This window comes from Pseudomonas sp. 13B_3.2_Bac1, from assembly GCF_025466205.1.
GTDB lineage: Bacteria > Pseudomonadota > Gammaproteobacteria > Pseudomonadales > Pseudomonadaceae > Aquipseudomonas > Aquipseudomonas fluorescens_H.
Map to the genome: position 1 here is coordinate 1 of NZ_JANLOG010000077.1, position 57,671 is coordinate 57,671.

Genomic DNA, 57,671 nt, shown 5'->3' on the forward strand with positions numbered 1-57,671 from the left:
AAAGACATGGGGCGGGGCGCCCCCCCCCCCCCCCCCCCCCCCCCCCCCCGCTCCCACAGGGGATACAGCGTCGTGTCAGGCGTAGTAATCGACCGCGCTGGTGCCAATGACGCTGGTGGTTTGCGCAGCGGCTTCCGCCACTGCCGCCGGCGTCAGCTCTTCTTCCGCCGAATCCAGACGTCCGCCAGCGGCGCTGGTGCGGCCACTCTGGCCCTGCTGCGCCTGTTCCTGGCCCTGCTGACCCTGCCAGCCGCGGCTCTGATCGGAGACATTGACGTCGACCTGGCCCATGCCCTGCTGGGTGAACATGTCACGCAGGCGATGCATTTGACCGTCCAGCGCTTCACGCACGCTTGGATGCGCGCTCATGAACGTCACCTGGGTCTGCTGATCGGGAACCATGTTCACCCGGATATCCAGACGCCCCAGTTCCGCCGGCTGCAATTGAATATCCGCCGCCTTCAGATTGGCGCTCGACAGGTACATGACGCGATTGACGATTTCTTCGGTCCAGCCGCTCTGGTGCATGGCGATCGGCTGATTCACCGGTACGGCGTTCGCGGTTTTCGGTGTGGCTGCCTGAGTCAGCGCCGCCAGACGGTTGGCGAAATCATCGACACGGGTATCACTGGTGGCGCTTTTCAGATCTTTCAGGCCATCGTCGATCAAGCCACTGAAGGTTTTCTCCCCATTCTGACTGGTGCTGTCCTTGTCGGCCTGCACGTCGAGCATGCTGGCCATGCCGGCGGCGAAGTTCTGCGCCGAAGTCAATTCACCGTCGGCCTGAGTCTGGGCCGGCGTAGCTTTGGGCTGTGTCTGGCTGGATGCGGAAATGTGCCCGCCCTGCTCCATCGCCATGCGCACCGCCGGCAACGAGTCGAGCGGATCGGCCGCCGGGTCGAAAGCGCTGTCGGTCGACGCAGCAGGGTCTTTGATCACTGCCGGCGCGACGGTTGCGGCCACGACCGGTGTTTCGGCCTTGACCGGCTCCGGTGTTACAGCCACCGGTGCTGGCACCACAGGCGCCGCGACCAGCGGCTGCACGGTTTGCGCCAGCGCCGGATCCAGCGCCGGGTCAACCGGCGTGGTGTCAGCCACCGGAGTCTGCGCGTTGTCTGCGGCAGCATCGGCGGCGGCCTTGTCAGCGGCGGCCTGATCATCGGATGTCGTCGGTGCAGACTTGTCGGCAGGCAAGGCGTTGCCGCTATCGGCAACGGTCTGTTGCGTGGCGGCAGACTTATCCTTGCCGAGATCTTTCCTGTCGCTGTTGTCGGCAACCTTGTCGCGCGCCGGTTTCAACGAACTGTCAGAGCTCGGAAGAGTCTTTTTCGAGCCTTGATCGGCGAACACCTGAGCGAAGCTTGAGGCCTTGTCCCCGGTGTCTGCAGCCATTACCGGCGTTTTCGCGGCGGCGGCTTGCGCCTTGGCCTGAGCGGCAGATTGAAGAAGAACATTGGGGGTCGCAGGCATGACACGGTCTCCGCTGCACTGGGATCGTAGGTACAGTTGACGGGGATTATTGCAAGTGTCGGGCCAGTTTTGTCCGGCACTTGCGAAAAGCGCCGGACGGCGGGATTCAATGGGTCAGGGCGTGCTGGCGTTCGTCTTCGTAGACAGGTCGCACATCGGCGAATTCGCTGCTGATGTCCGCCACCAGATCGACGATTTCAGCCGGGCTTTTGTTTCTGGCGTCCGCCTCGAGTGCCTGACAAAGGGTCGCCAGCCGAACGGCCCCCATGTTGCTGGCGCTGCCCTTGAAACTATGGGCGACCTCGGCCAACACCCTGGCATCGGCGGTCTTCTGCAGTTGATGCAAGCGACTTTCAGAATCGGTCAGGAAGGTATCCAGCAAATCCGGATAGCTGTCTTCCATCACTTCGCGCAACGCATCGAGTACTTCGCGATCCACATGTTGGTCAGTCACTTGTTCACTCCTTGATCAAGAATCGGCGGATTATGCCTTAACCTCCCAGAAAAACTCTACGCAAGCACTGCGACCTTCGTCCGACCATCTGGCGTTATGCCCCAATTGCCGGATCAAACTGACTCCGCGCCCCGACAGACGGACACCGTCCAGCGGCCGCTCCATCACCCGCGCCACGTCAAAACCCTTGCCGCTGTCCTCGACGCGAATGACCAGACAGCCACCGGTACCTTGCGGCCGGACCTGCAGATGCACGCGCACGTAACCGTCCTGCAAGGCTTCGAGTCGCGCATTGCGCTGCTCATAGTAGCGCGCGAATCCTGCGGCATCGCGCTTGAGGCTGGAATCCAGACCCAGCACGCCATGCTCCAGCGCATTGGAGTACAACTCGGCGAGCACGCTGTAGATCGCCCCGCTCTGGGTGCGCAACCCGTGTACTTCCAGCAACAACTGCAGCAGATACGGCAAAGGATTGAAGCGCTTCAGTGTAGCGCCGCGAAACTCGAAGCTCACCGACCAGTCCAGCGGACACGACTGGCCGCTGTCGGAATACACCGGCGCCGGTGGCATGACCTGCGCCGCGTCGAGCAGACTGATCTCGACCATGCTCACGTCGTCACGGGGCTCGCCGCGAAACGCCAGCAACGCCTGCTCGATCTCGACAAACAGGTTGTCCGGCTCACGGTTGACAGCAAACAGCTGCTGCAAACGCTCGACACCGAACAACCGGTCATCGCCGTCAGTGGTGTCGATCACACCGTCCGACAGCAGGAACACCCGATCCCCCACCGCCATGGTTTGCACTTCTGTCCGATCGTCAAACGCTTGCGGGCTGAGCACGCCCAGCGGCAAGTGCCGCGCCGACAGCGGCACCCGCTCGCCGCTGGCAATCCGGTGCAGATAACCGTCGGGCATACCGCCGTTCCACACCTCCACCGTGCGCCGCTGAAAACTCAGGCAGAGCATGGTCGCGCAGCAGAACATGTCCACTGGCAGGATGCGCTTGAGCTTGGCGTTCATCTCGCGCAGGGTTTCGGCCAGGCCGTAGCCCTTGGCGGTCATGCCATAGAACACTTCTGCCAGAGGCATGGCTCCCACCGCCGCCGGCAGACCGTGACCGGTGAAATCACCGAGCAGCACATGCATGTCGCCGGCCGGGGTGTACGCCGCCAGCAGCAGGTCGCCGTTGAACAACGCGTAAGGTGATTGCAGATAGCGGATATTCGGCGCACTCAGGCAGCCCGAGTGGGCCACCTTGTCGAACACCGCTTTGGCCACGCGTTGTTCGTTGAGCAGGTAATCGTGATGTTTGGCGATCAGGTCGCGTTGCTGCAACACGGTGGCCTGCAAGCGGCGCAAGCGATCCATCGCCTTGATTTTGGCGGCGAGGATCACCTGGTTGTAGGGCTTCGCCAGAAAGTCGTCGCCCCCAGCCTCCAGACACCGGGCCAGGGCTTCACTTTCGGTCAGCGAGGTCAGGAAGATGATCGGCACCAGGGTTTCCCCCGCCAGCGCCTTGATCTGCTGCGCCGCTTCGAAGCCGTCCATCACCGGCATCATCGCGTCCATCAGCACCAGATGCGGTTGTTGTCGGCGAAAGACCTCAACCGCTTCAGCGCCATTGGCCGCCGTCAGCACTTCATGCCCCTGACGCCGGACGATGGTCGACAACAGTAACCGGTCAGCGGCGCTGTCTTCGGCGATCAGGATCGTCAGCGGCTCTTGCGCCTGCATGGCCGTCAACTGATGTCGAAGAGTTTGTCGAAATTGGAGATGGCGAGGATCTTGCGCACGTCGGAGTTGCTGTTGATCACGCGCACATCCGAGTCGTCGCCGCCGGCATGATCGCGCAGCAAGAGCAGCATGCCCAGCGCGGAGCTGTCGAGGTAGGTGGCTTCTTTCAGATCAACCACGATGGAGTCGGGTTTTTGGTTAAGCCGCTCATAGGACTCGCGAAACTCCTGATGGCGCCCAAAATCGAACCGCCCCTTGACCGAAATCGTCAGTTTTTGACCATCCGGAGAGACTTCTGTAACGACTGACATTGACTGGCTTCCTTGTCATTGACGAACGTGTACAAGGTTTAGCATCTGGTAGACCCAGGGGCAAGGTGCAACGCAGAACCAAATGTGGGAGCGGGCTCGCTCGCGAATGCAATCGGTCAGTTGACCGAGGTGGTGACTGACACGACGCCTTCGCGAGCAAGCCCGCTCCCACAGGGAGTTTGGGACAACTTAAAAAGGGTTCTGGCGCGGCAAACGCTGCGACAACTCGTCCAGCAGCTTCTGCTCACGCTTGTCTTCGAGGCGTTGCGCCTCTTCGCGATAGCGCTGCACCAGTTTGCGCAGGCCTTCGACCTTGGCAAACGCCTGCTGCCAGGCGTCCCGCGCCTTGATCAGGTTGTTCTGGTGCCAGACCAGGCTCTGGCGCTGCTGGTCGATGGCGGTGTCCAGTTGCGCGAGGAAGCCGTGATAACCCAGCAGCCATTGCCCGGACACCCCGTCGCTGCCGCGCACGATCCACTGTTCCTGATAATCCAGACGAAAGGCGTCGAGGTCGGCGAGTTTGCTTTCAGCCACTTTGACCTGGCCCTGAAAGTAACCCAGGCGCTGCACGGCGGTTTTCTCGGCCTGTTCGGCCATCTCCACCACCGGTGCCAGACGCGCAGCTCGGCTCACGGCCATGGCCGGTTACCCACCCGCCGCGGGCGCGAACAGGGTTTCGAGGTAAGCCTGGCTCTCGCCCATGTTGATCTTGTCGTTGAGCCCCTGACGCTGGTAGCGGGTCAGTTGCGGCTGCAGATTGATCGCCAGATCGGTCTCGCGGTCGCCACCGGCGACGTACGCGCCGACGCTGATCAGGTCGCGGCTCTGCTGATAGCGCGACCACAATTGCTTGAAGTACTGCGCACGCTGCATGTGCTCCGCCGAAACCACGGCCGGCATCACCCGGCTGATCGAGGCTTCGATGTCGATGGCCGGATAGTGCCCTTCCTCGGCCAGACGCCGGGACAACACGATGTGGCCGTCGAGCACGCCCCGCGCCGAGTCGGCAATCGGGTCCTGCTGGTCATCGCCTTCGGACAACACGGTGTAGAACGCGGTGATCGAACCCCCGCCCTTCTCCGCGTTACCGGCGCGCTCCACCAGTTTCGGCAGTTTGGCGAACACCGAGGGCGGATAACCCTTGGTCGCTGGCGGCTCGCCAATGGCCAAAGCGATTTCCCGCTGGGCCTGGGCGAAACGGGTCAACGAATCCATCAGCAACAGGACGTTCTTGCCCTTGTCGCGGAAATACTCGGCGATCCGCGTGCAATACATCGCCGCGCGCAGACGCATCAGCGGCGCATCGTCCGCCGGCGAGGCGACCACCACCGAACGCTTGAGGCCTTCTTCACCGAGAATGTGCTCGATGAATTCTTTAACTTCTCGACCCCGCTCACCGATCAGACCGACGACGATAATGTCGGCCTCGGTGAAGCGGGTCATCATGCCCAGCAGCACCGATTTACCGACACCGGTACCGGCGAACAGACCCAGACGCTGACCACGCCCGACAGTCAGCAAACCGTTGATGCAACGGATGCCGACGTCCAGCGGGACGTGGATCGGATCGCGGTTGAGCGGGTTGATGGTCGGGCCGTCCATCGGCACCCAGTCTTCAGCCTTCATCCCGCCCTTGCCGTCCAGCGCGCGTCCGGCGCCATCGAGTACGCGACCAAGCATGCTCATGCCCATCGGCAGACGACCGGTTTCCGCCAGTGGCACCACACGGGCGCCCGGGGCGATACCGGCGACGCTGCCGACCGGCATCAGAAAGACTTTGTTGCCGGAAAACCCCATGACCTCCGCTTCCACCTGGGACGGGTGATAGCTGTCGTCATTGATCACCAGGCAGCGCGTGCCCATGGCAGCGCGCAGGCCTTCGGCTTCGAGGGTGAGGCCGACCATACGCAACAGGCGGCCTTCGAGAATCGGCGCGCCGGCGATCTCAGTGGCTTCGGCATAAGTGCTGAGGCGCTTGGCGAAACTGGTGCGTTCAAGGCGCATCGGGGGTGTCCGCGAGCGGCTCTTCAGGCGCAGCCGCCGGTTGGTTTTCTTCAGGAATGTCCAGACTCAGATCCGGCGCAGCCGGGTGCAGGGCCTGTTCGTGTAACTGGTCGAACAGTTTGGCCATGACCTGGGTCACGCGGGTCTCGATGCTGGCGTCGATACGGCTGTGCTCGGTTTCAACCCGGCAACCGCCCGGCAGCAGCGAGTCGTCTTCGACGATACGCCAGGATTCCTCATGACGTTCGCGCAAGGCCTTGGCCTGCTCGAAGTCTTGCGGATTGACGTAAAGGCGCACGTTTTCCACGCCCAACGGCAACAGCTTGAGCGCGTCGCGCATGACCTGTTCGATCTGGCTGGAGTCGATGGCCAGCTCGCGCTTGATCACTTGTCTGGTGATGTGTTGGACGAGGTCGACCAGCGACTTTTCGATCTGTGTGTCCTGCTCGGCAATCGGCTCGAACAGGTGGGTCATCAGTTGCTCGAGGCTGGCGAGTTTCGCCGCCAGCGCCACTTCGGCTTCCTGACGCACTTTGAGCGTAGCGCTGTGAAAACCTTCCTTCTCGCCGATGCCAAAGCCCTCGTTGTAAGCCTCCTGACGGATGCTTTCGAGTTCTTCCAGGGTCAGTGGCTGGACTTCTTCCAGCGGCACCTCTTCCATTTCCGGCGGTTCGGGCTCCGGTTCCGGCTCGGGTTCCGGTTTCGGCGGATCGAAGCTGGGCATTTCCCAGGATTCGAAACCACGGACATCCCGGGCACGGATCAGATCCGTCACATCGTCATGCTTGTCCATGGGCTTAGATCATTTCCTCGCCGCCCTTGCCACCGAGCACGATTTCGCCGGCTTCGGCCATACGACGGGCAATGGTGAGGATTTCTTTCTGCGCGGTTTCCACGTCGCTGACGCGCACCGGGCCTTTGGCCTCGAGGTCGTCGCGCAACAGTTCGGCCGCACGTTTGGACATGTTCTTGAAGATCTTCTCTTTGACGCCTTCGTCCGAACCCTTGAGGGCCAGTACCAGCACGTCGGAAGAGACCTCGCGCAACAGCGCCTGAATGCCGCGGTCGTCCACGTCGGCCAGGTTGTTGAACACGAACATGAGGTCTTCGATCTGACCGGACAGGTCCTCGTCGACTTCGCGGATCGAGTCCATGAGCTGGCCTTCGATCGAGCTGTCGAGGAAGTTCATGATGTCCGCCGCACGCTTGATGCCACCCAGGGTGGTGCGCGAGGCATTCGAGTTGCCGGAGAACTGCTTCTCGAGAATCTGGTTCAGCTCTTTCAGCGCCGCCGGTTGCACGGTGTTCAACGACGAGACGCGCAGGATGATGTCCAGACGCACCTTGTGGTCGAAGTTGCCCAATACTTCACCGGCCTGATCCGGGTCGAGGTACGCGACGACGATGGCCTGGATCTGCGGGTGTTCGTAACGGATCACGTCGGCAACGGCGCGCGGCTCCATCCATTTCAGGCTGTCGAGGCCGCTGGTGTTGCCACCGAGCAGGATGCGGTCGATCAGGCCATTGGCCTTGTCTTCGCCCAACGCCTGGGTAAGCATTTTGCGCACGTAGTCGTCGGAGCCGACGCCGAGGCTGGTCTGGTCGCCGACGATGTCGACGAACTCGCTCATGACCTGCTCGACCTGCTCGCGATGGACGTTGCCCATCTGCGCCATGGCCACACCGACACGCTGAACCTCTTTGGGGCCCATGTGGCGCAGCACTTGCGCGGCATCGGTTGAACCCAGGGACAGCAGCAGAATCGCGGCTTTGTCAACCTTGTTCAGTTTGGCGGTTGCGGCTCGGTTATCACTCATCTGCGTTAATCCACTCTTTCACGACCTGAGCCACGCGACCCGGATCCTCGGCCACCAAGCTCTTGATTGCATTCAGTTGTGCGTCGTAACCCTCGCTCGGGCTAGGCAACAGAATGCTCTGCGGACCACCGAGGCTCACGCGGTCGTTGGCCAGGTCGCCGTCCAGGCCGCCCATGCCACCGAGTTCCACGTCGCTGCCCAGACCGGCCAGCTCCTTGCCTTTGCCGCCACCGGTGATGTTGTTCAACACCGGACGCAGCACACCAAACACCAGCACCAGGATGAACAACACACCCAGCACTTGTTTGACGATGTCCCAGAACCATGGCTGGGAGTAGAACGGAATATCGGCAACCACTTCGCCGCGCTCGGCGGAGAACGGCATGTTGATCACGCTGACGCTGTCGCCACGGCTGGCGTCGAAGCCGACCGCGTCCTGCACCAGACGGGTGAAACGCGCCAGTTCATCGGCGCTCCACGGCGCGCGGGTAGTTTCCCCGTTGGCCGGGTTGATCTTGACCTGATCGTCGACCACCACCGACACCGACAGACGGTTCAGGCGACCCTGCTGCTGTTTGGTGTGGCTGATGGAACGGTCGAGTTCGAAGTTCTTGGTGGATTGTTGACGCTTGTCCGCCGGGTACGGCGCGAGCATTGGCTGGCCGGTGGCCGGGTCCATGATCTGCTGACCGTTGGCATCAACCAGTGGCTGACCGGGTTGAATCATGCCGGTAGAGGCTTGCGCGCCACCGGTGGTCTGCGGTGCCGAGGCCGGCGCTGGCGGCTGGTTGCTCAGGGCACCCGGTACACCTTGCGGGCCATTGCTGGCGGTGCGTTGTTCGTTGACCGACTGCTCGCTGCGCAACGCCGGTTGATCCGGGTTGAACTGCTCGGCAGTCGATTCGACGGCGTTGAAATCGATGTCGGCCGAGACTTCAGCCTTGTAGCGGTCGTTGCCCAGCACCGGTTGCAGAATATTGTGCACGCGCTGGGTCAGCATGCTTTCCATGCGGCGGCTGTAATCGAACTGCTTGCCGGCCATGGTCATTTCGGAGTTTTCCGCCTGATCGGAAAGCAGATTGCCCTTCTGATCGACGACGGTGATCTGCGATTTGCTCAGTTCAGGCACGGAGGTCGCCACCAGGTTGATGATCGCCACCACCTGCCCCGGCTCCAGCGAACGTCCGGAGTACAGCTCGACCAGTACCGAAGCGCTTGGCTTGCGCTCATCACGCACGAACACCGAACTCTTCGGAATCGCCAGGTGCACACGGGCGCCCTTGACGTTGTTCAGGCTGGAAATGGTGCGTGCCAGTTCGCCTTCGAGGCCGCGACGGTAACGCGTCGCTTCCATGAACTGGCTGGTGCCCAGACCCTGTTCCTTGTCGAGGATTTCGAAACCGATGTTGCCGTCGCTGGGAGTGACACCAGCGGCCGCGAGTTTCATCCGCGCACGGGACAGGTCGTCCGCCTTGACCAGCAAGGCGCCGGAGTTCGGCTCGACGGTGTAAGGAATGTCGGCGGAGGCCAGGGTGTCCATGACCTGCTTGGCGTCCATGCCGGCAAGGCTGCCGTACAACGGACGGTAATCCGGCTGCTGCGACCACAGCACCACGGCAAAGCCAATCGCCACGCTCGCAGCCAGGCCGACCAACAGGCCCACCTGACGCAGCATGGTCATCTCGGAGAGGTTTTCCAGGAAGGACAGGCCGAACAGCGGCGGTTTGCCGTCTATCGGGGTGGCCTTGGCCGGAACGTTATCGGCGACTGCTTCTGCCATGACTCAATCTCGTCCTTAAACCGGCATCTGCATGATGTCTTGATAAGCCTGAACCAGCTTGTTGCGCACCTGGGTCAGAGCCTGGAACGACACGCTGGCTTTCTGCGAGGCGATCATCACGTCCGTCAGATCGACGCCGCTCTTGCCGATTTCAAATGCGTTGGCCAACTGAGTCGACGCCTGCTGGGTATCGCTGACTTTGTTGATGGCCTGACCGAGCATGTCGGAAAAGCTGCTGCCTGCCAGTTCCGGGACGGCGGCAGTCGATTTTGGCGTGGCCATGGCGTCCATTTTCATGGCCTTCATGTCCATCATCAACCGATTAAATTCAATACCTTGGCTCATGGTCTACTCTCTTGGGCGGCCCGCAATTTTTTGACACTCACTCGGCGGGTACACAGGTATTAGCAACAAGGGTGCCAGCTCGGCGGACTTACTCTATAAAAGCCCATCAAGGCACCGCGTCAGGTCCAGGCACCGCGAAACTACTGTGGGAGCGGGCTTGCTCGCGAAGAGGGAGAGTCAGTCGACATTTTCGCAACTGACCCTGCGCTTTCGCGAGCAAGCCCGCTCCCACAATTGACTTGCGACAATTTTCAGGTGGCGAACAGATAGCCTTCGACGTCCATCCCGGCATCCCGCATCTGCGCCAGTTTGTAGCGCAGGGTACGCGGGCTGATACCGAGCTTTTCCGCGGCTTCCTTGCGCCGGCCACGCTCGGTGCGCAGGGTGTCGATGATCATCTGGAACTCCCGGCGACGCAGGTCATCGCCCAGCGCACCGGCGGATTCGGCTTCGACTTCGATCTCGCGCACCAACGGTTGCACCGGCGCGACGGCCGGTGCCGCGCTGAACGTCACCGCTCCGGTCAGGCAGAAATCCTGCGGCTGGATCAAACCGCCCTGCTGCAGAATCAGCGCCCGTTGAATCGCGTTATCCAGTTCACGCACGTTGCCCGGCCACGGGTAGTGGGTCAGGCAAGCCTGGGCCTCTGGCGAAAGTTTCGCCGCCGCATGCTTCATTTTATTGACGTGTTTGTTCAGCAACCGCTCCGCCAGCGGCAAGATATCGGCAGTGCGCTCGCGAAGTGGACGCCACGCCAGGGGGAAAACCGACAAACGGTAAAAAAGGTCTTCACGGAAACGCCCCGCCGCCACTTCGCCGGCCAGATCACGGTTGGTGGTGGCGACCACGCGAATATCCAGGGTGATCGGTTTGCGCGCACCGACGCGCTCGACTTCGCGCTCCTGCAACACCCGCAGCAACTTGGCTTGCAGGCCCAAGGGCATTTCGGAAATCTCGTCGAGCAGAATGGTGCCGCCATCGGCCTGCTCGAACTTGCCGGCCTGCGCCGCGATGGCGCCAGTGAACGAACCCTTCTCGTGACCGAACAGTGTGGCCTCGAGCATGTTGTCGGGAATCGCCGCGCAGTTGATCGCGATGAACGGTTGGCTGGCGCGATGGGATTGCTGGTGGATGTAGCGCGCCAGCACTTCCTTGCCGGTACCGGACTCGCCGGAGATCAGCACCGTGGAATCACTGCGCGCCACCCGCGCGGCCAATTCGAGCAGCTGCGCACTGGCCGGCTCGACCGCCACCGGACCTTCACCGTCAGCAACGCTGACGCTACCCAAGGCATGTCGCGACACCAGGTCCAGCAGGGCCTTGGGTTCAAATGGCTTGACCAGATAATCCGCCGCGCCCTGACGCATCGCATCCACGGCGCGTTCGACCGCGCCATGCGCAGTCATCAGCAACACCGGCAATTGCGGCTGCCGGGCACGCAACAGTGCAAGCAGTTGATGGCCGTCCATGCCAGGCATGTTGACGTCGCTGACCACCAGACTGAACGCCTCGCGCTCGACCGCCTGCAACGCCTCTTCGGCACTGCCGACCGCCTGGTAGTCGTGACCCGCCAGCAGCAGCGTATCGGCCAGCGCTTCGCGCAACGAGCGGTCATCCTCGACCAGCAAAACCTTGATGCCCATGACGTTTACTCAGCTCCGAGTACAGCGGAAAACAGCGGCAGGATCACCTGCGCGCACGTGCCGCGCCCGACTCGCGAACGCAGCTGCAATTCTCCCTGATGTGCCCGCGCCACAGCCTTGACCACGGTCAGGCCAAGCCCGGTACCGGTCACTTTGGTGGTGAAAAATGGCTCACCGAGACGCTCCAGCACCGCCGGATCAATGCCGCTGCCGCTGTCGCTGACACACAGGCGCAGGCTGTTGTCGCGGCTGTAGCAATGCACTTTCAGACGCACGTTGCCATCGCTGGCCTGAATCGCGTTTTCGATCAAATTGAGAATCGCCCCGACCAGCGTGTCGCGGTTGCACAGCAATTCGCCGGCATGGCTGTCGCACTGCCAGCGAATGGGCAAATCCTGCACATGGGTCAGCGCCGCCGCTTGCAGCGACTGCATCAAGGCATTCGGGGTGATCCGGTCGGTCAGCGGCAGCTCGCCACGGGCGAACACCAGCATGTCGCGCACCTGATGTTCCAGCTCATGCAGGCGCTCTTTGAGGCGGCCAGCGAAACGCTGCTGGGTGGCGACGGGCAATTCCTGCTCAGTCAAATGACTGGCGTAGAGCAACGCGGCGGACAGCGGCGTGCGGATCTGATGAGCCAGCGAGGCGACCATCCGACCCAGCGACGACAGGCGCTCGTGACGCGCCAGTTGATCCTGCAGATGACGGGTTTCTGTCAGGTCGTTGAGCAACACCAACTGCCCCGGCTCGGCATCCAGCGAGCGCGTGGCAATCGACAGGCGCCGCCCGTTTTTCAGAGAGATTTCATGACCGTCGTCTTCACGCGGGGCAAAGCATCGGGCGATGACGTGACGCCACAATTCGCCTTCCAGTGGCAGCCCGAGCAAGTCGATCGCCGCCGGATTGGCTTCGCGAACCATGCCGTGGCCGTCAATCACGATGACGCCACCTGGCAACAGATCGAGGAGGTTTTGCAGACGGTTGGCCAGGCGTTCTTTTTCTGCCAGCTCCTGCATGCGCTGGGCGCTGACCACGGCCAGTTCACCCTTGAGCTCGGTGACCCGGGCTTCAAGCATGCTGTAGGAATCGGTCAACTGGCTGGACATCTGATTGAACAGCGCGAACGCCTGCTCAAGACCCAGGCGGCTCGTCTGCTCTAAGGACGACGGTTGCCCCTCGGCATTGGAGGCAGAAGACATCTGGGCTTGGGGCATTGTGTTCTCTCGCTTGGCTGACCGTCAGTTAAACGGAACGTTGCGAGGGATGTAGCAATACCCGTGCCTAAAAAAAACTGCTTATAAATGAAGGCATTGAAAAACACGCGTCAATCATCCGCCTGTTCGTCACCTTCGCGCCGGCTCATGCCGTACTTGCGCATCTTCTCCACCAGCGTGGTACGACGAATGCGCAGGCGTTCGGCAGCGCGCGCCACGATGCCATTGGCGTCGTCCAGCGCCTGCTGGATCAGGCCCTGCTCCAGACCACCGAGGTAGTCCTTGAGGTCCAGACCTTCCGGCGGCAGCATCGCGTTAGCGGTGAAGTCCGGGGTGTGACCGTTGATGGCCACGCGCTCTTCGAGATCGCTGCGCAGGCTGTCGACCATCTGCTCGTCTTCGTCGTCGACGTAGCGGAATTTCTTCGGCAACTCGACCACGCCGATCACCCCGTACGGATGCATGATCGCCATGCGCTCGACCAGGTTCGCCAGCTCACGGACGTTGCCCGGCCAGCCGTGACGGCACAGCGACATGATCGCTGCCGAGTTGAAACGGATCGAGCCGCGCTTTTCGTGTTCCATGCGCGAGATCAGTTCATTCATCAGCAGCGGAATGTCTTCGACGCGCTCACGCAGGGGCGCCATCTCGATCGGGAACACGTTCAGGCGATAGTAGAGGTCTTCGCGGAAGGTGCCGATCTCGATCATGCTTTCGAGATTCTTGTGGGTCGCGGCAATGATGCGCACGTCGACACTCTGGGTCTTGTTGCTGCCCACGCGCTCGAAGGTGCGCTCCTGCAGGACGCGCAGCAGCTTGACCTGCATCGGCAGCGGCATGTCGCCGATTTCGTCAAGGAACAGCGTACCGCCATTGGCCAGTTCGAAACGCCCGGCACGGCTGGTGATCGCACCGGTGAAGGCGCCCTTCTCGTGGCCGAACAGTTCGCTTTCCAGCAGCTCTGCCGGGATCGCCCCGCAGTTGACTGGCACGAATGGCGCGTCGCGACGCTTGGAGTGGTAATGCAGATTGCGCGCAACCACTTCCTTGCCGGTGCCGGACTCGCCGAGGATCAGCACGCTGGCGTCGGTGTCGGCCACTTGCTGCATCATCTGCCGGACGTGCTGGATCGCCCGGCTGGTGCCGACGAGGCTGCGGAACAGATTGGGTTCGCGATGACGGCCGCGTTCGCGGGCCTGATCGTACATCTCGCGATAGACCTGGGCACGGTGCAGGGAGTCGAGCAATTTGCTGTAGCTGGGCGGCATTTCCAGGGTCGAAAGCACCCGGCGGCGCTGGTCTTCCGGCAGGTCGACGGAAGAATTATCGCCCATCAGCAAAACCGGAAGGAACTCATCCCATGTCGAGAGTGTCTTTAACAAGCCCAAAAGTGCACCCGGAGCATTGACCGTCCCGATCAGTACACAGATGACTTCACGACTTGATGACAAAGAGCCGACGGCCTGCTGCCAGTCATGGCTGCCGCAGGGTAAATTTTCTTCGCCGAGAAAATTTAAAATCACCGCCAGGTCGCGGCGGCGGACGCTATCGTCATCGATCAGCAGAATTTTGGTTTCACGCCACATGCAATAGCAACTTCCCTAGTCAACTCAATGCCCGAAAAATGGGGCAAGCGAGACGCTTGCAGGACACCTTGTGCCTGTAGACGCCTGAAATCTGAAAACAGCCACTAGTTAAGTCAAAAAACCGTGCACAGTCAAATTTATGGCGCACATGTCTGGATTAACTGGAGGTTAATTAACCAAACAGATGGTAAACCTTTGCCGCCTTCTGCGCTTGGGTGATCTGCGACATCTCGTTGGCTATCGCCTGCCGCTCACCCATCGCCGCCTCCAGAAGCTCCTTGTAGACGTGGAGCAGCTCCTCAAGGTTATTGCGCAAGGCCTCCTCATCCAGCGAGGCCTCGGCCATGACGTCTTCCATGCAGGAACGGCAAGCCAGATCCAGCTCGCCAATGGCCTCCCAGTTACGTTCGGCCAGCGCGCTGACCAACGCTTCACGGGTATCTGCGATTCGCTGCAATACAAGACTCATGGTGCTCTCCTTAAAACTGGGGGCCTGGCGGAGCGATGCCGTCCCAGCCTTCCTTTACGGTGCGCAGCAGGCCGGCGACCTCATCAAGAATTCGCGGGTCGCTGTCAATATTGGCCTGCGCCAGCCGCTTCATCATGTAGATGTAGAGCTGATTGAGATCAGCGACCGAATCGGCGCTGTTTTCCAGATCCAGACCCTCGCACAAACCGCCAATGATACCGATGGCCTTGCTGATAGCCGTACCCTTGGCAGGGATGTCTTTGCGCTCGATGGCACCCTTGGCCTGAGCGATGCGCTCCAGACCACCTTCCATCAACATTTGCACCAAGCGGTGCGGGCTCGCTTCGGATGTCTGGGCGTGTGCACCGACTTTTTGATATTGCCGAAGGGCTAACATTGGGTTCATGTTCTACCTCATTGCCACAATGACTCGTATAACCAGTGTATCGCCAACGAATCACAGAACTTTAGATCAAAAGACAAAAACCCGGCGCACGCCGATGAAGCGTAGCCGGGTTTTTGTCGTTCTTACGGGTTACTTCGCGGATTGCTGAGCGTTCAGCGAGCTGAAGAACGACGTGATGTTACTTGCCGTCGCCTTCATTTGCCCGACCAACAGGTCCATGGCGTTGTATTTGGCGGTCAGCGTCGCCGTCAGGCTCGTCACGTGCAAGTCCAACGCTGTCTGCTGCTTTTTCAGATTCGCCGCAGCGTTGGTCAAACTGGTGCTGCGCTGATCGAGCAGCCCGGTACCCGACTTGATGTACGGATCAACCGCACTGCTCATGCGCGCCAACAGACCATTGGTGGCATTGGTGCCGGAGAACATCTGCTGAACCTGACCAGACATGCCCGGAATACTCATACGATCGTTGAACACCTTGGTATCGAGGGTCAACTCACCGGTTTCCTTGTCGGTCAGCACACCCATCTGCGCCAGGACGGCCAACTGTCCGGTACCTGCCGAGCTCTGGGTCAGCTGCGAACGGATATCCGCCATCAGCGAACGCGGCAGCGAGTCACCGGTAAACGCAGCAGAAACAGTCAGGTTGCCATCAGCGTCCGCGGTCGCATTGGACAGGGTATCGATGGTTCGCTTGAGCGTGTTGTAGGAATCCATGAACGTCTGCAGCGACGTCTGGATGCCTGCGGTGTTGGTTGCGACGGTCACGGTTGCGGGCGTCGGAGTCCCACTGGCGTCTTTAGGGCTTACGGCAGCGAGGCTCAACGTCATTCCGCTGATTGCACCTGTTACCGTGTTGCTCTTGCTGGTAACGGTCAGACCGTCGATGGTGAGCGATGCGTCCTGAGCCAAGTCGCCAACGGCGCCCGAGGCACCTGCCGCAGGACTGGTCCCCATTTTCTGAGTACCGTCGATCTCGAGACCCGCGATGCCACTCACCTGCAAGTCCATGCCTGCGCCGGTCTTGCTCGAGTTGATCACCAAACGCGAAGCGCCGCTGGCGTCGGTCACGATGTTGGCGGAGATACCATTGCTCGCCTGCGCGGTGTTGATCGCATCCCGAGTGCTCTGCAAGGTGGCATTGGCCGGAATCGCAACATTGTAATCAATGCCATTCTGACTGATTTTCAGAGTACCACTCGGAATGGCACTGGTGGCGCCGCCAGCAAAAGCAGCACTGGCTACTTTCGAGCCGGTTGCCAGTTTGTTCACGATAACGCTATAGCTGCCAGGTACTGCAGTACTGTCGGACGTTGCACCGAGTACCGTCGGCGTATCCGAAGTCGCGGTATAACCGGCAAACGCAGGACTGGTCGCCTTGCCCAGATCAGTCATCGACTTCTGGAATGCCGCCAGCGCACTTTTCAGCGAGCCGACACCGGAAATCTTCAGCGAGTTGGTTTTTGTCTGAGTATCGATCTGCGTCTGCTTGGCAGACTTGTCGGCGTTGACCAGCGCGGTCACGATCGCGCCGATGTCCAGGCCGGAACCCAGTCCGGAACCCGGTAGAATTGGACTTGCCATGTGCATCTCCCTTCAGATTGTTGCCATTCTTTTGACCGTTAACAGCGTCCTGAGAACGTACAAACATTATTCATGCCAGCTATCAGACTTTGGCGTCGAACAACACGTGACTCGCGTTGGCGAGGCTGTCTGCCAGCTTCAGGGCTTCTGCGGAGGGAATCTGTCGAACGACTTCACCCGTCTCGCTTGCGATCACCTTGACGATGACCTTTCCGGAGTGTTCGTCGATAGAGAACTCCAGATTGCGCTTGATCGACTGTACAAACTTTTCGATCTCCTGCACCGCCAGTTTCAACTTGGCATCATCCGAATCCTGACTCTTTTTATCAGCGACCGGAGCATCCACCTTGGCAACGACTGGCGCCTCTGACGGTTTGTCAGCAACCGGTGCTGCTGGCTTGGGAGCCGGATAAGACACGTTAAGCTTTACGCTCATGTCCATGCTCATCACCCTCTAACGTAAAAAGGCGAGAGAGCGCGACCAGCGCACTCCCCCGCCCGAACTCAATCCGAAATTACTGAAGCAGCTTCAGTACAGCGGATGGCAGTTGGTTGGCTTGAGCCAGAACAGAGGTCGAAGCCTGCTGCAGAGTTTGCTGCTTGGTCAGGTTAGCAGTTTCTGCGGCGAAGTCGGTATCTTGTACACGACCCTGTGCAGCAGTGGTGTTTTCCACGATGTTCTGCAGGTTGGAGATGGTGCTGGTCAGACGGTTTTGCGAAGCACCCAGGCTGGCGCGCTGTGCACCGATGGCAGCGATAGCGGCGTCGATTGCAGTGATCGCGTTGTCGATGTTCTGCGAAGCAGAACCAGCACCAGTACCGGTAGCACCGGTCAGAACTACAGTACCGCTACCTACGGACAGGCTGACGGCGTCGAACTTGGAGCTCAGTACCAGGTCGATGTGGTTAGCCGAACCAGTGTTTGCGCCAACTTGCAGGGTTACAGTACCAGCCGAACCGTCCAGCAGGTTTTTGCCGTTCAGGTTGGTCGAAGCCGAGATACGGGTGATCTCGTCGGACATCTGAGCGAATTCAGCGTTGGTTGCGGTCTGGTCAGCAGTGCCGTTGGTGCCGTTACGTGCTTTAACAGCCAGTTCACGCATACGTTGCAGGATGTCGGTGGTCGCTTGCAGGCCGCCTTCAGCTGCCTGAGCAACGGAGATACCGTCGTTGGCGTTCTGGATAGCCTGGTTGCCACCACGGATTTGCGAAGCCATACGGTTGGAGATCTGCAGGCCAGCGGCGTCGTCTTTAGCGCTGTTGATTTTCAGGCCGGAAGACAGGCGCTGCATCGAAGTCGACAGGGCGTTGGAAGCGTTGTTCAGGTTTTTCTGAACGTTCAGCGACGTGGTGTTGGTGTTTACTGTTAAAGCCATGACGAATTCCTCGTTGGTTGGGTACTGCGGCTTCCGGCCCTGGCAACCGCCTGGTGTGGCCTAGAGAACCTTCGTAATAGTTATCGTCGGGTTGGCAGGTTGCTTGAGGGCTTTTTGAAAAAAATTTGCCATCACCCTGCCACCCCCGAGAAAACAAGGGCTTAGCGCCCTCCCACCTGCGAAAAAATGACGCCATAAAACCGACCCGCGCGTAAAGCCGCGGGCCAGTGCGCTCGGTCAGTGTGCCGATCGTGCTTTTTGCAACAGTTCGATCAACTCATACTCCATCCAGTCCGCCAGCCCCAACCAGTCCTGACGTTCCTGACAAGCGAGCATGTGCGTGAGTACAAAGGACCAGTCCTGCTGAATCGGTGCAGACGCAGCGATCAGCAACTGCTGCGCGCCCTCGAACACATCGACCATATCCAGCGCCGCCTCGACATCACGTCCCAGGCGAAACAGCCCGGCGCACTGACGGCATTCGTCGACGCACTGCTCAAGCGTCGTCATTGCACAAACTCCTGATTGAACTGCGTCCCGGCGATCAATGCGCCCGCCCGACTGCTGTTGAAAAACTGTACCTGCGGATGCGCGGCGATATAACGCTCCAGCACGCAAAGATAGCCGCGAAAATTCAGCTGGGTGCTGACCCGCTGGCCATGGCCGTCCTGCACCCAGTGCCGCGCCTGATCAACACCGGGACCCAGATCGCCATCGTTCCAGCCGGCATGAGTCTTGTTCATCGGGAAGGCGAAGTCGGCGCCAAACAGGGTAATTCGCGATGCACCCATCTTCACCGCCAGGTCCACCGCCGGATGAATCACGCTGCCACCGACATGCAGTTGTCCACGCGGGTATTGCTCACGCAACGCGGCGTACACCGGGCTGGCCGAGTAACCGCCATAGCGCTTGCCCTTCCAGGCGGTCAGCAGCGCAGGATCGCTCATGGGCAGATACACCAGCGGGATGCCAGCGGAATCCTCGAATGGCAAATGCCGGAAGCTGATGCGCTGATCGATGGTGACCACCAGATCCGGGACGATGCCGTGCTCGCGCAGCGGCCGGTAAGCGGTATCGACGCACATCAACAATGGACGTTCGGCCTGCGCGTGCACCGCCGCCAGACGCTGGAAATGCCCTTCCAGGGTCGGCCCGGTGCCGATCACATAGATTTCCCGGCCATTGGCGCTGCCGAACAACTGCGCCACATCGTCATCGCCCAGCAACACCGGCAGGCAGTCCCGCAAACGCTGTTGAATGAACGGCAAGTTTGGATCGAACTCGCGATTGTTGAAGCTCAGGTGCACTTCGCTGACCAGCCGATCGCGGATCTTCGCGTTGAAGTCATCAGCCAGCAGCATCTCCGCCGGCAGGGCGAAAAAAGGTGTGCAGATGTCTGACAGATCACCGGCATAGAACAGCTGCACGCGCGGGTCTTCCAGCCATTGGCGCTGATCTAGCAGTTGCAGCACCAGCGCGAACAGGGCGCCGTTAAGCACATGCACGTACAACCGCTCAAGCCCGGCACGCTCCAGCAACACGACCGGCAAGTCTCCAAGACCGGTGCCGTAAACGTGCAACTGAGGTTTTTCCGGCAGACTGGCCGCCTGAACGCGCGCCTCGTGGATCCGGTCGTGACGACTGGTGAGTTGAATCCCGTTAACGCTCAGTGTCGAACCCAGGCCCTGCACCAGTTCGGCGTCGATGACCGCACTGTCTTCAGCCACCAATCGTGCGAACAGTGCCGGCCAGCGCTGCTGGATAACCTCGGCGTTGGCTTGGAAAAACTCGCTCATGCCGGCTCGCGCTCCCTTCAGGCAAAAAAATAGCGTTCAAGGGTAACCCTGAACGCTATTTTTGTATCCGCCGTTTTTGACCGGACTCAAGGACGATAGATGATCGCCGAGCCCCACGACAGACCCACACCGAAACCACTGATCGCAATGCGCTTCCAGTCGGAATCGAGCACGTGTTTTTCCAGCAGCAGCGGCACGCTCGACGACACGGTGTTACCGGTCTCGACCATGTCTTTGATGAACTTCTCCGGCTCACCTTCAAAACGTCGCGCCACCGCATCGACAATCGCCGCACTGCCCTGGTGAATGCAGAAGGCGTCGATGTCGTCAGCCTTGAGACCGGAGTCGTCGAGCAATTCGTGCAAGTGCGCCGGGACTTTGAGCAGCGCGAAGTTGAACACCTGACGCCCGTTCATGAAGAACACGCCATCGGTGACTTTCAGGTGCGGTGCGCCGGAACCGTCGGTGCCGAACTTGGCCTTGCCCAGCGCCCAGGAAGGGTCTTCGCCCATCCAGGTAGCAGTGGCGGCATCGCCGAAGAGCATGGTGGTGTTGCGGTCTTCCGGGTCGACGATTTTCGAATACGGGTCAGCGGTGATCAGCAGGCCGTTCTTCAGACCGGCGGCTTCCATGAAGCCCTTGATCGCGTAGATGCCGTAGACGTAGCCGGAGCAGCCCAGGGAAATATCGAACGCCGCAACATTGGTCGGCAGACCGAGTTTGTCCTGGACGATGGCAGCGGTGTGCGGCAGGCCTTCTTCGTCACCGTTCTGAGTGACGACGATCAGCGCGTCGATCGATTCACGTTTCAGTTCAGGGTTGCTGGCAAACAGCGCATTGGCCGCTTCCACGCACAGATCGGAGGTTTCCTGTTCAGCGTCTTTGCGCGGCAGGAAGGCCGAACCGATTTTGCCGAGGATGAATTCTTCATCCTTCTCGAATTTTGCACCTTGTGCGTAATTGTCCACGCCGGCTACAGGAACGTAGCTCGCAATGCTTTTTATGCCAATCATTACGGCTTCCCAATAAAAAACAGCCCAAAACCACCGCTCGCAAGGATTCGAGGGGCGCCGACAAACAGAAAACGGCCGCCACAAAGGGCAGCCACGGGGAGCGCAAAGGGCTATCACTGGAACCGATACACGGCCAGGCGCCCATCTCCCCGGTCAATACAATACAGTGAAGATGCGCGTTATGACTCGCAGGTCACGCTATTTTGCCGAATCGGTTGCAGATCGGGTTATTCGACCAACGACCAGTCCAGCGGCGTGCCGCGTTTGATCGCCAGGCGAGCGCAGCGACCGAGGACGGCTTCGGTGTGCTTGGGCGGCAGACCGAGACCAGGGCGAATGGCGCGCAGATTGGCGGCGGTGAAGCGCTCACCGGCGGCCATGTCGACGGTGACGTACAGCGAACGGCGATAAACCAGCGACTTGCGCTCGGCTTCGGTGACGCCGTAATGCACCTGGCCCATGGCCTGCCAGGCGCGTTCGGTTTCGACCACCAGACTGGCCAGCTCCGCAGGTTCCAGCGAGAAACTCGCGTCGACCCCACCTGCCGAACGGTCGAGGGTAAAGTGCTTTTCCACCACCGTCGCCCCGAGCGCCACAGCGGCCACGGACACGCCAACGCCCATGGAGTGATCGGAAAGACCCACCTCGCAACCGAACAGCTCACGCAGGTGCGGAATCGTGCGCAGATTGCTGTTGAGCGGCGTTGCCGGGTAAGTGCTGGTGCATTTGAGCAGTACCAGATCCTTGCACCCGGCCTCGCGGGCGGCACGCACGGTTTCGTCGAGTTCGGCGATGCTGGCCATGCCGGTGGAGATGATCAGCGGTTTGCCGGTCGCCGCCACGCGACGAATCAACGGCAGATCGGTGTTTTCGAAACTGGCGATCTTGTACGCCGGCACGTCGAGGCTTTCGAGAAAGTCCACCGCCGTGTCATCGAACGGCGTCGAGAACGCGAGCATGCCCAGCTCTTTGGCCCGGGCGAAAATCGGTGCGTGCCACTCCCACGGGGTATGGGCCTTCTCGTACAGGTCGTACAGCGAAGTGCCGGCCCACAGGCTGTTCGGATCCTTGATGAAAAACTCGCCCTCGGTCAGATCCAGAGTCATGGTCTGCGCGGTGTACGTCTGCAACTTCAAGGCATGCGCGCCGGCCTTGGCGGCGGCCTCGACGATCTGCAGGGCCACCTCCAGCGACTGGTTATGGTTACCGCTCATCTCGGCAATGATGAACGGCGGCGCATCGGCACCGATCAGACGCTCGCCAATCTTGAAACTACTCATCGCGGTGATCCTTCAAAACCTGGGTGAACGCGCAGGCACTCTGGGTGAATCCGGCGTCACGAAATACATTCAAAGAGGAACGATTGTCCGGCAGCACCTGCGCGGTAATCGCGCTCAACTGCGGCCAGTGCGCGCGAACGAACGCCTCACCTCGCGCCAGCAGCGCCCTGCCCCAGCCCAGACCGAAACGCCCGTCCAGCAGATACAGCGACACTTCGGCCTCAAAGCCGCGCAGGTCATAGCGCAAGACGCCAATCGGCCCGTCATCGGCCTCGGCAATCAACAGCAGACGCTGCGGGTTGCGCAGACTCGCATTGAGCCAGTTCAGGTGCTGCGGCCATTCAATTGCAGCCGTGTCCAGTGACCAGCGCCGCACAGCCTCGGCATTGCGCCCGTCGAACAGCAACTGCGCATCATCGAGGGTCGCCGGGCGCAGCGTGAGCACTGCACCGGCCAGCGCTGCCGCCACCCGCAACGCACCGCGCCCATCGACCAGTTGCCGCGAACGCTCGGCCAGGCTCTGGCGCAGATAGACATTGTCGACGACAAAACCGATGGCGTCGCGCAACTGCTCGACACTCACCTGCTCGCGGGCGCCCATGAACACATGCGCCCCCGCCGCCGCCATCACTTCGCCGTTGGCCTGCTGATTATTCGATACCGCGATGCAGATCGTCGGCAGACCCAGCGCCGCGCGTTCCCAACTGGTGCCGCCGCCAGCGCCGATAAACAGATCGGCTTCGGTCATGCGTTGTTGGAAATCGCTGACGAAACTGTGCAGGCGCCAGTGCGACCGTGTTGCGGCGAGTGCCTGCATTTGTGTCCATGCCGGATTGTCTGCGCCAGCGACGAAATCCACTTCCAGTTCGGTGAAATCCTTCAGGGCCAACATCGCGTGATGGGTCTGCATCGCCGCGTCGAAACCACCGAAATTCACCAGCACACGGCGGGCCTTGGGTTTGATCTCGATGGCCGGGCAGACGAATTCTTCGCGCAGCATGGCGTAGCGCGGGCCGAGCAAGGTGCGACAGCCGGTGGGCAGCAGTGGCGCGTAGTCGGCGCTCAGGCCGGACAGGTTTTGATTGAGCAACAGATCAACGCTGTAATGCCGCGTGGCGAGGTCATCCACTGCAGCAATTCGTGGCGACCACTGACGGGCCGCGGTTTGCCAGTGATGATCGAGGCCGTAGTGGTCGGCGATGATCCAGTCGAATACGGCGTGACCTGCCAGCAAGGCGTCCAGAGCATCGATATCAGCCTGCCACGGCAGCATCGACTCGATGGCCTGCTGCGGATCTTCACCGGGATAGCTGTCGGGCAGCGCGAACGTCTCGAACCCCTCGGCCTGCAGTGCATCCAGTCGATGCCCCGGCAATTGCCGACAGGCAAACGCGACATGACTGCCCTGCCCGCGCAACACCCTGGCGAGGGTCAGGCAGCGGGCAATGTGGCCACTGCCGATGGTCGGCGAAGCGTCGGCGCGGATCAGCACTCTCATTGCAGTTCTCCACCGGCCTTGAGTGCGGCGTAGAGGTATTCGGCGCGCTTCCAGTCTTCCAGCGTGTCGATGTCCTGCACCAGATGCCGCGGCAGAATCACCGGCAGGCTGGCGCTTGAATACAACACCTCGCCGCGCAACCACGCATCGCTACGGCCCCAGTAAAACTGGCCGGCGTCCTGAAAAGCTTCAGGCAGATCCTGCGAGCGAGTATTGCGAAATTCCGGGTACAACGCGGTCAATGCGCCCTGCCCGTCCAGCGTCAGCGCCCGCTGTACGGGGAAACCAAAGCTGCACACGGAGAACGCAAACGACTTCTGCGGATGCTGCTGCAGCAACTCCAACCCCTGACGCAGAAAACGCGCCTGTAACAACGGCGCCGTGGCGTACACGCAGCAGGCGTAATCGAACGCGGGCAGTTGTTGCAAGGCATGCACGATCACCGCAGCAGTGCCGGTGAAATCATCCGCCAGTTCAGCCGGGCGCAGGAACGGCACTTGCGCACCATGGGCCAGCGCCAGCTCGGCAATGTCGGCGTCATCGGTGCTGACCACGACCTGTTCGAACAGGCCACTGTCGAGCGCCGTACGGATCGAGCGGACAATCATCGGCACGCCGTCGAACGGCAGCAGATTCTTGCGCGGGATGCGCTTGCTGTCGCCACGGGCCGGGATGATTGCGACGCTGTTCAAGGACGTTTTTCCAGCAGAAACCAGGTGATGTCGTCCACCGGGAATTGCGGGTCACGGTGATAACCAAAGCCGTAATCGAGCAAGTGCAGATCGGCATAACGATCAAGCATTTCCCCAGCGAAATCGCGCTTGAACAGCTTGCCGCTGTTGCCGCGATAGGACACTTCCACAGGCGCCGGGTTGTAGTACTCGGCGATCAGGATGTAGCGCTGGCTCAGCTCATAGAGCTGCGCATAGGCAGTCGGCAGCAGCTCCGGCGCCAGATGGATCAGCACGCCTTTGCTCAGGGTCAGGTCGTAGCTGCGCTCGCGGGGAAAATCGAACAGCGAGCCGTGCCAGATCTGCGCGATGCCCAGTGCCCGCGCCTGAGCACAGGCGCTTTCATTGATCTCGACCCCGAACAACTCACTTTGCGGCAGCAACTGATGCAGCGCCTGCAGGTTGTTGCCGGCATTGGTGCCCAGCTCAACCACACTGTCAATGCGCCCGGCGCGGCTCAGGGCCTTGGCGAACAGCGCCAGATTGGCCGCCACCAGCGGTTGTCCGACGTTGCGATCGACATACTGGTTGCCAAAGTCGCCCTGCCAGAATTTTTCCTGCTCACTCAGATCACGCATTGCACAGTCTCATTCACCGCCGCAGCGGTCTCTATTCGGTCAACCGACGCAGTTGCTCGACCACATGATCCTGTTGCTCATCGCTGAGCAACGGATACAGCGGCAGGCTGATCGCCTCGGCGTAATAACGCTCGGCCTCGGGGAAGTCACCTTCGGCAAAACCCAGGTCGCGATAGTACGGCTGCAAATGCACCGGAATATAGTGCAGGTTCACGCCGATACCGGCGGCACGCAAGCCTTCGAACACCTGACGGTGGGTCAGGCCAATGCGCTCGGTCTGCAAGCGCACCACGTACAGATGCCACGCCGATTCGGCCTCCGGCTGCGCGCTGGGCAAGGTCAGTGGCAGGTAGGCCAACAAACGGTCGTAACGCGCCGCCAGTTCACGGCGACGGGCAATGAAGCCGTCCAGTTTGGCCAGTTGCGACAGACCCAACGCCGCCTGCAAATCAGTGATCCGGTAATTGAAGCCCAGCTCGATCTGCTGGTAATACCACGGGCCATGGCTGGGTTCGTTCATCTGCTGCGGATCGCGGGTCATGCCATGGCTGCGCAGGCGTTGCAGACGCTCCGCCAGTTGCGGGCGATTGGTCAGGACCATGCCGCCTTCGGCGCTGGTGATGATCTTCACCGGGTGGAAACTGAACACGGTCATTGCCGCAAATTCCCCGCAACCCACCGGGCGCCCGGCGTAGCTGGCGCCCACGGCGTGCGAGGCGTCTTCGATCACGGTGAAGTTGTAGCGCTCGGCCAGTTCGGCAATCTTGCGCAGGTCGCAGCTCTGCCCGGAGAACGCCACCGCCACCAACACTTTCGGCAACGTGCCATCCTGCTCGGCCTGATCGAGTTTCGCCGCGAGGGCGAAGGCATCGAGGTTCCAGGTCAGCGGATCGATATCGACGAAATCCACATCGGCGCCGCAATAGCGCCCGCAGTTGGCCGAAGCCAGAAAAGTGTTCGGCGTGGTCCACAAGCGATCGCCCGGGCCAAGGCCCGCCGCGAGGCAGGCAATGTGCAGCGCCGCCGTGGCGTTGCACACCGCTACCGCGAAATCCGCCTGGCACCGTTCGGCCATCGCCTGCTCGAAACGCTCGATGGTCGGGCCTTGGGTCAGCCAGTCCGATTGCAGAACCTCGACCACAGCATCGATGTCCGCCTGATCAACGCTCTGCCGACCGTAGGGAATCATGCCGAGAGCTTCGCGTGCAGCTCGGCGATCTGCCCGACCGAGAGGTAGTGCGGATTGGTATCGGAGCGGTATTCGAAATCTTCACTCACCGGCCGGCCATGTTCGCCGAGCTTGTCGATGGAGAAATCGACATCGACGCTGGTAAAGCGGATGGAAGGCTGGATGGTGTAATGGTCTGCGAATTCCAGAGTCATCCGCGCATCGTCCAGCGGCACCATCAGTTCATGCAGTTTTTCACCGGGACGAATACCGACGTTCTTGTGCGGCAGATGCTCGGCCATGCCCCGCGCCAGATCGACGATGCGAATCGACGGGATCTTCGGCACGAACACTTCACCGCCATGCATCCGCGCAAAGCTGTCGAGGACAAATTGCACGCCGTGGTCGAGGGTGATCCAGAATCGGCTCATGCGCTCGTCGGTGATCGGCAACTCCTGCGCACCGTCGGCAATCAACTTGCTGAAGAACGGTACGACCGAGCCACGGGATCCGGCCACGTTGCCGTAGCGCACCACGGCAAAACGCGTTTGTTGTTCGCCGGCAATGTTGTTGGCGGCGACGAACAGTTTGTCCGAGAGCAGCTTGGTTGCGCCATACAGGTTGATCGGGCTGGCAGCCTTGTCGGTGGACAGTGCCACGACTTTCTTCACGCCGTTGTCGATGGCAGCGGCAATGATGTTCTCCGCGCCATTGACGTTGGTGCGAATGCATTCGGTCGGGTTGTACTCCGCCGCCGGCACCTGCTTGAGCGCCGCCGCGTGCACCACATAATCGATGCCGCGCATGGCCTGACGCAGACGGTCGGCGTCGCGCACGTCACCGAGAAAATAACGCATGCACGGCGCGTTGAACGTCTGCTGCATTTCGTACTGCTTGAGTTCATCGCGGGAGAACACTACCACGCGCTTGGGCTGGTATTGCTCAAGCAGACGGGCGATGAACTTGCGCCCGAACGAGCCGGTGCCGCCGGAGATGAAGATCGATTTACCGTTGAACATGTTCGGATTCCTGTCGGCCGGCTCAGGCGAGCAACTGCGCCCAATTGATCGGGGCACTGTCGCCCAGGGTGAAGCCTTTGCCGGTCAGGGCCAGGTTGGCGTTGTAGGCCGGATCTCGGGCGAAGGCCGCGCTCCATTTCTCCCGCAATGCCGCCAATGCTTCGGGAGCCTGCGGCAGCTCGCCGGTGTGCAGCACCTGCACCAGCGGCGTCCACACCGTGAGGTAACCGGCCTGACCGGCCTTGAGGCACAAATCGACGTCGCTGAAACCGTCGGCAAAGGTCACTTCGTCCAGACCGCCGAGCGCGTCGAACAACTCTTTGCGCACCATCAGGCACACCTTCGACACGGCCGAGTAGTTCTGCTCGACGACGAGGCGTTGCATATAGCCCTCGGTGGTGTGTGTTTCGCCGATGAAGGCCGATCCGACGCCACCGTTCAGACCAAGAATCAAACCGGCCTGAGAAATCTTGCCGTCGCGATCAATCATTTTGGCCCCCACGATGCCGACTTCCGGACGCTGAGCGTGGTTGAGCAAAGACTCGAGCCAGTTCGGATTGACCACTTCGCTGTCCGCTGCCAGCAGTACCAGATACTCGCCCTGTGCCTCCTGACTCGCCGCATTGCACAGTGCCACCTCAGTCAGTGACCGATCGGCGTACAGCACGCGCACCCTGGCATTCTGCAGAGAACCCAGCCAGTCATTGATCGCAGCCGACAAATGCGGATTGGCCGCAATCAGCACCTCATAACGGGTGTAGCGCGTTCGCAACAACACGCCGTTCAGGCAGCGTTGCAGTTCCGCAAGATCGTCGCCCGCAGGCAGGATGATCGAAACCTTCGGCTGTTCGCAATGGCGGTAATCAATCTGGTAAGTCCCCGGCACTGTCGAGCTGATCCGCGCCTTGTAGCCACGATGCCCCAGGTGACGCAACAAGGCCTGACGCTCGTGGGCGTTTTCTTCCAGCACCGCTGCCTGGGTAATCAACAACGGTTCGTCAAGGTGGGCCAGGCCACCGAGCCCTTCTTGCTCAATGATGCGTAGCAGCAAGTCGAATTCCAGCGCCTTGTGGAAATCCGACTGATAACCACCAACCTCAAGCAGTACCTCTCGGCGAATCAACCAGTGGCGCGCCATCAACGAAGGAATACTCTGCAGCAGATCCAGATTGAAGCCGGGGCGGAACACGTCAATCAGCGCCCCGCCTTCCTTGCGCTGGACTTCATCGGTGGCAACCGCGTGAACGCCCTCGACGGACATCAACTCCAGGCTGGCACGCAGCAATCCGCTCGACGTGAACTCATCCCCCGCCTGCGCCAGCAACATCCAATCGCAGGGAGACTGCCGAATGCTCTGGTTGAGCCTGTCAACAAAATTGCCTGGAGTGACCCGGACAAAATGCAGAATGTTTTGCGCCGTGGTTGCCGCTGGTGGTTCGCCGGTGGTGAGCACGACAATCTTGAACGCCTTGCAGTGCCCCTCGAGCAGGCTGTCGAGAGAGACCTGCAGTTTGTCGATGTCGTTATCCAGATCAAGCAGGAAAATCCCGAACTGCGGACCACCACCGTTAGTTGCCAAGTGCTGACGGATTGACTCGAACTGTTGTTCGGAAGGCGCTCGCGCGGCCAGCCAGTTGAGCAGGCGACCCGACGTCATATTGTCAAAGACTGCGCGATGATCGTCGACGCTCAGCGACTCGAGACGGGTAATCCATTCATGAATCGCCGGCGCCGCTTCGGCGTCGCCCAACAGGTCCAATTGCCCCGCCAGACGCTTGAGCACATTTCGATTGAAGGCATTGAGGTCATGTGCCTGCCACAAACGGTCCAGCACACTCTCTGGATTATCGTTATTGCGTGCCTGCAACAGGTGCGTCTGGCGCGCCCAGATACCTTCTAGCCCTTCCAGCTGCATGCGCCCGGCCGGCATGGCGTGCAGCATGAATTCGAACTGTTCCAGACGGTCGAAGAACGCCTGGTTGTAGAACGGCATCTCGACATATTGCAGTGGTCCGAAACGACGATCCGGTACTTTCGAGTGCTGATTCCAGGTGGATTCAAAAATCAACTCGGCAGCCAGAGCCCGGCCGGTCCGCAGACTCTCGGCCATCGCTTCGTAACTCTGTTCGACGAAGGCCTTGGCCTGTTCGGTGTCCAGGCCATTGATCTCGGTCGGCAGCGTTATCAGGAAGTCGGTGAAAGCCTCGCGTTCGGCAACCGACTTACTGTCGACGTAAGTAAGCGAGTGATACACATCCGTGCTGTGCTCGGAGGCACCATAGTTGATCTCGCGCACCACGTAAGGCATCGGCAGTATCCGCGCCTTGGCACTGGCCAGCAGAAAATACACGTGACCGATTTCCTGCCATTGGAAACTGGTACCCGGCGGCAGCGCCGAATGCCAAGTCTTCATCAGATCGGTACGGGTCACCGCGTAGAACGGCGGGATGTACTGACTCATGTAATCGATGACCCGATCCTGAGCCCGCTCCGACGCATAATCTTCCTGGACCTTCTTGTCGCGGCGGTAGTAACTCACCCCGTGTGCCAGAGACAGGTACATCAGGCAGTAGCCGTGGCACATGCCGTAGTCCTGATTCGCCTGCAGGAAACCGACGGACTCGGCCAGCGAATCGTGCAGGATAAAATCGTCGTCAGCCGCCAGCACCATGTACGGCGTGGTCAGTCGCTCTACACCATAAGCCAGTTTGGCCTGCATGCCCCAGTAAGCGAACTGCGGCACATGGTGATAATCGACGGCGGAAAAATCCCCTTCCGGCCGCTCGGGTGTGGAGTCGAGCACCATGATCCGGCAGGGCAAGCTGCTGTAATACTTCACCGCCCGGCGCAGGAACGCCGGCCGATTGTGAGTAATCAGCACCACGGTCAACAGCTCGTTGAGCGGTAGCGCCAGTTCAGAACTGTACTTGCCTTGCATAACTTCTCTCCACAACCGGCGACTCGCCGAGATAACGCTTTGGTGATGTTGCGAATTAACGAACGCGACGCAGATAGCCGTCCGGCGCCACGGTGATCAGCAGTTTGTTCTGCAATTGCTGGTCGATCTCGAAATCCTGATTCTCTTCCAGGTACTTCCACACTGCGGTTTTCGGGTTGTCACCCGGGCCCCATGGACGATCCGGGAAGAAATCGGCCGGCATGTCTTCGACCACGGTGTCCATCACCACGCAGTAGCTGTCGACCGAGACCAGCGGCGCGTACAGGCGCAGCTCTTCGAGTACGTGGTCGTGGGTATGGTTGGAGTCGAGCACCAGGATGACCTTCTTGCCTTTGGCCGCAGCCTGCACCTGAGCGGCGATGGCCGGGTCGATGCTCGAACCTTCGATCATCTTGATGCGCTTGGCCATCGGGTGGCTTTCGATCGCTTCACGGTTGTGCGGGCGAATGTCGAGGTCGATGCCCAGCACTTCGCCGTGACCTTGCAGCTCCAGCAGGGAGGCGTAGTAGATGATCGAACCGCCGTGGGCGATGCCGCACTCGATGACCAGATCCGGCTTGACCTGCCAGATGATCTCCTGCATCGCCATCATGTCTTGTGGCAACTGGATGATCGGGCGGCCCATCCACGAGAAGTGGTAGCTGTACTTGTGTTTGGCCGATTCGTTGAAGAAATCACGGGCCAGGCCAGTGAGTTTCTGGTCGTCACCCTGCTGGGCGATCTGCTCGCGGCATTCGGCTTCGAAGGCTTGGTTGATGCTGTTGTCGGTCATGTTCAAAGTCTCAATGGTCACTGGAACGAAGCGCTATCGACGGCGTGATAGACGTAGCGTCCACCGGTCATCCGCTTGATTTCTTCGAGGTAATTGGAGTTCATCACAAACAGGTTGGCGCCTTCGGGCAGCGCATCCATGGCCTCTTGCGGCGAGGACACCCGCGCGCCGCTCAGCGGCAGATAACGCCCCTGTTTGGCCGGGTTGATATCCACCACACGATCCACCGCGACACCCGCGCGTTGCAGGAACAGCGAATAGATCACGCCTTTGGACGATGCGCCCCAGATCGCCGAACCCTGCTCGGGTGCGGATTGAATGATCTGCACCGCGCGCTCAAGGCTCGCCGTGAAACCGTCCGGCAGCGTCAGGCGTGGCACCGGTTGCTCCGGGGTCAGGCGCAACGTCGACAGGTCGGCGACGATGTACAGGTACTGGCCACCGAACAGGTGGCCGGCCTCGTGCACGGTGCCGAACATCCGGCGCAGGTCATCGAGGCGGAAATAATTGACGTGCTCGTAGAACAGGTCGAACCAGGCCTTGTGCTCGAGGATCCAGTCGAAGCACGGCACTTCGATGTAGATCTGCCCGCCCTGATTGGCTTCGGCAATCACCGCCAGAAAGCTCACCGGGTCTTCGATGTGTTCCAGCACATGGCGCAGGACGATGGCGTCCGCCGCCAGGCCGAGACCACGGGTGAACGGCGCCTTGATCACGTCGGCGTTCTCGCCTTCGTAGGCCGGGTCGATCCCGGTGATCGAATAACCGAGGCCCTTGAGCAACTCAAGGAAGTAGCCCTTGCCGCAGCCGACTTCGATCAGCTCCTGGCCCTTGAAGTGCCTGGCGATGATGCCTTCAACGTCGCTCAGGTGCTTCTGGAACTGGCCCGAATGGGCCTGCTCGTTCTGATAGTCAGCGTCATAGCTGAGCTTGTCGGCATTGAACGCGGCGTTGAAGATCAGGCCGCTGCGCTCGTCCTGCACCAGCAGCATATCGGCGCTGGCCGAAGCCTTGGCCGACTCCGGGTCGGCAAAGGTGCGGTTCTGCAACACCGGCAGGTCGGTAACCCGATACAACTCGTGCCTCATTGCGGCTCTCCCAGTAGCTGTTGCAAACGCTCGGTCACGGCCCAGAACGCCATCGGTTCATGGCTCGGATACGGGTAATGGCCGAGGTTCAGATTCAGTGCTGCACCGCGCTCGCGCAGACGTTGTTCAACCAGTGCGCGCACCGATACCGGTTGGCCACTGGCGCAATTGATCACGCCGTTGAAATCGCGCTGATGCACGATCGTGGCGAGGTAAGCGGCGGCGCTGGCGATCGGCAAAAAGTCCCGCAACTGCTCGCCGCCAGACATGTTGAACGACGCCTCCCCGGCATCGATCGCCCGGTCCAGTGCCGCCAGCAGACTGTTGGGGTTCTGCCCTTCGCCATGCAGATAGAACAGACGCGCCCACTGCAAGGTGAACGGTTTTTCCTGTTGCAGATTTTGCAAAAACAGATGCAGCGTGTGTTTGGCCAGACCGTAAGGATTGCTCGGCTGCGGCTCGACCTGCTCACTGAGCGGGCCGCTTTGCATGCCGTACTCGAAGCAGGTGCCAGTCACCAGCACTTGCGCCACACCCGCCTCGACCGCGCTTTTGATAAAGCGGTAGTCGGCCATCAGGTTGTGCTCGAAATGGAACAGCGCCCGATAGTTCGGCAGCCCCGGCCAGGCCAGGTGCGCGAGGACGTCGATACCGTCGGTGAGCGCCGCAATGTCCAGATCCGCCGCATGAATATCCGCCGCGAAGAATTCGACGTGGTTGATCCACGGCATGGTCGCAGCCGTATCTGAATTGCGCGCCACCGCGCGAACGTCGCAGCCACGCGCGAGCAACGCGGCGACCAGATGCCGGCCGACGAAGCCCGTGGCCCCGGTGACCAGGACGTTCACAGAATTTTCATCTCAGGCACGGCGATCACGAAGCGCCCGTCCCACTGACGCACTTGCGCCAGTTGCTGACTGACTTCGTGCAGCAGGTTCCACGGCAGCACCAGCACGTAGTCCGGTTTTTCGCTATCGATCTGCGCCGGCGCGACAATCGGGATACGGCTGCCCGGCAGAAACTTGCCCTGCTTGTGCGGGTTGGCATCGGCCACCCAGGCCAGCAGGTCGGGTTTGACCCCGGCGTAGTTGAGCAAGGTGTTGCCCTTGGCTGCCGCGCCGTAACCGACCACACGCTTGCCGTCGGCCTTGGCCTGCAACAGGAAGCGCAGCAGTTCATGCTTGATACGTTCGGCAGCCGGCGCGAGGGTCGCGTAGTACTCAGGGGTTTTCACCCCGGCATCCAGCTCGGCCTGCAACTGTTGCTGCACCGCCGGCTGCACCGCACGACGCTCACCATCCTGGCGTTGCACGAACACCCGCAGCGAACCGCCATGGGTGCTCAACTGACTGACATCGAACACTTCCAGACCATTGCGCTCGCACAGTGTCTGCACGGCGGTCAGCGACAGATAGGAATAGTGCTCGTGGTACAGCGTGTCGAACTGCGCACCGGCCATCAGCGTCAGCAGTTGCGGGAATTCAAAAGTGGCGACGCCAGTCGGTTTAAGCAGCGTGGCGAAACCACCGAGGAAATCATTGATGTCCGGCACATGCGCGAGCACGTTGTTGGCGGCCATCAGGTCGGCGCCCCAGCCTTCGCTTTTCAGCTGTGCTGCGCTGTCGCGACCGAAGAACACTTCACGAATCTGCAGACCCTTTTCCCGCGCCGCTAACGCGGTGCTGCGGGTCGGCTCGACACCCAGACACGGGATACCGCGAGCAGCGACGTACTGCAGCAGATAGCCGTCATTGGCGGCAATTTCGACCACACGGCTGTCGGCGTTCAGCGCAAAGCGCTCGACCATCTCCGCGACATAACGCTCGGCATGGGCCAGCCAGGTGCTGGAGAACGAACTGAAGTAGGCGTACTCGGCGTCGAACAGGCTGTCGGCGCGGGTGTAATCCTCGGTCTGCACCAGCCAGCATTGCTGGCACACGGCGACCTTCAGCGGCACCCATTGCTCGGCCTGTTCCAGGCGCTCGGCGTGCACGTAGGCGTTGGACGGTGGCGAGGTGCCGAGGTCGATCAGCGGCAGGCTCAGCGGTGCGGCGCACCCACGGCAGTTCATAGACGCACTCCAGCAAAGTGTTGATCGAGCGCGGGATGGCTGGAATCACGCGCTGACAAATTATTGACAGGCAACGGCCAGGCAATCGCCAGCCGTGGATCGTTCACCGACAGACCGCCCTCATGCTCCGGCGCGTAATCAGCGCTGTGCAGGTAAAGCAGTTCGGCGTCGTCGGTCAGGGTCTGGAAGCCGTGAGCGAAGCCGGCCGGAATCAACAGGCTGCGACCGTCACCGGCCTGCAGATGCTCGGCGTGCCAGTGCAGAAAAGTCTCGGAATCAGGACGCAGATCCACCGCCACATCCCACACTTCACCGCGCAGGCAGGTGATCAGTTTGGCTTCCGGTGCATTGGCGTTCTGGTAATGCAGACCGCGCACACTGCCCTTCTCGCGGGTGCAGGAATGGTTGATCTGGCGGATATGAAATTCGCTGCCGAACGCGTTCAGGCTGCCTTCGCAGAACAACCGGGCGAAGTGCCCGCGCTGATCTTCGAAGCGTTTGTGCTGGACGCTGAACAACCCGGCCAGCGGCAACTGTTTCAAGGAAAACTCGCTCACAGCGCGCCCCGGTACAGGTTCAGTTGGCCGAGAGTGACGTTGCGCATGTCATCGCCGTTCTGCCACGCCAGATGCCAGTCGAGGGTCTGGGTCAGGCACTGCTGCAAGGTCCAACGTGGCTGCCAGCCGAGTACCTGACGGGCGCGGCTACTGTCGAGGCGCAACAGACCAGCCTCGTGCAATTCGCTTTTTTCGATGCGCAGACCGCGTGCCTGTGGCCAGCGACTGGCGAGCAGTTCGACCACTTCGCCGACGCTGCACATGTCCGCCTCGCCCGGGCCGAAGTTCCACGCCCCGGCGTATTCCGGGCCTTGTTCGTAGAGACCTGCCGCCAGTTGCAGATAACCGGCCAGCGGTTCCAGCGCGTGCTGCCAAGGGCGCACGGCTTGCGGGTAACGCAGGGTCACCGGCTCGTCGGCAGTCCAGGCTTTGAGCACGTCGGGAATCAGGCGCTCCGGGGCGAAGTCGCCGCCGCCCAGCACGTTGCCGGCGCGCGCGGTGGCCAGGGCCAGACCGTGCTCGGCGTACTTGTCAGCCGGGAAAAACGACGCGGCGTAAGACTGCGCCAACAGTTCACAGCAAGCCTTGCTGCTGCTGTAAGGATCGTGCCCGCCGAGGGCTTCGTCTTCGCGGTACGGCCACAGCCATTCCTTGTTGGCGTAAACCTTGTCGGTGGTCACCAGCACGCAGGCGCGCACGCAACCGACCTGACGGATCGCTTCGAGCAGGTTCAGCGTGCCCATGACGTTGCTGGAGTATGTGCCCAGCGGATCGCGATAGCCTTCACGCACCAGCGGCTGCGCGGCCAGGTGCAGAACGATCTCCGGCTCGGTGTCGGCGATGATCTCCAGCAACGCGCCGAGATCGCGCAGATCTCCGCGTTGATCGTTGATCCCTTCGTGAACCCGCGCCAGTTCATACAGGCTCGGTTCGGTCGACGGATCCAGCGAGAAACCGCTGACTTGCGCACCGAGGCTTTGCAGCCACAGGGTCAGCCAACTGCCCTTGAAACCGGTGTGGCCGGTGACCAGCACACGTTTGCCGCGCCAGAAATCCGCGCTCAGGCCCATTGCTTCCATGGGGCCTCCCCGCTCTGCCACAGCGCTTCGAGATGGTTCTTGTCGCGCAGGGTGTCCATCGGATGCCAGAAGCCTTCGTGTTCGAAGGCGTTCAACTGTTCTTCCTGAGCCAGACGCGCCAGCGGCTCGGCTTCCCAGGTGGTTTCATCGCCAGCGATATAGGACAGGACTTTGGGTGACAGCACGAAAAAGCCACCGTTGATCCAGCCACCGTCGCCGCGCGGTTTCTCGGTGAAACCCAGCACCTGATCGCCCTGGCGCTCGAGGGCACCGTAACGTCCCGGCGGCTGCACCGCGGTGACGGTGGCCAGGCGACCGTGGGCTTTGTGGTAATCGACGAGTTGAGCAATGTTGATGTCGGAAACGCCGTCGCCGTAGGTGAAGCAGAACGCCTCTTCATCCTTGAGGTAACGACCGGCACGCAACAGACGACCACCGGTCATGGTTTCCTCGCCGGTGTCGATCAGGGTGACACTCCATGGCTCGCTGTAATTCTGATGCACGTCCATGCGGTTCTCGCGCATGTTGAAAGTGACGTCGGAGGTGTGCAGGAAGTAGTTGGCGAAGAAGTCCTTGATCGCATAGCCCTTGTAGCCCAGGCAAATCACGAAGTCGTGGATTCCGTGAGCGGAATACTGCTTCATGATGTGCCAGAGAATTGGCTTGCCGCCGATCTCGATCATCGGCTTGGGCTTGAGGTGCGACTCTTCACTGATGCGCGTGCCGAGGCCACCCGCCAAAATAACTGCCTTCATCGTCTCCCCTCTCGTTCGTCACCGGGCTGCGCATGGCTTTTTTGAGCGATGCGCGCCGTCTGGCTAACCCTTTTGCCGCCTGCGGCGTCGCTGCGATGACCGCGAGCGCTCGTTTTATGGCGATTTGAGGGGGACTTGCAGGAAACGCGCCAGCTCCGCGAGCGCTGCGTCGGCGGGAATTCAAGACATGAAAAAGGGATGAGTCCGTTTCCGGAATCATCCCTTTCATCCAGCTACTTCAATGAATCGGACGGATCAGCCAAACATCGCGAATCCATCGATCATGGCAGGCAGGTCGTAGGACTGGCCGTCAGCGGTCTGCAGATGTTCGATGTTGTTATACCCACCCACATACCAGTCCACCAGTTTCACGCCATTGGCCGGCACACCACTGCTGCCGTCATTGGCGCCGTGCAGGTAGGCATCGTCGCCGACGCGCGTGACGCTCAACTGACTGAGGTTGGCAATGGTGTTCATGATCAAGGTGTCGTTGTAGCTGCTCGCCATATCCTGAATGGATACCAGGCCTGGGGCATTCACCACATAGGTGTCATCGCCATCGCCACCAATCAGCGTATCGTTCTGCGGCGCCTCGCCATCCAGACCGGATGCCAGGCCTCCATAAAGAATGTCCGCACCTGCGCCACCCTGAATGAAATCGTCGCCCGCACCGCCCTCCAGAATGTTGTCGCCCCAATCACCTTGCAGCACATCATTGAAATGGCTGCCACGCAGGTTTTCGATGTCAATGTACGTGTCGTAAAGAGCGATCCCGCTCTGCGGGCCCCAGCCGAGAGAGACACTCAACCCCTCAGTGCTGTCTTCGTAGCTGACGGTGTCGATACCGGCGCCGCCTTCAAAACGGTCGCCACCTGCGCCGCCCAGCAACACGTCATTGCCGGCACCGGAAACGATGGTGTTGGCTTCGTCGTTACCGTAGCCGGTGAAGTCGGCAGTGCCGGTATAGGTCAGGTTTTCCACGAACGCACTCAGCTTCAGTTCCGAAAGGCTGGTGAACACGTGATCGGTTCCGCCCATGAAACTGTCGTCTTCCTCGACCGTCACGCCGGCGCTGTTGATCACATAAACGTCATCACCGTGACCGCCTGCGACCGTCACACCGCTGGCGTTCACGGTGAAGCGGTCAGCACCGGTGGAGCCGATGACTTCTTCCACGCCAAGCAACGTATCGCCCGCAGCATTGGTGCCACCGCCGATCACAACGTTGGCCACATCGAACGCGTAACGATAATTCACGGTGTCATGACCGTCGGCACCATCGATGACCATCGAGCCTTGATGGCGATAAATCACATCATCGAACCCCGAGCCCTGAATCGCCTCGATACCGGTAAAGGTATCGCCGTAGGCAATGGTCAGTCCGTCGTAGTTGGTAAAGTCTTCGACGCGCACGCCCTCGAGACTGTCGCTGTAGCTGACCGTATCGTAACCATCGCCACCGACAAAGTGGTCGGCACCGGCGCCACCCCACAGCCAGTCATTGCCCGCGCCGCCGATGATCTCGTTATCACTGGCATTGCCGTAACCCTTGAAATCACCCGTGCCAGTGAAGGTCAGCTTCTCGATAAACGGGTCCATCTTGACCGTGTTGAGGCTGGTGCGCAGCTCGTCGTAGCCACCGTAGTTTTCTTCAATGAGGGTCACGCCTTCGGCGTCGACGATGTACAGATCATCACCGCCGCTGCCGTCCAGCGTCACGCCGCCCACCGAAACGGTAAACGTGTCGTTGTGGTAACTGCCGGCCACCTTCTCCACCGACACCAGCGTATCGACCTTGCCGTCAGGCCCTGCGACCGTTGCCGCACCAGTGCCAAACTCGACGCTGACTCCCGACTCCATTGCGTAATAGTTCGCCGTGTCAAAACCTTCACCACCGTCGAGCAGGTCGGATCCCGCACTGGCCAGCAGTTGATCGTCGGACTCCAGTCCATGGAGTTCGTCATTGCCATCGGTGCCCGACAGGACATCCGCTTCACTCGTTCCATTTACTACTGCCATTTGCTTCTTCCTTGCGTTGTTGTCGAATCCGGAAATCGGTCACCTCAGACACTGGCCGGGCGGTCTTCGCTGACCGTGCCAATTGAGCGCATGGAAAGGTATCGACAGAAAAATCCCGATGCTTGAGCCCGCCGCCAAAAAAAGTATCGGGCTTGATACAAAAACTTTTCGCCACGCAAAAAAAAACAGGCGACTCGACAGTCGCCTGTTTTTTCAGTGGGGCCGTGCGCGAATCGATCAATCCGCCAGCCAGCCATACTCCCAATACCGCAGGTTATCGCCACGCAACACGTAGTCACGCAACACGACCTCACGCAAATCATCACCCATGCGGTAGCTGGCATCCGGATCGGCCAGGTGCATGCGGATCGCTTGCAGCCACTCATCGGTGGTGTTGGTCTTGATCCGCGTGCACGGCAGGTAGCCGCGATAGGCCTCGGTGTCGGTGCAGATCACAGGGTAACCGCAGGCACCATATTCCAGCAGACGCAGGTTGCTCTTGCAGTCGTTAAAGATGTGAAACTCCAGCGGCGCCAACGCAAGATCCAGGTTGAGACTGGCCAGTTTTGCCGGATACACCTCGAGGGGGATTACACCGTGGAACTCGTGCATGTACGGCAGCAGGTCATCCGGACACATGCCGAAGAACACCCATTCGACTTCATTCGCCAGCTCACGAACCACGTCGGCGATGACCGCCAGATCGCCATGGTGACTGGTGCCTCCGCCCCAGCCCACTCGAGGTTTTTTCGAGGTACGGCGCTGGCTGCGAAGGTTGCTCCACATGTCTTTGGCCAACATGTTCGGCACAACACGAATATCGTGATGCATGTCCGACAGGACGTTGGCGAGCGGCTGAGTGGAGACCACCACACGATCACACAGGCCGATAGCACGTCGTACCATACGCTCCATGTCCTGCTTGCTCGGCATGTTGCGGATGTGCGCGTTGCGATGTGGAACGTCAATCACATAGTCGTCCAGCTCGAAGATTCGCCGCGCATTGAAATACTTCTTCAGTGGTGGAATTTCATCGATGGCGTGTTCCGAGTAGCGTCCTTGCAGCACGATCACGTCAGGCGTCTGGCGCTCGATATCAATGATCGATGGCAAGCCGTAACAAATGCGCCCCTCTACCCTGTTGGCCGCCTTCAGCTCGATCAACGGCTGACTCATGCGGTAATGCCCAATCGCCGAGGCATTGATCGGCACCGCAAGCACATTGGGCAACTGCACTCTGGAGAATGCGCTCCAGCCAGTGCGCAGCCCCGGCTCAAGACTGAAGCAAGTTGCTCCGATACCCTGCAAGGCCAGGTTGACGTTATAAGCCGGGTCACGCGCAATGAGCGGCAGCCAACGTCGATAAAACACTTCCTGTTCCTGAACATGCAGTTGCTCTTCCTGCTCCGTCGCCGCACTGGTTGGCCGTTCGCCAATGGCCAGAATGGCGTAAGGATTCCACACCACCAGATAGCCTTCCTGACCGATCCGCAGGCAGAGATCCGCGACATTGAGCGCTTGTTTCAGATCATGCTCATCCAGCCCCCCAAGCGCCTCGAAGAGCGATTTGCGAATCATCAGACAATCGCCACCCACAGCGCTCAGGTCTTGCACCGCTTGCAGACGGAACATATAGCCGTCGGACTGTGCAGGCTGACCGTAAAACGGAAGACCGACCGGCCCTTGCAAGCCAAGAATCAGGCCGGCATGCAACACGCAACCGTCCGGGTTGAACAGTTTGGCTCCGACCACACCCACTTCCGGGCGCTGTGCATGGTTGACCAGTTCGTCCAGCCAGTCAGCCTGGGTAATCACCACAAAGGAGTTGAGCATCAACACATACTCGCCGCGCGCCTGCGCCACCGAGAAATTGTGCAATGCAGCGACATTACTCGTTTGCGAGCAGGTGATTACGCGGATCCGGTCACTGCCCAACTGCGCCATGCCTTCCAGCCATGCCAGTGCTTCAGCGCTTTTGCTGCCGTTGTCGACCAACACCAATTCGTACTCGGTGTAAGCAGTTTTTTCCAGTAGCGTCTCGACACAGCGCTGCAAAGCGGCTGTCTGGTCCTGCGTCACAATGATGATCGACACCAACGGGCGTCGGGCATGTTGATAGTCGATACGATTGAGCAACTCGCGACTGCCACGGCGAATACCGTGTGCGACCTCCAAACGCTGCAAATGCGCTTCGAGCACCCGTGGGTTTTGCTCCACGACACCTGGTTCGGCAAGCCATTTGGACAGGTCGTGCCTGGACTCCAGTAAAACTTCCGCGACATGGCCGATAGCCTGCGTCCCGTCGCTCTCGACCATGCGCCACAGCACGTCATGCGCTGCCAGCTCGGCAAAGTCCGGCTCAAACCCGCCCAGCTCAAGAAAACGCTCGCGCTTGAACGCCAGAGCACGCCCGACGTAAGGGTAGCTGCGCATGAGATCGATGTTGAAATCCGGTTTGAAAGCCGGCTCTACCGACTCACCACCGCGCAAACTGCCCTCATCGCTGTACAGGCAGGTGAAAGTGTTCGAGTGCGCGATCCGCTCTGCCATTATCAACAGCGCTGGCGCTACCAGACAATCACCGGCCTGCAACAGGTAGAACCAGTCGGCGCCTTCCAGCTGCGGCAGCAACGCATTGATCTGCTCCAGACCGTCCCCTTGCAACGGCATGCGAAATACGCGCCCGTCCAGCTCGGCTTCGGCACAGGACTCCGATAGCACCAGAATCAATTCTGGCGGGTAATCCTGAGCACCGAGCGCCTCCAACGTGCGTTCGAGACCGTTACGGTTGCCCCGACCATCAATGATGACCGGCACGATCCGGGGCTGATGCGGCCAGTTGGAAATCGTTTCCGGCAGATATTTTCGCTGCTCGTCGGTGAGCACCCGACACGCCAGCCACTGCGCATAGAGTTCGGTGAAACTGAAACTGTCAGCGCCGACACTCCACTCCTGACGGCTCTGTTTGGTACCGAGAGTACGGCTCAAAGGCAGCTCCTCCCAGACTCGCGGCGACTCATCGGCCTTGGTCAACTGGACGTAGCGAACCCATCCGGATGCAGGTGCCGCCTCGCCGCTGCGGGCCTTGAGCATTTGCGAAATCCATTCGCGCTCAACCTCTACCGCATCCTTCATGGGTTGTTGTGCGCTCAAGCGCTCTGCGTAAAGTCGCTCGACGCTGAGCACATTGTTGGACAGCGCCAGATTGCCGCGCCGCAGCAGGCAGACGTACAGCGCGAAATCCAGGGTTGCGACAAAGCAGTAACCTTCCTGGGTCAGCGCCGGCAAGAGCTCCACAACATCCGCACGGCGGAACAAGGCGCTGCTGAACCCGCCCAGAACGTTGACCGGGAATTTTTCGAATATCCCCAGCAGATCATCGCCCTTGAGCAAGCCACTGAAAGGTGTCAACGAAGTATTTTCCAGACGCGAAGGCAGGATGATTTCGCCCGCATCCCACAGAAGTCGCTGGGCCACTACCAGACTGACTTCGTCGCGCAACAGTTCATGGGCTTGTTGTTCGACACAGGTGGAATAGAGAAGGTCGTCGTCACACAGAAATTTGATGAACTCACCCTGCGCCTGATCGAGGCAGACCTTCAGGTTGCCGACCATGCCCAACGTGCGTGGATTGCGCACGTAGCTCACGGCAAAACCCGTGCCCTCGACCACCTTGGCAACGATGTCTTCGATCTCGTTGCCGCGACTGTCATCACACACAATGATTTCGAGATTGCCGTAGCTCTGACCGACGGCACTGCGCAATGCCCGTTCGAAGAAACGTGGACTGAAGGCGGGAATGGCAATACTGACGAGAGGGAGTGAATTCACGGCGGGCTCACAGGCGGTACGAGCCCGCTCCTGAAAGCGAGCCCTGAAAACCGCAAAAAACATTAACTAAGGGGGACACGGCAAAACGGGCGTTTGCACACCCGTTGACCATCAGATCTTGTTGAACAGACCCAACTGGCTGATTTTGCTGAAGGCCAGTTGCGCTGCCTGCAGCATGGTTTGCTGCAAAGTCAGGCGGGTCATGACTTCGGCCGGATCCGAGTCGCGAATCGAACCCTGGGTCGTAGTGTTCGCGGTGCTCAGGCTCTGGTTGGTCACGGTTTGCATATCCAGCGACTGACCACGCGCACCGATTGCAGTAACCGCAGCACCAATCTGATTATTAGCGCTGTCGATGTTGCCAAGACCGGCCTCCATCGCGCCCTGGAATTTCTGCTTGGCCACGTCATCGCCATCGATTGGCGTGTTCATCGCAGTGATCATCTGGCCCAGGGTGTCGAGGATATTCTGGGTCTGATGATTGTTCGGCTGGATCGAGAACTGATCACCCGCTGCCGGTGCGCTGCCTAACGCGAAGGTCACACCAGCAGCGGTTGCGTTGCCCCCGGCCACCGTGCCGGACGACACAGGCTTGCTGTCAGCGGTAACAGGTGCAGCGTACAGATCGAACGCCGTGGCGCTGGTGAACTTGAGGACCGCGCCACCTTGCGGGAAGGCATTGTTATACGCCGCCTGGTCGGTGATGCTGGAACCGGTGATCACCGCAGTAGACGGGTTGCCCGGACTGCGCGTGGTGGTGAACGAGTCAGGCGTGGAAGCCAACTGGAAACTGTGCCCGGCAATGACCGCGTCAGGGTTAGTGTCACCCGCCTTCAGGTTAATGTTCAGCTTCATGTCGACACCACGGAAGCTGACCGTCTGGTTGGCGCCGCTGCTGTTGCTGACAACCCCGTTCTTGCTGGCCTCGGCGGTTACGTCATTGCCCAGGGCATCGGTGATTTTCAGCTGAGTACTGCTGACGAAGCTGACGGTGTAAGGCTGGCCAGCGGTGAACTTGGCGTCATAGGTGGCTGCGGTGCCAACCGTACCGTTGGACAGCACCACACGACCGTCATCCACCGCCGGAGCAGTCATGGTGGTGTTGGTGCGACCGGTATTGATGGTCTGCTGGAAAGCATCCCAACCCGTGGTGTTGGTGCCGACGGTCATGCCGTCGCCGATGCCCAGGTTGATGGTGGTCTGGTCACCGTTGTAAGAAAAGGTGCCGTCGGCATTCTGCGAGTACGGCGCGGTGTCGGTCTTCGAACCGGAGAACAGGTAGTTGCCGTTGGCATCCTTGGAGTTCATCAGGCCCAGCACTGTTTGCTGAATCTGTCCCAGCTCCTGAGCGTAGGCCTGGCGATCCTTGTCGGTGGCCGTGCCGTTGTTGGCGGCCAGAGACAATTCCTTGGCGCGTTGCAGTGCCGTGGTGATGGAGTCCAGCGTGGTTTCCTGTACGGACAACCCGCTCTTGGTGCTGCTGATATTGGTGTTGTACTGATCCAGCATCGCCGCCTGCTGGCCCAGTTGCAGCAAACGACCGGCACCGATCGGATCATCAGCTGCAGTGTTGATGCGCTGCAGGCTGCTGGCCTCGCTCGCGGTGGCAACGGCCTTGTTGAAGTTACGCTGATAGTCAGCCGCTTGGGTGCCGTAATACTGGGCGGTGGAAAGGCGCATGAATTACGACTCCTTAAAGGCTGTTGATCAACGTAGAGAATGTTTCCTGCGCCGCCTTGATGATCTGCGACGAGGCGGTGTAGTACTGCTGGTATTTGACCAGGTTGCCGGTTTCTTCATCCAGGTTGACCCCGGACAGCGAATCGCGTGCGCCCTGGGCCTGATCCAGAATCTGCGAAGTGGCCGTGGCGTCGGATTTGCCTTGCGCCGCTTTGGTACCGACGTTGGTCACCAGCTTGTTGTAGGCGTCGGTGAGGCTGATGCCCTTGCTCGCCGAACCGGTGTCGACGGTTTGCGTGGTTTGCAGAGCCACCAGCGCTTGCGCGTTGCGGTTGTCGGACGAGGCGGCACCGGTAAGGTTCATGGTGAAGGTTTCGCCGGACTTCGGCGTGCCACCGACCGTGGTCTGTACGGTGAAGGTTTTCTGCACGTTCGGCGTGACGGTGGTGTCCATCACCGGGTTGCCGCTGGCGTCGACGATGCCCACTTTCAGGTTGAGCGTGTTCGATTGGCCGGGAACGATGGTGCCAGTGCCGATGGTCGCGCCCTTGGCATCGACCAGGTTGTACGACTGGCTGCCGCCGCTCGCGTCACCGAACACCAGTTTGACCGGCGTCGAATTCTTCAGCGCCGCCTGCATGTCGGCCTGGGCAGTCGGGTTGTAGATATCAATCTTGTCGCTGAGCGTCGGCTGGGTGTAAGTGCCCAGGCCGTTGGCGCTGGCCGAGCCGGTCAATGGGCCGGCGGCGGCAATTTTCTTCGGATCGGTGAGCACCGTCTGGATGCTCGCCGCCGCGTTACGGGTCGGGGTGACCTTGAAGGTGTCACCGGCGCTCAGCGCACCGCCATTGAGCGACAGGCTGAAGCCGTCGATCACCGGAGGCGGGTTGGTGGTCGTGCTGAACGAACCGAGGTCGGTACCGTCGGAGCGCTTGACAGAGTAGTCGGTGGCGCTGGTGAAGGTGACCTGATAATCGCTGGTGGTCAGCTTGCCGGTGTCCTTGATGGTCACATCGAGGTTGCCCGAACCTGCGCTGTTGCCCGACTGCGCGATGCTGCGCTGACTGACCAGCGCGGCACTGTTGATGTTGTTGAACAGTGCTGCGCCGAAGTCACCGTTCTTGTCGATGCCCTGGGCTTGCTGGCTGTTGATCTGATCGGCGACGACCAGCGCTACACGCCCCAGCTCATTGAGCGAAGGGTCGAGGACGTCGCTGCGATAGGTCAGCAGGCCACCGATTTCGCCACCGGTCATCGCCGAAGTGACGTCAATGGTGCTCGAACCGCGGTCCATCTGGATCGCCATGCGCGACGGATCGTCTTTGCTTGGCACGGTGCTCAGGGTGTTGGTGGTGTTGCCGATCACCAGTGGCTGACCACTGCCGATGTACACGTCGAAGCTGGTACCGCGCTCGACGACCTGCGCACCGGTCAGCTCGGACAGCTGACGCACGGCTTCGTTACGGCTGTCGAGCAGATCGTTCGGGGCACCGCCACTGGTGGAAATCTCACCGATCTTCTGGTTCAGATTGGCAATCGAGGTCGCCAGTTTGTTCACTTGGGCCGTCATGTCGCCCAGGCTGCCGTTGATGCTGGTGTTCTGGTCGTTCAGCTGTTTGGCGATGGTGTTGAAGCGACTGGTCAGCGCCTGTGCGCCGGTCAGCACCGACTGACGGGAGGTGTCATCGGTCGCCGACGTTGCGACGCCCTGCATCGAGGTGAAGAACTTCTGCAACACGCCGGTCAGGCCGGTGTTGGTGTCGGACAACGTGGCGTCCAGGGGCGTGGCCTGGGCCAGGTACGACGCCGCTTCGCTGTTGAGCGAAGTCGCGGTGTGCAATTGCGATTCCAGGTAGGAGTTGTAGACCCGGCGCACGTCAGCCAGGGTTGTGCCCGTGCCGATGAAAACGGTGCCGTACTGCTGCGAGGCCTTGGTGCCCTGCACGGTTTGCTGGCGTGAATAACCGGCGGTGTCGACGTTGGCAATGTTGTTGCCTGTCGTAGCCAAAGAGGCCTGGCTCGACGCCAGACCCGACATCCCGATATTGAGCAAACTCATGGTTCAGACCTTATACCTTGTGCCTTAAAAAGGCTGGGTGGAAACGCCCGCCGCAGCGTAGTTTTCAAAACTGTTCATCTGCTTGGCTATCTGCGAAATCTTCGTCGCGTAGTTCGGGTCGGTCGCGTAACCGGCCTTTTGCAACTCGCGTACAAACTGTTCTGGGTTATCGGCCGACTTCACCACATCTTGATAGCGATTGTTGGTCTGCAGCAAAGTCACCAGATCGTGGAAACTGTCCTTGTACGAGGCATAGGAACGGAACTGCGCCGTCTCCTTGACCATCTGCCCGTTGCGGAACTCGCTGGTGATTGCCCGGGCCGAATCGCCGGTCCAGTTGCTGCTGGCCTTGATCCCGAACAGGTTGTGACTGCTGCTGCCATCCTGGGCGCGCATCACCGATTTGCCCCAACCGGTTTCCAGTGCGGCTTGCGCCACCAGATAGCGCGGATCGACACCGATACGTGCGGCGGCCTCTTTTGCCATCGGCAGCATGGTGTTGACGAATTCGTCGGCGGAGCTGAAGGCGCGCTTGGCCGGCGCCAGCGGAATCTGCGCCATTGCCCGACCGTAAATCTGCATCTGCCCGCCGGACGCCTTGGCGTCTTCGGCACGGCTCAGCCAGTCGCCGTTGTACAGCGGGCCGGCGCCGGTGGCGGCCGTGGTCGCGGTGCGTTGCGGCAACGCATTGGCGGCAGTCGGCGTAGCGGAAGGCACCAGACCGGCGAGCAAACGATCAGCCAGTTTCGGCGGCAGTGCCAGACGACGCTTGTTGATCATTTCCATGTCGTTGGCGTGCGCCAATTGAGTGTTCGGCGCATGCAACGAACGCGAGGCCCACAACGGGCGCTCGCCATTGAGCCGTGACAGCGGGCCGGTGCCGGTAGTGCCGGCAGCAATCGGCGTCTGCACCGCAGCGGCTTTCGCCGCTTCCTGCTTGGCAGCGGACGCGGCCGCAGCCTCACCCGGCGCCATTGGCTTGTTCTTCGACATCTGCTTCATCAGCACGTCGGCCAGACCGATACCACCGCCCTCACGGGACAGCGACACCGCCAGTTGCTGGTCGTACATTTCCTGATATTGCTTGGCCGCCGGGGTGTTCATCGGGTTGTCTTTACCCAATGCTTCGGTGGCCGAACGCATCGACTTGAGCATTTCGCCGAGGAACAGCGATTCGAATTCCTGCGCCACTTTGCGCATGTTCGCATCGCTGTTCTTGTCGCCGACCTTGAGCTGGTTCAGACGATTGAGGTCGGAGTACGAACCCGAATCGCCAGTGCCCGCCAGACTGCCTTTGCGCATATCCATGGTCGCCGTCCTCAGATCACGATCAGGTCGGCTTGCAACGCGCCGGCCTGCTTCAGTGCTTCAAGGATTGCCATCAGGTCACCCGGTGCCGCGCCAACCTGGTTTACCGCACGCACGATTTCGTCGAGGGTGGTACCCGGGCCGAATTTGAACATCGGTTTGGCTTCTTGCTGGGCGTTGACCCGCGAGCGCGGCACAACGGCCGTCTGCCCATTGGACAACGGGCCCGGCTGGCTGACGATCGGGTCTTCGGTGATGGTCACGGTCAGGCTGCCGTGGGTCACGGCGGCCGGCGAGACTTTCACGTTCTGGCCGATGACGATGGTGCCGGTACGCGAGTTGATGATGACTTTCGCCACCGCCTGACCCGGGTCGACTTCGAGGTTTTCGAGGATCGACAAGTAGTCGACGCGCTGGCTCGGATCCAGCGGCGCGGTCACACGGATCGAGCCGCCGTCGATGGCTTGCGCCACGCCAGGGCCGAGCATGTCGTTGATCTTGTCGACGATGCGCTTGGCGGTGGTGAAGTCGGAACGGTTGAGGTTCAGCGTCAGGCTGTTGCCCTGGTTGAACCCGCTCGGCACCGAACGCTCCACCGACGCACCGCCCGGGATGCGACCGGCCGACGGAACGTTGACGGTGATCTTCGAACCGTCGCGACCTTCGGCATCGAAACCGCCGACCACCAGGTTGCCCTGAGCGATGGCGTAGACGTTGCCGTCGATCCCCTTGAGCGGGGTCAGCAACAGGGTGCCGCCGCGCAGGCTCTTGGAGTTACCGATGGAAGACACGGTGATGTCGACCTGCTGCCCCGGTTTGGCGAACGCCGGCAGATCGGCACTCACCGACACCGCCGCGACGTTTTTCAACTGCACGTTGCCCGATCCCGGCGGCACCTTGATGCCGAACTGCGAGAGCATGTTGTTGAAGGTCTGCAGGGTGAACGGGGTTTGCGTCGTCTGGTCGCCGGTGCCGTTAAGCCCGACCACCAGGCCGTAACCGATCAACTGGTTGGAGCGCACGCCGGAAATGCTGGCGATATCTTTCAGCCGCTCGGCGTGGGCACCAAAGGCTGCGGACATCAATGCCGCAGCCAGCATCAGGTGTTTGAATTTCAAAGTCGCCACCTAGAAAGGGAACAGCGGGCTGAGGAAGAAACGGTCGAACCAGCCTGGCTGACTCGCATCGGCAAACGAACCGGTGCCCGAGTAGGTGATGCGCGCATCGGCGACACGGGTCGACGACACGGTGTTGTCGGTGGCGATGTCATCGGCACGCACCAGACCGGCGATCCGCACCAGCTCGTCGCCGGTGTTGAGGGTCATCCACTTCTCGCCGCGCACGGCGATGATGCCGTTGGGCAGCACGTCGGCCACGGTCACGGTGATCGAACCGGTCAGGGTGTTGCCCTGCGCCGCCTTGCTGTCACCCTTGGTTGCACGGTCGCCGCTGTAGCCGACGTCCAGACTCAGGTCATTGCCACCCAACGGGTTGTTGGTGGTGCCACTGCCGCCGAACAGCGAAGTCAGACCGATGCCGGTCTTGCTGTTCTTGGCCACTTGGGAGTTGGCGCTTTTGCTGGCCTGGGTCTTCTCGTTCAGGGTGATGGTGATGATGTCACCGACCCGGAACGCCTTGCGGTCGCTGTACAGGTTCTGCTCGAAGCCGGCCTGATAGATCGAGCCGTTGTTGGCTGCAGCCGGCAACGGCGTACGCGGCAATACCGGGGCGTAGTAAGGGTCATTGGGCTTTGGCGGCGGAGCGACGCAGCCCGCGAGCGAGACGACCCCACCCAATGCCAGAACAGATACGAAGCGTTTCATGACCCTTACCTCACGGTGTTGCAGGCGGCCTCATGGCCGCCTCATAGACTGATTACAGATTCTGCGTTACGAACGAGAGCATCTGGTCGGCGGTGGAGATCACCTTGGAGTTCATCTCGTAGGCGCGCTGAGTGGTGATCATGTTGACCATCTCTTCAACGGTGCTGACGTTGGAACCTTCCAGGGTGTTCTGCAGCGTGGTACCGAAACCGTTCAGGCCCGGGGTGCCGATTTGCGGCGCGCCGGAAGCAGCGGTTTCGAGGAACAGGTTGTTGCCCACTGCTTGCAGACCGGCCGGGTTGATGAAGTCGGCGGTTTGCAGGTTGCCGATCACCTGAGCAGCCGGGTTGCCTGGCACTGTGATCGACACGGTGCCGTCGGTGCCGACGGTGAAGCTCTGCGCGTTGTTCGGGATGACGATGGCCGGCTCCAGGGCGAAACCGCTGGCGTTGACGATCTGGCCATTGGAGTCGAGGTGGAAAGTACCGTCACGGGTGTAGGACGTGGTGCCGTCCGGCTGCAGGATCTGGAAGAAACCGCGACCGTCGATGGCCATGTCCAGCGGCTGCTCGGTGGTTTGCAGGCTGCCGGCGGTGAAGTTTTTCTGCGTGCCGACGATGCGCACACCAGTACCCAGTTGCAGACCCGACGGCAGTTCGCTGTCCTGGGTCGACTGGGCGCCTGGCTGACGCTTGATCTGATACAGCAGGTCCTGGAATTCGGCACGGTCACGTTTGAAACCCGTGGTCGAGACGTTCGCCAGGTTGTTGGAAATGGTGGTCAGGTTGGTGTCCTGGGCGGACAGACCGGTTTTGGCAACCCATAGAGCCGGAAGCATTCGATTCTCCTCGTGCGCCTGTTTTACGGCGCGACGTTCTGATAATTAGCTGATCTGCAAGACCCGAGCCATGGCCTGGTCGTCGTCTTTGGCGGTGTTCATCATCTTGACGTGCAACTCGAACTGCTTGGCCAGGGCCAGCACCGAGGTCATTTCTTCCACGGCGTTGACGTTGCTCGATTCGAGGAAACCCGACACCAGTTTGACGTTGGCATCGGCCGGCGCAGGCTGGCCGTCCTTGGTGTAGATCGAACCGTCGAGGCCCTTGTTGAGGTTCTTGATGTCCGGGTTGACCAGTTTGATCCGGTCGACTTCCGCCATGACGCGCGGGCCTTCGCCCATCGCACGAATACTGATGGTGCCGTCTTCACCGACTTCGACCTGCTGCTCCGGCGGCACGGCGATCGGCCCGCCGTTGCCCAATACCGGCATGCCGTTGCCGGCGCGCAATACGCCGAGGGCGTCGATGTTCAGGCTGCCGGTGCGCACGTAGCTTTCGCCGCCGTTGGGGTTCTGCACGGCAATAAAGCCGTTGCCGGTCACGGCCACGTCGAGGTCACGCCCGGTCTGCACCAGCGAACCGGCGGTGAAATCAGTGGCAGGCCGCTCGCTCATGGCAAACGCACGCGCCGGAAAGCTGTCACCGAACACCGGCATCGAACGCGCCTGCTCCAGGTCGCGCTGAAAACCATTGGTGGAGATGTTCGCCAGGTTGTTGGCATGCGCCTTTTGCGCCAGTGCGTTCTGACTGGCGCCGGTCATTGCCACATAAAGGTACTTGTCCACACTCTTTCCTCTGCATGCCGGACGTTTGCCGCCCACCGCTGTACTGCTGAGCCATAAGCAATTTGCAGACCAACTTTTTTCTGGCGGCTTGCGGCCCGGTAAACAAAGGACTTGAGGGGGTTTGCGGGGAAATTGGAAATGTATCGAAGTCGAAAAACCGGCGGTGTTATGCCGCTAGGCGGCAATCCCGTTTTTTGCAGATGGAAAAAGAACCTGTGGTGAGGGGATTTATCCCCGATGGGCTGCGCAGCAGCCCCAAAACCATCCAATGCGATGGATCAGGTGGATCGCGTTCATCGGTATCGGGGCGGCTTCGCCACCCATCGGGGATAAATCCCCTCACCACAAAAGCTCTTCTCACCACAGTGTTGCTGTCAACTCTCGGGGTCTTTACCGACTTCGTACTCACGCAGCTTGTTGGCAATGGTCGTATGCGAAACCCCCAGCCGCTTGCCCAGTTGCCGACTGCTCGGGTGTTCGGAATACAGGCGCTCGAGCACCGCTTTCTCGAAGCGTCCGACGATCTCGTCCAGCCCACCCTCCAGCGAGAAATCGCCAAGCGGCTGACGCACGCCGTAATCCGGCAGGCGAATGTGTTCGACCTTGACCGTGCCGCCCTCGCACAGCGAAACCGCCTGAAACAGCACGTTTTCCAGTTGCCGCACGTTGCCCGGCCAGTGGTAATGACTGAGCCGATCCATCGCCGCCGGCGCCAGTTTCGGCAGCGAACAGCCGATCTGCCGACTGGCCTGATCGAGGAAATGCTCGACCAACGGGGTCAGACCGTCGAGGCATTCGCGCAGTGGCGGGATGTGCAGCGAAAGCACGTTCAAGCGGTGATACAGATCCTGACGAAACTCGCCGCGCGCGCACAATTCGGACAGGTCGACCTGGGTCGCGCAGATCACTCGCACGTCCAGATACACCTCTTCATCACTGCCGACCCGGCGGAAGCAGCCGTCCTGCAGAAAGCGCAGCAGCTTCACCTGCAAGCGCGGGCTCATTTCCCCGACGCCATCGAGGAACAGCGTACCGCCCGCCGTCAGCTCCAACAGGCCGAGCTTGCCTTCGGCGCGCGCACCTTCGAACGCGCCGGGGCCATAGCCGAACAGCTCGGTCTCGGCCATCGACTCCGGCAGCCCGGCGCAATTGAGCGCCATCAGCGGCGACTGCCCGCGCGGGCTGGCGAGGTGACAGGCGCGGGCCAGCAACTCTTTACCGGTGCCGGTTTCGCCTTCTATCAATAGTGGCGCATCCAGCGGCGCCATGCGCCGGGCTTCACGCACGACAGCGGCCATCACTTTCGAGCTCTGGAAGATACTGTCGAAGCCGCGCAGTTCCTGTTTACGCACGTTATAGATGCGCTCACCAACGCGGTCGGCGCGGTGCAAGGTCAGCACCGCACCGGCCATGGCTTCACTGTCGTCATGCTCCGATTGCAGCGGCGCGATGTCGGCGAGAAAGATGTCGCCCTTGACCTTGACGCGCATGCCGTTGATTCGCGACTTGTTGGCGCGCACCAGTTCCGGCAAATCGAAATCCTCGGCATAGCGCGACAGCGGAATCCCCGGCACCTCGTCCACCCGCACCCCGAGCAACTGCGCCGCCGCGCGGTTGGCGGCGACGATCGAGCCGCCCATGTCGATCGATAGCACCGGGAATTCCAGCGCGCCGAGCAACGCGTTCAACTCCATGTGCCGACGCTCGCTGGGCATCAGCCCGACGCGCTTGACCCCAAACACCCCGGCAATCGCCTCGAACTTCGGCCGCAGCGCCTGGAACTGGATGTTGATCAGGTTCGGACAATGCAGATAGATCGCGTTCCCATGCTCGCCGCCGACCTCGCCGCGTGCAACGTTGATCCCGTACTCCACCAGCAGGTTGAGGATGTCGCGCAGGATGCCGATGCGGTTTTGGCAGTGGACTTTGATACGCATAAAAAGAGGCCCGACAAGGATGAGGGGTTGAACACAATCCCTGTGGGAGCGGGCTTGCTCGCGAAGGCGGGGCGTCAGTCGCCATTCATTCAGCTGACACACCGCTTTCGCGAGCAAGCCCGCTCCCACAAGAGATTTGCGCTGCGGTTTGGCCTGACTTTTCTGTCGAGGCGCGCAGATAGTTGTCAAGATTATGTGACAGCCACAGCCCTTTTCAAACCTGCAAATCACCGCAAATGCGAGATACCCGCCGAAGCGTAACGATTCTTTTACGAAATACGGCGAATTTTCCTACACAGAGACCGCTCAACCTGCTGCATCCAACCCCGCACTCGGGTAATCCTGAGCCCGTCGCTGGACATAACAAGAACGAATTCCCCTAGCAGGAGAGCAGTATGAAGCAGACGCAGTACGTGGCCCGCGAGCCCGATGCGCAAGGTTTTATCGACTACCCCGCCGAAGAACACGCGGTGTGGAACACGCTGATCACTCGCCAGCTGAAAGTGATCGAGGGTCGGGCGTGCCAGGAGTACCTGGACGGTATCGAAAAACTCGGTCTGCCCCACGACCGCATTCCGCAGCTGGGCGAAATCAACAAGGTACTCGGTGAAACCACCGGTTGGCAGGTTGCCCGCGTCCCGGCACTGATCCCCTTTCAGACGTTCTTCGAATTGCTCGCCAGCAAACAGTTTCCGGTGGCCACGTTCATTCGTACCCGCGAAGAACTGGACTACCTGCAAGAGCCGGACATTTTTCACGAGATTTTCGGTCACTGTCCGCTGCTGACCAACCCCTGGTTCGCCGAATTCACCCACACCTACGGCAAGCTCGGCCTGCAGGCCACCAAAGAAGAGCGCGTGTATCTGGCGCGTCTGTATTGGATGACCATCGAGTTCGGCCTGGTCGATACCCCGCAAGGCAAACGCATCTACGGTGGCGGGATCCTGTCCTCGCCAAAAGAAACCGTTTACTCGCTGTCGGACGAACCCGAGCATCAGGCCTTCGATCCGCTGGAAGCGATGCGCACGCCGTATCGCATCGACATCCTGCAGCCGCTGTACTTTGTCTTGCCGAACCTCAAGCGCCTGTTCGACGTCGCCCATGAAGACATCATGGCCATGGTCAAGCAAGGCATGCAGCTGGGGTTGCACGCTCCGAAGTTTCCGCCAAAACCGAAAGCCGCGTGATCCGCGTCTTTTGCTGACAATTGCGTCTGTCAGTCGCCGCCACTTTGGTTTAGCGTGACGGCATTGACGGGCCGATAGCTTCTATAAAAAAAACACACTCGATTTCAGGAATCACACCATGTCCACTTTGAACCAAGCCCACTGCGAAGCGTGCCGTGCCGATGCGCCACAAGTCAGCGACGAAGAACTGCCGATCCTGATCAAGCAGATCCCGGACTGGAACATCGAAGTTCGCGACAGCATCATGCAGCTGGAGAAGGTCTTCCTGTTCAAGAACTTCAAGCATGCGCTGGCGTTCACCAACGCCGTCGGCGAGATCTCCGAGGCCGAAGGTCACCACCCGGGTCTGCTGACCGAGTGGGGCAAAGTCACCGTGACCTGGTGGAGCCACTCGATCAAGGGGCTGCACCGCAACGACTTCATCATGGCCGCGCGCACTGACGAAGTGGCCAAGACCGCAGAAGGACGCAAGTAATGCACTTTGACGCCATCGGCCGGGTACCCGGCGACCCGATCCTCGGTTTGATGGAGGCCTATGCGCAGGACACTAACCCGCGCAAATTTGACCTGGGCGTTGGCGTCTACAAGGATGCCCAAGGCCTGACGCCGATCCCTGAGGCAGTGAAAATCGCCGAAGCGCGGCTGGTCGAAAGCCAGGACACCAAGACCTACATCGGTGGTCACGGCAACCCGCTGTTCGGCAAAGTCATCAATGAGCTGGTGCTCGGCGCCGACTCGAAGCTGATCGCCGAACAGCGCGCCGGCGCCACCCAGACCCCGGGCGGCACCGGCGCGCTGCGTCTGGCGGCCGACTTCATCGCCCAGTGCCTGCCGGGCAAGGGCGTGTGGCTGAGCAACCCGACCTGGCCGATCCACGAAACGATCTTCGCGGCGGCCGGGGTCAAGGTCAGTCACTACCCGTACGTGGGCAGCGACAACCGCCTCGACGTCGATGCGATGCTCGCCGTGCTCAACGAAGTGCCGTACGGCGACGTGGTGCTGCTGCATGCGTGCTGCCACAACCCGACCGGTTTCGACCTGAATCATGACGACTGGCAGCGCGTGCTCGACGTGGTGCGCCGCCGTGACCTGCTGCCGCTGATCGACTTTGCCTACCAGGGCTTTGGCGATGGTCTTGAGCAGGACGCGTGGTCGACCCGGCTGTTCGCCGCCGAGGTTCCCGAGCTGCTGATCACCAGTTCCTGCTCGAAGAACTTCGGCCTGTACCGCGACCGCACTGGTGCATTGATTGTCTGTGCAAAAACCGCCGACAAGCTGATCGACATCCGCAGCCAACTGGCCAATATCGCCCGCAACCTGTGGTCGACCCCACCGGATCACGGTGCGGCAGTGGTCGCGACCATCCTCGCCGACCCGGAGCTGAAAAGCCGCTGGGCCGATGAAGTGGAAGCCATGCGCTTGCGCATCGCTCAGTTGCGCAGCGGTCTGGTCGAAGCACTGGAACCGCACGGCCTGCGAGAGCGCTTTGCGCACATTGGCGTCCAGCGCGGAATGTTCTCCTACACCGGCCTGTCACCGGAGCAGGTCAAACAACTGCGTGAGCATCACAGCGTGTACATGGTCAGCTCGGGCCGGGCCAACGTCGCCGGGATCGATGCGACCCGCCTCGCATTGCTGGCACAAGCCATCGCTGACGTCAGCAAGTAGATCCAGCTACACAAACCCCTGTGGGAGCGAGCTTGCTCGCGAATACGGAGTGTCATTCGACAGATATGTTGACTGATACACCGATTTCGCGAGCAAGCTCGCTCCCACAGTTGTTTTTGCGCGCCCTGCGGCCATCTGTCGCATTATTTTCAATTAAAAGTCTGATTGTCATTTTTCCTGCTGTATCCTGCGCAGGCTTTCAAGAAGCGCGGATCTACCAGATCTATCAACAGACTTAGCGAGGAGCGCAACCATGCACGAGATTCCTAATCTCCCCTTCCCAAGCCTGCACGTACCTGAGCAGACGACCACGCAACAAGCCGGCGCCCAACAGCCCGAGCCGAAAGAAGCCGTTGAGAGCCGCCAGGCCGACAGCGAAGAGTAAAACCCGCCGTACAGACCGTGTGGAAAGCGCTAAGATGCGCTTTCCACACTGCCTGAAACCGAGCCCGCCATGACCGACGAATTCTCTGAAAGCCAAGCTGCCGTCCTGATCGGCGCCACCGAGAAAATGATCGAGATCTGGAACCGTCTCTCCCCGGAAAAACAGGCCGCCCTGCTCGCCCGTTTCGGCAGCGAAGAAAACGCCCTCGCTGCACTGGTCACTACACAACTGGTCGCCCCGGCCAAACCCTGAAGCCACCCTCCCGGCAAATAGTTTTACTTTTCCCCGCCCCTGACTCGTTCGCGCCGGTATCATAAGCAGCCTATCTAATCCTGCTTTGCCGTGGATCGTTACTCATGTCGTCCTCTATGTCAGAACCCCAGCGTCCCCTGGCGGTCACGCTGCAAGTCGTTTCCATCGTCCTCTTCACCTTCATCGGCTACCTGAACATCGGCATTCCGCTCGCGGTGTTGCCGGGCTATGTCCACAGCGACCTGGGCTTCGGCGCGGTGATCGCGGGGCTGGTGATCAGCGTGCAATACCTCGCCACCCTGCTCAGCCGTCCATACGCCGGCAAGATCATCGACAACCAGGGCAGCAAACGTGCGGTGATGTATGGCCTCGCCGGTTGCGGCTTGAGTGGGGTGTTCATGCTGATTTCGGCGTGGACACCCAACCTGCCGATGCTCAGTCTGATCAGCCTGTTGATCGGCCGACTGGTGTTGGGCAGCGCGGAAAGTCTGGTCGGCTCCGGTTCGATCGGCTGGGGCATCGGCCGCGTCGGTGCGGCGAACACCGCCAAAGTGATCTCGTGGAATGGCATCGCCAGTTACGGCGCGCTGGCGGTGGGTGCGCCGTTCGGCGTGTGGCTGGTCGGCCAGTTGGGGCTGTGGAGCATGGGCGTCAGCATCATCCTGCTGGCGGCACTGGGCCTGCTGTTGGCGTGGCCGAAAACCGCTGCGCCGATTGTCGCCGGTGAGCGTCTGCCGTTCATGCATGTGCTGGGTCGCGTGTTCCCGCACGGCTGCGGTCTGGCGCTGGGCTCGATCGGGTTCGGCACCATCGCCACCTTCATCACCCTGTATTACGCCACCCGGCACTGGGACAACGCGGTGTTGTGCCTGAGCCTGTTCGGCGCCAGCTTCATCGGTGCGCGACTGCTGTTCGGCAACCTGATCAACCGCCTCGGCGGCTTTCGCGTGGCGATTGCCTGCCTGTCGGTGGAAACCCTCGGCCTGTTGCTGCTGTGGCTGGCACCGGATGCACATTGGGCGCTGGCCGGGGCGGCGTTGAGCGGCTTCGGTTTCTCACTGGTGTTCCCGGCGCTGGGCGTGGAAGCGGTGAATCTGGTGCCAGCCTCCAGCCGTGGTGCGGCGGTCGGCGCCTATTCGCTGTTTATCGACTTGTCACTGGGGATCACTGGGCCACTGGCCGGCGCGATAGCCGCGGGCTTCGGTTTTGCTTCGATCTTTCTGTTTGCCGCCATTGCCTCGCTGAGCGGTCTGGCACTGAGCGTGTACCTGTACAAGCACACCGCGAAGTACCGCGAAGACTAGAAATCCACCTTGCCACGCCCGGCCTTGATGCTGCCACGCT

General features: G+C 60.6%; 53 protein-coding genes (1 of these 53 running past the window's edge). 6 read left to right on the forward strand and 47 right to left on the reverse strand.

The genetic code is table 11. From position 1 onward, the window contains the following. Window positions 1-75 precede the first annotated feature (75 nt). From NTD85_RS12385 to NTD85_RS12610, 46 genes are all read right to left on the reverse strand, one after another. Window positions 76-1,470 carry a flagellar hook-length control protein FliK gene (locus tag NTD85_RS12385; RefSeq protein WP_262142285.1) on the reverse strand — a complete coding sequence of 465 codons (1,395 nt, stop codon included), beginning with the start codon at window positions 1,468-1,470 and terminating at the stop codon, window positions 76-78. Window positions 1,471-1,576: 106 nt separating this feature from the next. Beyond that, the gene (locus tag NTD85_RS12390; RefSeq protein ID WP_103483928.1) at window positions 1,577-1,924 is read right to left on the reverse strand and encodes an Hpt domain-containing protein; all 348 of its coding nucleotides are present in this window, start codon (window positions 1,922-1,924) and stop codon (window positions 1,577-1,579) included. A 30-nt stretch (window positions 1,925-1,954) separates the two neighbouring features. After that, the gene (locus tag NTD85_RS12395; protein WP_262142286.1) at window positions 1,955-3,658 is read right to left on the reverse strand and encodes a fused response regulator/phosphatase; all 1,704 of its coding nucleotides are present in this window, start codon (window positions 3,656-3,658) and stop codon (window positions 1,955-1,957) included. Window positions 3,659-3,663: 5 nt separating this feature from the next. Next, window positions 3,664-3,969, reverse strand: a complete 306-nt coding sequence (locus NTD85_RS12400; protein ID WP_003222880.1) for an STAS domain-containing protein — start codon at window positions 3,967-3,969, stop codon at window positions 3,664-3,666. Window positions 3,970-4,158: 189 nt separating this feature from the next. After that, window positions 4,159-4,608, reverse strand: a complete 450-nt coding sequence (fliJ, locus tag NTD85_RS12405; RefSeq protein ID WP_003222878.1) for a flagellar export protein FliJ — start codon at window positions 4,606-4,608, stop codon at window positions 4,159-4,161. Between the two features lie 6 nt (window positions 4,609-4,614). Further along, window positions 4,615-5,973 (reverse strand): flagellar protein export ATPase FliI, encoded by a 1,359-nt coding sequence (gene fliI, locus NTD85_RS12410; protein WP_003222877.1) that lies wholly within the window; start codon window positions 5,971-5,973, stop codon window positions 4,615-4,617. After that, the gene (fliH, locus tag NTD85_RS12415) at window positions 5,963-6,766 is read right to left on the reverse strand and encodes a flagellar assembly protein FliH (protein ID WP_262142287.1); all 804 of its coding nucleotides are present in this window, start codon (window positions 6,764-6,766) and stop codon (window positions 5,963-5,965) included. Before fliH ends, fliI begins: the two co-directional genes overlap by 11 nt. A 4-nt stretch (window positions 6,767-6,770) precedes the next feature. Beyond that, a complete protein-coding gene (fliG, locus tag NTD85_RS12420) occupies window positions 6,771-7,790 on the reverse strand; it encodes a flagellar motor switch protein FliG (protein WP_003222873.1) in 1,020 nt (339 codons plus the stop codon). Further along, window positions 7,783-9,570: a flagellar basal-body MS-ring/collar protein FliF gene (gene fliF, locus NTD85_RS12425; RefSeq protein ID WP_003222871.1), complete on the reverse strand. Its 1,788-nt coding sequence runs from the start codon at window positions 9,568-9,570 to the stop codon at window positions 7,783-7,785. Before fliF ends, fliG begins: the two co-directional genes overlap by 8 nt. Before the next feature lie 15 nt (window positions 9,571-9,585). Further along, a complete protein-coding gene (fliE, locus tag NTD85_RS12430) occupies window positions 9,586-9,915 on the reverse strand; it encodes a flagellar hook-basal body complex protein FliE (RefSeq protein WP_003222869.1) in 330 nt (109 codons plus the stop codon). Between the two features lie 251 nt (window positions 9,916-10,166). Further along, window positions 10,167-11,558, reverse strand: a complete 1,392-nt coding sequence (locus NTD85_RS12435; protein ID WP_262142288.1) for a sigma-54-dependent transcriptional regulator — start codon at window positions 11,556-11,558, stop codon at window positions 10,167-10,169. Window positions 11,559-11,563: 5 nt separating this feature from the next. Further along, complete coding sequence (locus NTD85_RS12440; RefSeq protein WP_262142317.1) at window positions 11,564-12,757, reverse strand: sensor histidine kinase; 1,194 nt, start codon at window positions 12,755-12,757, stop codon at window positions 11,564-11,566. A gap of 125 nt (window positions 12,758-12,882) precedes the next feature. Continuing rightward, window positions 12,883-14,358: a sigma-54 dependent transcriptional regulator gene (locus NTD85_RS12445; RefSeq protein WP_003222863.1), complete on the reverse strand. Its 1,476-nt coding sequence runs from the start codon at window positions 14,356-14,358 to the stop codon at window positions 12,883-12,885. A 172-nt stretch (window positions 14,359-14,530) separates the two neighbouring features. Beyond that, on the reverse strand, window positions 14,531-14,827 hold the full coding sequence (locus tag NTD85_RS12450; RefSeq protein ID WP_003222861.1) for a hypothetical protein: 297 nt from the start codon (window positions 14,825-14,827) through the stop codon (window positions 14,531-14,533). Between the two features lie 10 nt (window positions 14,828-14,837). Continuing rightward, complete coding sequence (gene fliS, locus NTD85_RS12455) at window positions 14,838-15,233, reverse strand: flagellar export chaperone FliS (protein ID WP_103483921.1); 396 nt, start codon at window positions 15,231-15,233, stop codon at window positions 14,838-14,840. Between the two features lie 129 nt (window positions 15,234-15,362). Continuing rightward, window positions 15,363-16,814 carry a flagellar filament capping protein FliD gene (gene fliD, locus NTD85_RS12460; RefSeq protein WP_103483920.1) on the reverse strand — a complete coding sequence of 484 codons (1,452 nt, stop codon included), beginning with the start codon at window positions 16,812-16,814 and terminating at the stop codon, window positions 15,363-15,365. A gap of 82 nt (window positions 16,815-16,896) precedes the next feature. After that, window positions 16,897-17,256 (reverse strand): flagellar protein FlaG, encoded by a 360-nt coding sequence (locus NTD85_RS12465; protein WP_103483932.1) that lies wholly within the window; start codon window positions 17,254-17,256, stop codon window positions 16,897-16,899. 73 nt (window positions 17,257-17,329) lie between these two features. Further along, entirely contained in the window at window positions 17,330-18,190 is an 861-nt protein-coding gene (locus NTD85_RS12470) for a flagellin domain-containing protein (RefSeq protein ID WP_103483919.1), read from the reverse strand. 237 nt (window positions 18,191-18,427) lie between these two features. Then, on the reverse strand, window positions 18,428-18,700 hold the full coding sequence (locus NTD85_RS12475; protein WP_262142289.1) for a hypothetical protein: 273 nt from the start codon (window positions 18,698-18,700) through the stop codon (window positions 18,428-18,430). Beyond that, window positions 18,697-19,986, reverse strand: a complete 1,290-nt coding sequence (locus NTD85_RS12480; RefSeq protein ID WP_262142290.1) for a motility associated factor glycosyltransferase family protein — start codon at window positions 19,984-19,986, stop codon at window positions 18,697-18,699. The genes NTD85_RS12475 and NTD85_RS12480 overlap by 4 nt, the downstream gene beginning before the upstream one ends. Window positions 19,987-20,072: 86 nt before the next feature. Continuing rightward, on the reverse strand, window positions 20,073-20,999 hold the full coding sequence (locus NTD85_RS12485) for a ketoacyl-ACP synthase III (protein ID WP_103521344.1): 927 nt from the start codon (window positions 20,997-20,999) through the stop codon (window positions 20,073-20,075). 227 nt (window positions 21,000-21,226) lie between these two features. Next, on the reverse strand, window positions 21,227-22,279 hold the full coding sequence (gene pseI, locus NTD85_RS12490; protein WP_262142291.1) for a pseudaminic acid synthase: 1,053 nt from the start codon (window positions 22,277-22,279) through the stop codon (window positions 21,227-21,229). Continuing rightward, window positions 22,272-23,777, reverse strand: a complete 1,506-nt coding sequence (gene pseG / locus NTD85_RS12495; RefSeq protein WP_262142292.1) for a UDP-2,4-diacetamido-2,4,6-trideoxy-beta-L-altropyranose hydrolase — start codon at window positions 23,775-23,777, stop codon at window positions 22,272-22,274. Before pseG ends, pseI begins: the two co-directional genes overlap by 8 nt. Then, on the reverse strand, window positions 23,774-24,469 hold the full coding sequence (gene pseF, locus NTD85_RS12500; RefSeq protein WP_262142293.1) for a pseudaminic acid cytidylyltransferase: 696 nt from the start codon (window positions 24,467-24,469) through the stop codon (window positions 23,774-23,776). Before pseF ends, pseG begins: the two co-directional genes overlap by 4 nt. Then, a complete protein-coding gene (locus tag NTD85_RS12505; protein WP_003222837.1) occupies window positions 24,466-25,086 on the reverse strand; it encodes a pseudaminic acid biosynthesis-associated methylase in 621 nt (206 codons plus the stop codon). The genes pseF and NTD85_RS12505 overlap by 4 nt, the downstream gene beginning before the upstream one ends. 31 nt (window positions 25,087-25,117) lie before the next feature. Beyond that, the gene (pseC, locus tag NTD85_RS12510) at window positions 25,118-26,275 is read right to left on the reverse strand and encodes a UDP-4-amino-4,6-dideoxy-N-acetyl-beta-L-altrosamine transaminase (protein WP_262142294.1); all 1,158 of its coding nucleotides are present in this window, start codon (window positions 26,273-26,275) and stop codon (window positions 25,118-25,120) included. Beyond that, window positions 26,272-27,273 carry a UDP-N-acetylglucosamine 4,6-dehydratase (inverting) gene (gene pseB / locus NTD85_RS12515; RefSeq protein ID WP_262142295.1) on the reverse strand — a complete coding sequence of 334 codons (1,002 nt, stop codon included), beginning with the start codon at window positions 27,271-27,273 and terminating at the stop codon, window positions 26,272-26,274. The genes pseC and pseB overlap by 4 nt, the downstream gene beginning before the upstream one ends. A 22-nt stretch (window positions 27,274-27,295) precedes the next feature. Next, complete coding sequence (locus tag NTD85_RS12520) at window positions 27,296-30,211, reverse strand: TIGR00180 family glycosyltransferase (protein ID WP_262142296.1); 2,916 nt, start codon at window positions 30,209-30,211, stop codon at window positions 27,296-27,298. Between the two features lie 55 nt (window positions 30,212-30,266). Then, window positions 30,267-31,004 carry a cephalosporin hydroxylase family protein gene (locus NTD85_RS12525; RefSeq protein WP_027614220.1) on the reverse strand — a complete coding sequence of 246 codons (738 nt, stop codon included), beginning with the start codon at window positions 31,002-31,004 and terminating at the stop codon, window positions 30,267-30,269. A 17-nt stretch (window positions 31,005-31,021) separates the two neighbouring features. Beyond that, window positions 31,022-32,092 (reverse strand): class I SAM-dependent methyltransferase, encoded by a 1,071-nt coding sequence (locus NTD85_RS12530; RefSeq protein WP_201138405.1) that lies wholly within the window; start codon window positions 32,090-32,092, stop codon window positions 31,022-31,024. Continuing rightward, entirely contained in the window at window positions 32,089-32,940 is an 852-nt protein-coding gene (locus NTD85_RS12535) for an NAD-dependent epimerase/dehydratase family protein (protein ID WP_262142297.1), read from the reverse strand. The genes NTD85_RS12530 and NTD85_RS12535 overlap by 4 nt, the downstream gene beginning before the upstream one ends. Beyond that, on the reverse strand, window positions 32,937-34,163 hold the full coding sequence (locus NTD85_RS12540) for a class I SAM-dependent methyltransferase (protein WP_262142298.1): 1,227 nt from the start codon (window positions 34,161-34,163) through the stop codon (window positions 32,937-32,939). Before NTD85_RS12540 ends, NTD85_RS12535 begins: the two co-directional genes overlap by 4 nt. Continuing rightward, window positions 34,160-34,720, reverse strand: coding sequence for a dTDP-4-dehydrorhamnose 3,5-epimerase (gene rfbC, locus NTD85_RS12545; protein ID WP_262142299.1), 561 nt, complete (start codon window positions 34,718-34,720; stop codon window positions 34,160-34,162). Before rfbC ends, NTD85_RS12540 begins: the two co-directional genes overlap by 4 nt. Beyond that, window positions 34,717-35,799, reverse strand: coding sequence for a CDP-glucose 4,6-dehydratase (rfbG, locus tag NTD85_RS12550; RefSeq protein WP_003222822.1), 1,083 nt, complete (start codon window positions 35,797-35,799; stop codon window positions 34,717-34,719). The genes rfbC and rfbG overlap by 4 nt, the downstream gene beginning before the upstream one ends. Further along, window positions 35,781-36,554 (reverse strand): glucose-1-phosphate cytidylyltransferase, encoded by a 774-nt coding sequence (gene rfbF, locus NTD85_RS12555; protein ID WP_103483904.1) that lies wholly within the window; start codon window positions 36,552-36,554, stop codon window positions 35,781-35,783. The genes rfbG and rfbF overlap by 19 nt, the downstream gene beginning before the upstream one ends. A 255-nt stretch (window positions 36,555-36,809) precedes the next feature. Next, on the reverse strand, window positions 36,810-38,573 hold the full coding sequence (locus NTD85_RS12560) for a calcium-binding protein (RefSeq protein WP_262142300.1): 1,764 nt from the start codon (window positions 38,571-38,573) through the stop codon (window positions 36,810-36,812). Next, window positions 38,548-38,814, reverse strand: coding sequence for a hypothetical protein (locus NTD85_RS12565; RefSeq protein WP_262142301.1), 267 nt, complete (start codon window positions 38,812-38,814; stop codon window positions 38,548-38,550). Before NTD85_RS12565 ends, NTD85_RS12560 begins: the two co-directional genes overlap by 26 nt. Next, complete coding sequence (locus tag NTD85_RS12570; RefSeq protein WP_262142302.1) at window positions 38,811-42,404, reverse strand: glycosyltransferase; 3,594 nt, start codon at window positions 42,402-42,404, stop codon at window positions 38,811-38,813. The genes NTD85_RS12565 and NTD85_RS12570 overlap by 4 nt, the downstream gene beginning before the upstream one ends. 111 nt (window positions 42,405-42,515) lie before the next feature. Next, window positions 42,516-44,084: a flagellar hook-associated protein 3 gene (locus NTD85_RS12575; RefSeq protein WP_262142303.1), complete on the reverse strand. Its 1,569-nt coding sequence runs from the start codon at window positions 44,082-44,084 to the stop codon at window positions 42,516-42,518. 13 nt (window positions 44,085-44,097) lie between these two features. Next, a complete protein-coding gene (flgK, locus tag NTD85_RS12580) occupies window positions 44,098-46,143 on the reverse strand; it encodes a flagellar hook-associated protein FlgK (RefSeq protein WP_262142304.1) in 2,046 nt (681 codons plus the stop codon). Between the two features lie 24 nt (window positions 46,144-46,167). Further along, the gene (gene flgJ, locus NTD85_RS12585; RefSeq protein WP_103483899.1) at window positions 46,168-47,451 is read right to left on the reverse strand and encodes a flagellar assembly peptidoglycan hydrolase FlgJ; all 1,284 of its coding nucleotides are present in this window, start codon (window positions 47,449-47,451) and stop codon (window positions 46,168-46,170) included. 11 nt (window positions 47,452-47,462) lie between these two features. Beyond that, window positions 47,463-48,551: a flagellar basal body P-ring protein FlgI gene (locus tag NTD85_RS12590; protein ID WP_080593281.1), complete on the reverse strand. Its 1,089-nt coding sequence runs from the start codon at window positions 48,549-48,551 to the stop codon at window positions 47,463-47,465. A 27-nt stretch (window positions 48,552-48,578) separates the two neighbouring features. Further along, complete coding sequence (flgH, locus tag NTD85_RS12595; RefSeq protein WP_262142305.1) at window positions 48,579-49,274, reverse strand: flagellar basal body L-ring protein FlgH; 696 nt, start codon at window positions 49,272-49,274, stop codon at window positions 48,579-48,581. Between the two features lie 52 nt (window positions 49,275-49,326). Beyond that, complete coding sequence (gene flgG, locus NTD85_RS12600; RefSeq protein ID WP_003222804.1) at window positions 49,327-50,112, reverse strand: flagellar basal-body rod protein FlgG; 786 nt, start codon at window positions 50,110-50,112, stop codon at window positions 49,327-49,329. Between the two features lie 45 nt (window positions 50,113-50,157). Beyond that, window positions 50,158-50,898, reverse strand: coding sequence for a flagellar basal body rod protein FlgF (locus NTD85_RS12605; RefSeq protein ID WP_007965507.1), 741 nt, complete (start codon window positions 50,896-50,898; stop codon window positions 50,158-50,160). Between the two features lie 374 nt (window positions 50,899-51,272). Beyond that, window positions 51,273-52,835, reverse strand: coding sequence for a sigma-54-dependent phenylalanine hydroxylase transcriptional regulator PhhR (locus NTD85_RS12610; RefSeq protein WP_027613959.1), 1,563 nt, complete (start codon window positions 52,833-52,835; stop codon window positions 51,273-51,275). A gap of 395 nt (window positions 52,836-53,230) precedes the next feature. Here NTD85_RS12610 and phhA point away from each other — a divergent pair, with 395 nt between their 5' ends. From phhA to NTD85_RS12640, 6 genes are all read left to right on the forward strand, one after another. After that, window positions 53,231-54,022, forward strand: coding sequence for a phenylalanine 4-monooxygenase (phhA, locus tag NTD85_RS12615; protein WP_003222800.1), 792 nt, complete (start codon window positions 53,231-53,233; stop codon window positions 54,020-54,022). Window positions 54,023-54,140: 118 nt separating this feature from the next. Then, entirely contained in the window at window positions 54,141-54,497 is a 357-nt protein-coding gene (locus NTD85_RS12620) for a 4a-hydroxytetrahydrobiopterin dehydratase (protein ID WP_003222798.1), read from the forward strand. Further along, entirely contained in the window at window positions 54,497-55,690 is a 1,194-nt protein-coding gene (locus NTD85_RS12625) for an amino acid aminotransferase (RefSeq protein WP_262142306.1), read from the forward strand. Before NTD85_RS12620 ends, NTD85_RS12625 begins: the two co-directional genes overlap by 1 nt. 253 nt (window positions 55,691-55,943) lie before the next feature. After that, window positions 55,944-56,075, forward strand: coding sequence for a hypothetical protein (locus NTD85_RS12630; protein WP_256214475.1), 132 nt, complete (start codon window positions 55,944-55,946; stop codon window positions 56,073-56,075). A gap of 69 nt (window positions 56,076-56,144) precedes the next feature. After that, complete coding sequence (locus tag NTD85_RS12635; RefSeq protein ID WP_003222790.1) at window positions 56,145-56,327, forward strand: hypothetical protein; 183 nt, start codon at window positions 56,145-56,147, stop codon at window positions 56,325-56,327. A 116-nt stretch (window positions 56,328-56,443) separates the two neighbouring features. Next, window positions 56,444-57,631, forward strand: a complete 1,188-nt coding sequence (locus tag NTD85_RS12640) for an MFS transporter (RefSeq protein WP_226500462.1) — start codon at window positions 56,444-56,446, stop codon at window positions 57,629-57,631. Here NTD85_RS12640 and arfB read toward each other — a convergent pair. Further along, window positions 57,628-57,671: the final stretch of an alternative ribosome rescue aminoacyl-tRNA hydrolase ArfB gene (arfB, locus tag NTD85_RS12645; protein ID WP_262142307.1), read on the reverse strand. 370 nt of this gene lie beyond the right edge of the window; 44 of the gene's 414 nt are visible here — the last part of the coding sequence; its start codon lies off the right edge, out of view; it ends in the stop codon at window positions 57,628-57,630. The two genes, NTD85_RS12640 and arfB, sit on opposite strands and share 4 nt — an antisense overlap.

Bases quoted from the DNA above. Each gene is read 5' to 3' on its own strand.
- NTD85_RS12385 (WP_262142285.1), bottom strand. From the start codon at position 1,470: ATGCCTGCGACCCCCAATGTTCTTCTTCAATCTGCCGCTCAGGCCAAG.
- NTD85_RS12395 (WP_262142286.1), bottom strand. From the start codon at position 3,658: ATGCAGGCGCAAGAGCCGCTGACGATCCTGATCGCCGAAGACAGCGCC.
- NTD85_RS12400 (WP_003222880.1), bottom strand. From the start codon at position 3,969: ATGTCAGTCGTTACAGAAGTCTCTCCGGATGGTCAAAAACTGACGATT.
- fliJ (WP_003222878.1), bottom strand. From the start codon at position 4,608: ATGGCCGTGAGCCGAGCTGCGCGTCTGGCACCGGTGGTGGAGATGGCC.
- fliI (WP_003222877.1), bottom strand. From the start codon at position 5,973: ATGCGCCTTGAACGCACCAGTTTCGCCAAGCGCCTCAGCACTTATGCC.
- fliH (WP_262142287.1), bottom strand. From the start codon at position 6,766: ATGGACAAGCATGACGATGTGACGGATCTGATCCGTGCCCGGGATGTC.
- fliG (WP_003222873.1), bottom strand. From the start codon at position 7,790: ATGAGTGATAACCGAGCCGCAACCGCCAAACTGAACAAGGTTGACAAA.
- fliF (WP_003222871.1), bottom strand. From the start codon at position 9,570: ATGGCAGAAGCAGTCGCCGATAACGTTCCGGCCAAGGCCACCCCGATA.
- fliE (WP_003222869.1), bottom strand. From the start codon at position 9,915: ATGAGCCAAGGTATTGAATTTAATCGGTTGATGATGGACATGAAGGCC.
- NTD85_RS12435 (WP_262142288.1), bottom strand. From the start codon at position 11,558: ATGGGCATCAAGGTTTTGCTGGTCGAGGATGACCGCTCGTTGCGCGAA.
- NTD85_RS12440 (WP_262142317.1), bottom strand. From the start codon at position 12,757: ATGTCTTCTGCCTCCAATGCCGAGGGGCAACCGTCGTCCTTAGAGCAG.
- NTD85_RS12445 (WP_003222863.1), bottom strand. From the start codon at position 14,358: ATGTGGCGTGAAACCAAAATTCTGCTGATCGATGACGATAGCGTCCGC.
- NTD85_RS12450 (WP_003222861.1), bottom strand. From the start codon at position 14,827: ATGAGTCTTGTATTGCAGCGAATCGCAGATACCCGTGAAGCGTTGGTC.
- fliS (WP_103483921.1), bottom strand. From the start codon at position 15,233: ATGAACCCAATGTTAGCCCTTCGGCAATATCAAAAAGTCGGTGCACAC.
- fliD (WP_103483920.1), bottom strand. From the start codon at position 16,814: ATGGCAAGTCCAATTCTACCGGGTTCCGGACTGGGTTCCGGCCTGGAC.
- NTD85_RS12465 (WP_103483932.1), bottom strand. From the start codon at position 17,256: ATGGACATGAGCGTAAAGCTTAACGTGTCTTATCCGGCTCCCAAGCCA.
- NTD85_RS12470 (WP_103483919.1), bottom strand. From the start codon at position 18,190: ATGGCTTTAACAGTAAACACCAACACCACGTCGCTGAACGTTCAGAAA.
- NTD85_RS12475 (WP_262142289.1), bottom strand. From the start codon at position 18,700: ATGACGACGCTTGAGCAGTGCGTCGACGAATGCCGTCAGTGCGCCGGG.
- NTD85_RS12480 (WP_262142290.1), bottom strand. From the start codon at position 19,986: ATGAGCGAGTTTTTCCAAGCCAACGCCGAGGTTATCCAGCAGCGCTGG.
- NTD85_RS12485 (WP_103521344.1), bottom strand. From the start codon at position 20,999: ATGATTGGCATAAAAAGCATTGCGAGCTACGTTCCTGTAGCCGGCGTG.
- pseI (WP_262142291.1), bottom strand. From the start codon at position 22,279: ATGAGTAGTTTCAAGATTGGCGAGCGTCTGATCGGTGCCGATGCGCCG.
- pseG (WP_262142292.1), bottom strand. From the start codon at position 23,777: ATGAGAGTGCTGATCCGCGCCGACGCTTCGCCGACCATCGGCAGTGGC.
- NTD85_RS12505 (WP_003222837.1), bottom strand. From the start codon at position 25,086: ATGCGTGATCTGAGTGAGCAGGAAAAATTCTGGCAGGGCGACTTTGGC.
- pseC (WP_262142294.1), bottom strand. From the start codon at position 26,275: ATGATTCCCTACGGTCGGCAGAGCGTTGATCAGGCGGACATCGATGCT.
- pseB (WP_262142295.1), bottom strand. From the start codon at position 27,273: ATGTTCAACGGTAAATCGATCTTCATCTCCGGCGGCACCGGCTCGTTC.
- NTD85_RS12520 (WP_262142296.1), bottom strand. From the start codon at position 30,211: ATGCAAGGCAAGTACAGTTCTGAACTGGCGCTACCGCTCAACGAGCTG.
- NTD85_RS12525 (WP_027614220.1), bottom strand. From the start codon at position 31,004: ATGACCGACAACAGCATCAACCAAGCCTTCGAAGCCGAATGCCGCGAG.
- NTD85_RS12530 (WP_201138405.1), bottom strand. From the start codon at position 32,092: ATGAGGCACGAGTTGTATCGGGTTACCGACCTGCCGGTGTTGCAGAAC.
- NTD85_RS12540 (WP_262142298.1), bottom strand. From the start codon at position 34,163: ATGAACTGCCGTGGGTGCGCCGCACCGCTGAGCCTGCCGCTGATCGAC.
- rfbG (WP_003222822.1), bottom strand. From the start codon at position 35,799: ATGGAAGCAATGGGCCTGAGCGCGGATTTCTGGCGCGGCAAACGTGTG.
- rfbF (WP_103483904.1), bottom strand. From the start codon at position 36,554: ATGAAGGCAGTTATTTTGGCGGGTGGCCTCGGCACGCGCATCAGTGAA.
- NTD85_RS12560 (WP_262142300.1), bottom strand. From the start codon at position 38,573: ATGGCAGTAGTAAATGGAACGAGTGAAGCGGATGTCCTGTCGGGCACC.
- NTD85_RS12575 (WP_262142303.1), bottom strand. From the start codon at position 44,084: ATGCGCCTTTCCACCGCCCAGTATTACGGCACCCAAGCGGCTGACTAT.
- flgK (WP_262142304.1), bottom strand. From the start codon at position 46,143: ATGAGTTTGCTCAATATCGGGATGTCGGGTCTGGCGTCGAGCCAGGCC.
- flgJ (WP_103483899.1), bottom strand. From the start codon at position 47,451: ATGGATATGCGCAAAGGCAGTCTGGCGGGCACTGGCGATTCGGGTTCG.
- NTD85_RS12590 (WP_080593281.1), bottom strand. From the start codon at position 48,551: ATGCTGGCTGCGGCATTGATGTCCGCAGCCTTTGGTGCCCACGCCGAG.
- flgH (WP_262142305.1), bottom strand. From the start codon at position 49,274: ATGAAACGCTTCGTATCTGTTCTGGCATTGGGTGGGGTCGTCTCGCTC.
- flgG (WP_003222804.1), bottom strand. From the start codon at position 50,112: ATGCTTCCGGCTCTATGGGTTGCCAAAACCGGTCTGTCCGCCCAGGAC.
- NTD85_RS12610 (WP_027613959.1), bottom strand. From the start codon at position 52,835: ATGCGTATCAAAGTCCACTGCCAAAACCGCATCGGCATCCTGCGCGAC.
- phhA (WP_003222800.1), top strand. From the start codon at position 53,231: ATGAAGCAGACGCAGTACGTGGCCCGCGAGCCCGATGCGCAAGGTTTT.
- NTD85_RS12620 (WP_003222798.1), top strand. From the start codon at position 54,141: ATGTCCACTTTGAACCAAGCCCACTGCGAAGCGTGCCGTGCCGATGCG.
- NTD85_RS12625 (WP_262142306.1), top strand. From the start codon at position 54,497: ATGCACTTTGACGCCATCGGCCGGGTACCCGGCGACCCGATCCTCGGT.
- NTD85_RS12630 (WP_256214475.1), top strand. From the start codon at position 55,944: ATGCACGAGATTCCTAATCTCCCCTTCCCAAGCCTGCACGTACCTGAG.
- NTD85_RS12635 (WP_003222790.1), top strand. From the start codon at position 56,145: ATGACCGACGAATTCTCTGAAAGCCAAGCTGCCGTCCTGATCGGCGCC.
- NTD85_RS12640 (WP_226500462.1), top strand. From the start codon at position 56,444: ATGTCAGAACCCCAGCGTCCCCTGGCGGTCACGCTGCAAGTCGTTTCC.